This is a genomic window from Metabacillus crassostreae (assembly GCF_016908395.1).
GTDB lineage: Bacteria > Bacillota > Bacilli > Bacillales > Bacillaceae > Metabacillus > Metabacillus crassostreae.
The window spans coordinates 57,672-115,342 of sequence record NZ_JAFBDU010000004.1 but is presented as its reverse complement, the minus strand read 5'-3'; the positions used below and the strand labels follow the sequence as shown (position 1 = coordinate 115,342).

At 34.5% G+C, this 57,671-nt stretch carries 48 protein-coding genes and 1 riboswitch (2 of these 49 cut by a window edge); of the genes, 17 read left to right on the top strand and 31 right to left on the bottom strand.

The window, feature by feature from the left end; genetic code table 11:
- Window positions 1-236: the 3' portion of a helix-turn-helix domain-containing protein gene (locus JOC75_RS14045; protein ID WP_204954673.1), read on the top strand. The gene continues 646 nt to the left of window position 1, outside the view; only the last 236 of its 882 coding nucleotides appear in the window; the start codon falls outside the window, past its left edge; its stop codon occupies window positions 234-236.
- A 112-nt stretch (window positions 237-348) separates the two neighbouring features.
- On the opposite strand, the gene JOC75_RS14040 is transcribed toward JOC75_RS14045, so the two are convergent.
- Both JOC75_RS14040 and megL read right to left on the bottom strand, forming a co-directional pair.
- The gene (locus JOC75_RS14040) at window positions 349-1,512 is read right to left on the bottom strand and encodes an iron-containing alcohol dehydrogenase (RefSeq protein WP_204954672.1); all 1,164 of its coding nucleotides are present in this window, start codon (window positions 1,510-1,512) and stop codon (window positions 349-351) included.
- A 144-nt stretch (window positions 1,513-1,656) separates the two neighbouring features.
- Window positions 1,657-2,844 carry a methionine gamma-lyase gene (gene megL, locus JOC75_RS14035; RefSeq protein WP_204954671.1) on the bottom strand — a complete coding sequence of 396 codons (1,188 nt, stop codon included), beginning with the start codon at window positions 2,842-2,844 and terminating at the stop codon, window positions 1,657-1,659.
- A gap of 203 nt (window positions 2,845-3,047) precedes the next feature.
- On the opposite strand from megL, the gene JOC75_RS14030 reads away from it, so the two are divergent.
- Complete coding sequence (locus tag JOC75_RS14030; protein WP_204954670.1) at window positions 3,048-3,512, top strand: DinB family protein; 465 nt, start codon at window positions 3,048-3,050, stop codon at window positions 3,510-3,512.
- A gap of 151 nt (window positions 3,513-3,663) precedes the next feature.
- On the opposite strand, the gene JOC75_RS14025 is transcribed toward JOC75_RS14030, so the two are convergent.
- Both JOC75_RS14025 and JOC75_RS14020 read right to left on the bottom strand, forming a co-directional pair.
- On the bottom strand, window positions 3,664-5,733 hold the full coding sequence (locus JOC75_RS14025; RefSeq protein ID WP_204954669.1) for a glycosyl hydrolase 115 family protein: 2,070 nt from the start codon (window positions 5,731-5,733) through the stop codon (window positions 3,664-3,666).
- A gap of 213 nt (window positions 5,734-5,946) precedes the next feature.
- Entirely contained in the window at window positions 5,947-6,813 is an 867-nt protein-coding gene (locus JOC75_RS14020) for an SDR family oxidoreductase (RefSeq protein WP_204954668.1), read from the bottom strand.
- A gap of 338 nt (window positions 6,814-7,151) precedes the next feature.
- Here JOC75_RS14020 and JOC75_RS14015 point away from each other — a divergent pair, with 338 nt between their 5' ends.
- The gene (locus JOC75_RS14015; protein ID WP_204954667.1) at window positions 7,152-8,051 is read left to right on the top strand and encodes a 3-hydroxyacyl-CoA dehydrogenase; all 900 of its coding nucleotides are present in this window, start codon (window positions 7,152-7,154) and stop codon (window positions 8,049-8,051) included.
- A gap of 166 nt (window positions 8,052-8,217) precedes the next feature.
- Here JOC75_RS14015 and JOC75_RS14010 read toward each other — a convergent pair whose 3' ends face one another.
- The 8 genes from JOC75_RS14010 to JOC75_RS13975 form a co-directional block, all read right to left on the bottom strand.
- Window positions 8,218-9,246 carry a threonine aldolase family protein gene (locus JOC75_RS14010; protein ID WP_204954666.1) on the bottom strand — a complete coding sequence of 343 codons (1,029 nt, stop codon included), beginning with the start codon at window positions 9,244-9,246 and terminating at the stop codon, window positions 8,218-8,220.
- Window positions 9,247-9,500: 254 nt separating this feature from the next.
- Window positions 9,501-10,556, bottom strand: a complete 1,056-nt coding sequence (locus JOC75_RS14005; protein ID WP_204954665.1) for a sugar ABC transporter substrate-binding protein — start codon at window positions 10,554-10,556, stop codon at window positions 9,501-9,503.
- A gap of 15 nt (window positions 10,557-10,571) precedes the next feature.
- Window positions 10,572-12,278 (bottom strand): methyl-accepting chemotaxis protein, encoded by a 1,707-nt coding sequence (locus JOC75_RS14000; RefSeq protein ID WP_204954664.1) that lies wholly within the window; start codon window positions 12,276-12,278, stop codon window positions 10,572-10,574.
- A 438-nt stretch (window positions 12,279-12,716) separates the two neighbouring features.
- The gene (locus JOC75_RS13995; RefSeq protein WP_204954663.1) at window positions 12,717-13,541 is read right to left on the bottom strand and encodes a methyl-accepting chemotaxis protein; all 825 of its coding nucleotides are present in this window, start codon (window positions 13,539-13,541) and stop codon (window positions 12,717-12,719) included.
- 106 nt (window positions 13,542-13,647) lie between these two features.
- Window positions 13,648-14,352: a M48 family metallopeptidase gene (locus tag JOC75_RS13990; RefSeq protein ID WP_204954662.1), complete on the bottom strand. Its 705-nt coding sequence runs from the start codon at window positions 14,350-14,352 to the stop codon at window positions 13,648-13,650.
- A 69-nt stretch (window positions 14,353-14,421) separates the two neighbouring features.
- Window positions 14,422-15,513 (bottom strand): ABC transporter permease, encoded by a 1,092-nt coding sequence (locus JOC75_RS13985; protein WP_204954661.1) that lies wholly within the window; start codon window positions 15,511-15,513, stop codon window positions 14,422-14,424.
- Window positions 15,510-16,436, bottom strand: a complete 927-nt coding sequence (locus JOC75_RS13980; protein ID WP_204954660.1) for an ABC transporter ATP-binding protein — start codon at window positions 16,434-16,436, stop codon at window positions 15,510-15,512. Before JOC75_RS13980 ends, JOC75_RS13985 begins: the two co-directional genes overlap by 4 nt.
- Before the next feature lie 102 nt (window positions 16,437-16,538).
- Entirely contained in the window at window positions 16,539-16,967 is a 429-nt protein-coding gene (locus JOC75_RS13975) for a DUF6526 family protein (RefSeq protein ID WP_338036592.1), read from the bottom strand.
- Between the two features lie 810 nt (window positions 16,968-17,777).
- On the opposite strand from JOC75_RS13975, the gene katG reads away from it, so the two are divergent.
- From katG to JOC75_RS13960, 3 genes are all read left to right on the top strand, one after another.
- Entirely contained in the window at window positions 17,778-19,964 is a 2,187-nt protein-coding gene (gene katG / locus JOC75_RS13970) for a catalase/peroxidase HPI (protein WP_204954659.1), read from the top strand.
- A gap of 198 nt (window positions 19,965-20,162) precedes the next feature.
- Entirely contained in the window at window positions 20,163-20,735 is a 573-nt protein-coding gene (locus JOC75_RS13965) for an RNA polymerase sigma factor (RefSeq protein WP_204954658.1), read from the top strand.
- Complete coding sequence (locus JOC75_RS13960; protein WP_204954657.1) at window positions 20,707-21,468, top strand: hypothetical protein; 762 nt, start codon at window positions 20,707-20,709, stop codon at window positions 21,466-21,468. The genes JOC75_RS13965 and JOC75_RS13960 overlap by 29 nt, the downstream gene beginning before the upstream one ends.
- Before the next feature lie 59 nt (window positions 21,469-21,527).
- Here the strand turns inward: JOC75_RS13960 and JOC75_RS13955 are convergent, their stop codons facing one another.
- From JOC75_RS13955 to JOC75_RS13915, 9 genes are all read right to left on the bottom strand, one after another.
- Window positions 21,528-23,498 carry a methyl-accepting chemotaxis protein gene (locus JOC75_RS13955; protein WP_204954656.1) on the bottom strand — a complete coding sequence of 657 codons (1,971 nt, stop codon included), beginning with the start codon at window positions 23,496-23,498 and terminating at the stop codon, window positions 21,528-21,530.
- Between the two features lie 97 nt (window positions 23,499-23,595).
- A riboswitch (cyclic di-GMP riboswitch) is annotated at window positions 23,596-23,681 on the bottom strand.
- 195 nt (window positions 23,682-23,876) lie between these two features.
- Window positions 23,877-24,455 (bottom strand): signal peptidase I SipW, encoded by a 579-nt coding sequence (gene sipW, locus JOC75_RS13950; RefSeq protein ID WP_204954655.1) that lies wholly within the window; start codon window positions 24,453-24,455, stop codon window positions 23,877-23,879.
- A complete protein-coding gene (locus JOC75_RS13945; RefSeq protein ID WP_204954654.1) occupies window positions 24,452-24,847 on the bottom strand; it encodes a hypothetical protein in 396 nt (131 codons plus the stop codon). The genes sipW and JOC75_RS13945 overlap by 4 nt, the downstream gene beginning before the upstream one ends.
- Window positions 24,848-24,988: 141 nt before the next feature.
- Entirely contained in the window at window positions 24,989-25,555 is a 567-nt protein-coding gene (locus tag JOC75_RS13940) for a TasA family protein (protein WP_204954653.1), read from the bottom strand.
- A 127-nt stretch (window positions 25,556-25,682) separates the two neighbouring features.
- The gene (locus JOC75_RS13935) at window positions 25,683-26,261 is read right to left on the bottom strand and encodes a TasA family protein (protein WP_204954652.1); all 579 of its coding nucleotides are present in this window, start codon (window positions 26,259-26,261) and stop codon (window positions 25,683-25,685) included.
- Between the two features lie 1,099 nt (window positions 26,262-27,360).
- On the bottom strand, window positions 27,361-28,122 hold the full coding sequence (locus JOC75_RS13930; protein ID WP_204954651.1) for an RQC-minor-1 family DNA-binding protein: 762 nt from the start codon (window positions 28,120-28,122) through the stop codon (window positions 27,361-27,363).
- A gap of 62 nt (window positions 28,123-28,184) precedes the next feature.
- The gene (locus JOC75_RS13925) at window positions 28,185-28,364 is read right to left on the bottom strand and encodes a hypothetical protein (protein ID WP_204954874.1); all 180 of its coding nucleotides are present in this window, start codon (window positions 28,362-28,364) and stop codon (window positions 28,185-28,187) included.
- A 143-nt stretch (window positions 28,365-28,507) separates the two neighbouring features.
- The gene (locus JOC75_RS13920) at window positions 28,508-29,659 is read right to left on the bottom strand and encodes a DUF2264 domain-containing protein (RefSeq protein WP_204954650.1); all 1,152 of its coding nucleotides are present in this window, start codon (window positions 29,657-29,659) and stop codon (window positions 28,508-28,510) included.
- Between the two features lie 51 nt (window positions 29,660-29,710).
- A complete protein-coding gene (locus JOC75_RS13915; RefSeq protein ID WP_204954649.1) occupies window positions 29,711-30,823 on the bottom strand; it encodes a glycoside hydrolase family 88 protein in 1,113 nt (370 codons plus the stop codon).
- 280 nt (window positions 30,824-31,103) lie between these two features.
- Between JOC75_RS13915 and JOC75_RS13910 the strand changes: the two genes are divergently transcribed.
- Window positions 31,104-31,973 carry a helix-turn-helix transcriptional regulator gene (locus tag JOC75_RS13910; protein WP_204954648.1) on the top strand — a complete coding sequence of 290 codons (870 nt, stop codon included), beginning with the start codon at window positions 31,104-31,106 and terminating at the stop codon, window positions 31,971-31,973.
- A gap of 400 nt (window positions 31,974-32,373) precedes the next feature.
- Here JOC75_RS13910 and JOC75_RS13905 read toward each other — a convergent pair whose 3' ends face one another.
- From JOC75_RS13905 to JOC75_RS13895, 3 genes are all read right to left on the bottom strand, one after another.
- A complete protein-coding gene (locus JOC75_RS13905) occupies window positions 32,374-33,390 on the bottom strand; it encodes a hypothetical protein (RefSeq protein ID WP_204954647.1) in 1,017 nt (338 codons plus the stop codon).
- Window positions 33,391-33,721: 331 nt separating this feature from the next.
- Window positions 33,722-35,134, bottom strand: a complete 1,413-nt coding sequence (locus JOC75_RS13900; protein WP_204954646.1) for a DUF4179 domain-containing protein — start codon at window positions 35,132-35,134, stop codon at window positions 33,722-33,724.
- On the bottom strand, window positions 35,127-35,666 hold the full coding sequence (locus tag JOC75_RS13895; protein WP_204954645.1) for a sigma-70 family RNA polymerase sigma factor: 540 nt from the start codon (window positions 35,664-35,666) through the stop codon (window positions 35,127-35,129). The genes JOC75_RS13900 and JOC75_RS13895 overlap by 8 nt, the downstream gene beginning before the upstream one ends.
- 358 nt (window positions 35,667-36,024) lie before the next feature.
- Between JOC75_RS13895 and JOC75_RS13890 the strand changes: the two genes are divergently transcribed.
- Window positions 36,025-36,882: a formate/nitrite transporter family protein gene (locus JOC75_RS13890; protein ID WP_204954644.1), complete on the top strand. Its 858-nt coding sequence runs from the start codon at window positions 36,025-36,027 to the stop codon at window positions 36,880-36,882.
- Between the two features lie 156 nt (window positions 36,883-37,038).
- On the opposite strand, the gene JOC75_RS13885 is transcribed toward JOC75_RS13890, so the two are convergent.
- The 5 genes from JOC75_RS13885 to JOC75_RS13865 all read right to left on the bottom strand — a co-directional run bounded on the left by JOC75_RS13885 (window position 37,039) and on the right by JOC75_RS13865 (window position 45,117).
- Window positions 37,039-39,096: a catalase gene (locus tag JOC75_RS13885; protein WP_204954643.1), complete on the bottom strand. Its 2,058-nt coding sequence runs from the start codon at window positions 39,094-39,096 to the stop codon at window positions 37,039-37,041.
- A 441-nt stretch (window positions 39,097-39,537) separates the two neighbouring features.
- On the bottom strand, window positions 39,538-40,977 hold the full coding sequence (locus JOC75_RS13880; protein ID WP_204954642.1) for a YcdB/YcdC domain-containing protein: 1,440 nt from the start codon (window positions 40,975-40,977) through the stop codon (window positions 39,538-39,540).
- A 387-nt stretch (window positions 40,978-41,364) separates the two neighbouring features.
- A complete protein-coding gene (locus JOC75_RS13875; protein WP_204954641.1) occupies window positions 41,365-41,742 on the bottom strand; it encodes a hypothetical protein in 378 nt (125 codons plus the stop codon).
- A 619-nt stretch (window positions 41,743-42,361) separates the two neighbouring features.
- On the bottom strand, window positions 42,362-43,600 hold the full coding sequence (gene sstT / locus JOC75_RS13870; protein WP_204954640.1) for a serine/threonine transporter SstT: 1,239 nt from the start codon (window positions 43,598-43,600) through the stop codon (window positions 42,362-42,364).
- Between the two features lie 341 nt (window positions 43,601-43,941).
- Window positions 43,942-45,117 (bottom strand): cation:proton antiporter, encoded by a 1,176-nt coding sequence (locus tag JOC75_RS13865; RefSeq protein WP_204954639.1) that lies wholly within the window; start codon window positions 45,115-45,117, stop codon window positions 43,942-43,944.
- Window positions 45,118-45,515: 398 nt separating this feature from the next.
- On the opposite strand from JOC75_RS13865, the gene JOC75_RS13860 reads away from it, so the two are divergent.
- The 9 genes from JOC75_RS13860 to JOC75_RS13820 all read left to right on the top strand — a co-directional run bounded on the left by JOC75_RS13860 (window position 45,516) and on the right by JOC75_RS13820 (window position 54,170).
- Window positions 45,516-45,896, top strand: a complete 381-nt coding sequence (locus JOC75_RS13860) for a YwqH-like family protein (protein ID WP_204954638.1) — start codon at window positions 45,516-45,518, stop codon at window positions 45,894-45,896.
- 17 nt (window positions 45,897-45,913) lie between these two features.
- Window positions 45,914-46,183, top strand: coding sequence for a DUF5344 family protein (locus JOC75_RS13855; RefSeq protein WP_204954637.1), 270 nt, complete (start codon window positions 45,914-45,916; stop codon window positions 46,181-46,183).
- Between the two features lie 13 nt (window positions 46,184-46,196).
- Window positions 46,197-47,771 carry an LXG domain-containing protein gene (locus JOC75_RS13850; RefSeq protein ID WP_204954636.1) on the top strand — a complete coding sequence of 525 codons (1,575 nt, stop codon included), beginning with the start codon at window positions 46,197-46,199 and terminating at the stop codon, window positions 47,769-47,771.
- 19 nt (window positions 47,772-47,790) lie between these two features.
- Window positions 47,791-48,585 (top strand): hypothetical protein, encoded by a 795-nt coding sequence (locus tag JOC75_RS13845; protein WP_204954635.1) that lies wholly within the window; start codon window positions 47,791-47,793, stop codon window positions 48,583-48,585.
- Between the two features lie 38 nt (window positions 48,586-48,623).
- Window positions 48,624-48,995 (top strand): hypothetical protein, encoded by a 372-nt coding sequence (locus JOC75_RS13840; protein ID WP_204954634.1) that lies wholly within the window; start codon window positions 48,624-48,626, stop codon window positions 48,993-48,995.
- A 66-nt stretch (window positions 48,996-49,061) separates the two neighbouring features.
- Window positions 49,062-50,090, top strand: coding sequence for a hypothetical protein (locus JOC75_RS13835; protein ID WP_204954633.1), 1,029 nt, complete (start codon window positions 49,062-49,064; stop codon window positions 50,088-50,090).
- A gap of 294 nt (window positions 50,091-50,384) precedes the next feature.
- Complete coding sequence (locus tag JOC75_RS13830; protein WP_204954632.1) at window positions 50,385-51,863, top strand: spore germination protein; 1,479 nt, start codon at window positions 50,385-50,387, stop codon at window positions 51,861-51,863.
- 10 nt (window positions 51,864-51,873) lie between these two features.
- Complete coding sequence (locus JOC75_RS13825) at window positions 51,874-53,067, top strand: Ger(x)C family spore germination protein (protein ID WP_204954631.1); 1,194 nt, start codon at window positions 51,874-51,876, stop codon at window positions 53,065-53,067.
- An 11-nt stretch (window positions 53,068-53,078) separates the two neighbouring features.
- Window positions 53,079-54,170, top strand: coding sequence for a GerAB/ArcD/ProY family transporter (locus tag JOC75_RS13820; protein WP_204954630.1), 1,092 nt, complete (start codon window positions 53,079-53,081; stop codon window positions 54,168-54,170).
- 133 nt (window positions 54,171-54,303) lie between these two features.
- Here the strand turns inward: JOC75_RS13820 and JOC75_RS13815 are convergent, their stop codons facing one another.
- The gene (locus JOC75_RS13815; RefSeq protein WP_204954629.1) at window positions 54,304-54,978 is read right to left on the bottom strand and encodes a 4'-phosphopantetheinyl transferase family protein; all 675 of its coding nucleotides are present in this window, start codon (window positions 54,976-54,978) and stop codon (window positions 54,304-54,306) included.
- A gap of 1 nt (window position 54,979) precedes the next feature.
- Window positions 54,980-57,671, bottom strand: the 3' portion of a protein-coding gene (locus JOC75_RS13810) for a non-ribosomal peptide synthetase (RefSeq protein WP_204954628.1). Its footprint extends 404 nt past the window's final position; only the last 2,692 of its 3,096 coding nucleotides appear in the window; the start codon falls outside the window, past its right edge; its stop codon occupies window positions 54,980-54,982.

Here is a 57,671-nt window from a genome sequence, read left to right as displayed (position 1 = left end):
GGAATCGTGTTTTAATTGCCTATAACAAAGTGAACCTAAAATGCGAGCTACATGAGGTGATAGACCTTGTTATTAACGCCTTTAAACAAACGATCTTCCGGAAAAAAATGAATTCGATTACTTCAACATTTGAAGGCTACTTTTATAGTGTGATTAATAAGATGCTATCTGAAGAAAAGCAAAAAGAACTAACAATGCCTAGTTGGCTATATGACTTTATTGGGGATGGCGATTGATGGTTTGTGTGCGTGGAACATCTTTGTGAAACAAGAAAAACCGGGTGGTGACAGGCACCCCAAAAAAGAAGACCTATCACTAAGATAAGTCTCCTGCATACAAAATCCCATATTACCTTGCTAACTGATAAATCTTCTCTACATCATCAGCATGTAGCTTCACAAAGTTACCTAGTGGCCATCTTTCTGTTGCTTTTTTCGCCATTTCTGCAAAGTGCTCATCATTGATGTCTACTTCTTTTAATGATACTGGCATACCAATGGAGCTGAAAAATCGTTCTAGCTTCTTAATTCCAGCTAGAGCTGTTTTTTCAGGGTTGTTTAAATCAATTTCTACATCCCAAACACGGTTTGCAAATTGAACAAAACGGTTAACATCATGCTTGTACACATATTTCATCCAAGCTGGGAAGATAATGGCTAACCCTGCTCCATGGGCAATATCATATATTCCACTTATTTCATGCTCAATATCATGACTTGCCCAATCACCAATTCGACCAGTGTCTAATAAATCATTATGTGCTAGCGTTCCTGCCCACATAATCTCTGCTCTTGCATCATAATTCGTTGGCTCTTCAATAACTGTGTGAGCATTATTGATAATTGTCTTTAACGTTGCTTCACATAAACGATCTGTTAGCTCAACATTTTTTTCATTTGTGAAATATCTCTCTAAAATATGTGCCATCATATCTGTTACACCACAAGCAGTTTGATAAGACGGTAAAGTATATGTAAGCACAGGATTTAGGATCGCAAACTGTGGTCTCATTAAAATATGACCTGTTGCTCTCTTATACCAACCATCTTCATTCGTGATAACTGTTCCAGCACTTGATTCACTACCAGCAGCAGGAATTGTTAACACAACACCGATTGGTAAGCACTCTGTTACCGCACCTTTACCTGTAAAGAAGTCCCATACATCACCATCATACTTTGCTCCAGCTGCAATAGCTTTCGCTGAATCGATCACACTACCTCCACCTACAGCTAAAATGAAGTCGATGTTATTTTCCTTACAAAGAGTAACACCTTCACGAACCAAACTAACTCTAGGGTTTGGCTTTACTCCACCTAGCTCATATACCTCAACATTTTGCTTCTTTAGTGAATTCAAAACTGTATCATATAATCCGCTTTCCTTTATACTTCCCCCACCATAATGTAAAAGAAGCTTTTTCCCATAAACAACAGATTCTTCACCAACAACTTGCTCTTTATCCTTACCAAAAATAATTTTTGTTTTATTATCAAATGTGAAATTTTGCATCAATTCTCCTCCTATCTAAACTCTATATTAATATTTATTAGTGAATGAAAGCAATTACATTGCATTAGCACTTTGTATTTGTGCTGTGAAACATTCGTGAAACAAGAAAAATCGGGCGGTGCCTGTCACCGCCCGATTTTTCTTTCACAATTGATCCAATGCCTGCTCCAGGTCTTTCCAAATATCCTCCCATGCTTCAAGACCAACAGATAGTCGAAGTAATTCATTTGTTATTCCCATTTCTTTACGTGTATCTTCAGGAACAACAGCATGTGTCATTGACGCAGGATGCTGGATAAGAGTTTCAGCATCACCGAGACTCACGGCGATCTTAATTAACTTTAGGTGATCAGCAAATTTGACGGAATCTTCAAATGAGCCAATAACTTCAAATGAAATAAGGCCACCACCTTCTTTCATTTGCTTTTTCACTATCTGATAATCCGGATGTGCTTTATCCCCAGGATAGTACACTGTTTTAACCTTTGAATGATTTCGCAGCTTTTCAACGATCTTTTCTGCATTTTTGCAATGGCGATCCATCCTAACACCTAAGGTTTTCAGTCCTCTAAGTAATAACCATGCATCAAATGGAGAAATCACTCCTCCGATATCTTTTTGCGTAGTTTTCTTTAAATAACTGATCGTATCTGTATCACCAACAACAATTCCTGCGATCACATCTCCATGGCCTCCGATGTATTTTGTTGCACTATGGATCACAAGATCACAGCCTATTTCTAAAGGTTTTTGTAAATAAGGTGTTAAAAAAGTATTATCAACAACAACTTTGATACCCTTTTCTTTCGCTATTTTTGTAACTAGTTCTAGATCGATTATTTTCATTGTAGGATTAATTGGAGTTTCGATATAAATACATGTTGTATTTTCACGAATACCCGCTAGAATTTCATCTGCTGTTGATAAATCGGATAAGGAATGCAGGATCGAATATTTTTCTTGAAGCATTTGTAGCAAGCCGAAGGTACAGCCGTAAAGACCTTTTGAGCATAAAACATGATCATTAGCTTTTGTTAATCCAATTAACACAGCTGATACAGCAGCCATACCAGATCCAAATGCGAGTGCTGCTTCCCCTTCCTCTAGCTGTGCCATCCGTTCTTCAAGTACTGTTACAGTTGGATTTGAAAGCCTGGAATAAATATAGCCATCTTCTACACCCGCAAATCGATTAGCACCTTGTTGAATAGAGGAAAAAGTAAATGTGGAGGTTTGATAAATAGGTGGAGTTAAGCTATCACTATGATTTTTTGCTTCATAGCCAGCATGTATTGACTTTGTTTCAAAGCGATAATTACTTTCCTTTTTCATAAAAATCCCCCTTTTATACAAGCTCGAATAATACTTGTAGTATAATATGATATTTTCTCTATAACTTATTCGTCACATGGGTACATGATATTTTTCTAAGTAACTCATAAACTGGTATTCTTACTTTCTATAATATTACAATTCCTATATAATGGTAATTGATATTCTGAAATTCAGCTTTTCTATTCGAAGGGAGCCCGAACATGAGCCAGGCACTTTTTTCTGAATTAACATTTATTCGTAATGTTACGATTCGAATTGCTAACGAGTTAACACAGAAGCAAATGGAAAAGACACCTGAAGGATTCCCACATAATATCCATTGGAATCTAGGACATATTTATGTAATCAGTGAAAGGTTTTACTCAAGAATAACGAATACTTCTCCACATTTCCCTGATAATATCGATACCTATTTCAATCCTGGGACTGCTCCAACAAAATGGGATTCTGCTGTCCCTAGTGTAGAAACAATTGTTCAATTATTAGAAAATCAGTTAAAACGTTATATAGAGATTGACTCAAGTAATCTAGATGAAAAGGTGCAAGAGCCATATACAACTTCCACTGGTTTCACTTTAAGTACTCCACATGAGTTTATTAGATTTGGTTTCTATCATGAAGGAATGCATATCGGGATGATGAAATCTATATTGAAGTTGGTTTAGAGAATTAAAGTAATGTTAGTTTTATATTAAAGAAGCCTGTTCCATCTCATGAATTGTCAGTTTGACATCAGCATGAGATGAAACAGGCTTTTTATATTAGTTGCTGTGGAACAATCTGTGAAACAAGAAAAACCGGGCGGTGACAGGCACCTTAAAATATCTCCGCTAACAACCTAGCAAGCTCATCATCAGATAAGGGGTTACGATGGGTGTTTTCTAAGTAAATATGTTTTTCTGTTTCGGGCATTAGGTATTCTTTGTACCATAGGAAGAAGTGAGGGCTGTCTCCTTGTAGTCTTAGGAATTTTCTTAGTGCTTCTAGTGAGTAGATGGTGCTTTCGATGTTTGTTAACCAATCTGCTCGGTAGAAGTTATCCCATTTTCCATGTTCAGCTTTCTTTAATGCACCTTGGCCTACCTTATAAGACCATATGGATTGTGAAGCCTGAACAAATGCGCGGGGGTGATCATGGTTAATGAAAGTTAAATAAGATTCACATAATGAAATAAATCCTTTACATCCTGAAACATGGATTTCCACTTGTTGAATAAATTGATCAAAAAATCTTTGTTGATCTTCTTTTGATAGACTAGCAGAAAGCTGCTGGCATTCTCTCAATAATTCCTCCCAGCCTGGTAGACTCTTTTCACAGCTATCCAAAAACCATTTCACTTGATCAATAAAAGGGATTTCACCTGTTGCCCAAAATAGCTTTTCATTTGGAACATTGCTTTTACCTTGAAGCCAGTGTCCAATAATTTTTCGGGCGTTATGATGATAAAATTCTTCGCCTGCTTTATCATCACTATTGGGTCCGTACTGAATCGATTTTTCAAAAAAGCCTTTGTATAGTTTCGTTATTTTATCATGATGTGTTTTGTAAAGACGACTGATAAATTTTTGTTGATGATCCTCAACATCTATACTTCCATTACGCCATAAGTGACTAATAATATCCAATGGATACAGATGTGGACGGATATTTCCACTGTTTAATAAAAGATATGATGCAGCGTTAGCGTGAAAAGCTTTTTCTACTTCTTCTTTAATTAGTTCAGGAGGAGAAGGAAACATCGTCAAATGATTTGATGCTTGAAGATCATGAAAAGTAATATGATAGTAAATCCCATTTTCGCCAGTATCACCCGCTTTAGGTAGTGAAGATATTCGATAGTTCTCATTTTCTTGTCTACGCGAAACCATTTTGCCATATCCATTATCCGCCCAAATTTTAATCACATCATCTGGTACGGTTATATATCCTTCTTCATATAACTCAGCTATCTCACCGTAAAGAGCCATGCAACAAACAGGTTGATCAACGAAACGACAAACCATTTCATATTGTCGTGCAACAACCTTTGAAATCATCGAACCTCTTTTTTCAGAAGTATCAAATTCTGGATCATACTGCCAAAATGGTGCATCTCCTTGCCCTCTAAATGAAAGCACCCAAACAATCTTTTCATTTTTTTGTTTCTGAATTGCTTCTTCCCAAAGAGCTTCAAATAACTCAGGATTTTCCTTGTAGCTTGGTTTTTTACCAGGATATGCACGTAAAAACATTTCCGCACCCAAAGGCTCAGCATGATGATGTGTGACCCATAATCCCATCTCTAAAGCTAAATCGGCATGAACTCCGTGCTTTGGAAGATCTGTACCGGGAATAACCATATTCCCACCACATCTTAATAAAGCTTCAAATACTGGATACCATATTTCTCTTGATGGAGGATATTCCTCTTTCCATCCAATTAAGCACACCTCATCATTTACAAACCACCCTCGATATTTCACTTTTTGCTCCACAGAATCAATTTTTTCTGTAGGAATCACTATTTCCGTCTCTTTTTTAACAGGTAAATCAGCCCAATACCAGAATGGGTCTATCCCTAAGAACTGTCGACTATATTCCAGCAAGCCATAAACGATTCCCAAATCATCATATCCAATTATATGCAGTGACCATTCTGAGTTAGTTTTTACAAAACGAAAACCATATGCTTCAGGTCTACTTGGGCATTCATCACTATTGACTGCATTCCTTACTACAACTGTTGCATTGTCCTCAGAATCTACTAAGACCACTGGCTGCTTTCCTAATACTTTATTATGATCTCTAACAATCATATCTACTGCATGCTGCACAGGCTTTGAGATGTTCTTAGGAACAGAAATTATACAATTAGGATCAATAATTACTTGTGAAATCTCACTCATCTTTCCCCTCCTTAATTGTTTCTTACTGCGTTTTTGATAACGCTATCATTTTCTAACAAAAAATTATGTACTTCTTTCCATTTTATTGAACTTTCACACAATAATTAATGTGAAAATCAGATATTTATCATTAAAAAACAGGTTGATTTCTTAAACATTCGCTATACTAAAATAAAAGACGCAACCTTATAAAAGATTGCGCCTGTACTATTTTTATGATGAGATCCCTTTTACAATTTGTGCTATACCCTCACTAATTGGTGTGGCAGGACGTCCCAGCAACTTCCCAAAGTCATTACTTTCTACCTCAAGTGTACCTTCTCGAATGTCTTCTTGAATGTTGACAAGAAAAGGAATAAGAAACTCTGGTACACCCGCTTCCTTCATAATGGTTGCATACGTGGTATCATCAACTTGCTGCAATGCTACTTCCTTTCCTACTACATTACCAAGAATTGAAACAAGCTCCTCTTGAGTAAGATTCTTTCCTGATAGCTCGTAAATTGTATTTTCATGACCTTTACCAGAAAGCACTGCTGCTGCAGCTTCTGCGTAATCCTGTTGTAAAGCCCAGCCTACTTTTCCATTGCCAGCAGCTGTTACCCAAGGAGCACCTGCTAGCACACCTTGAATGCTTGAGCTTTCATTTTCCAAGTACCAATTGTTTCGTAAAAAAGAATACGCAATTCCTGTTTTTAAAATTGCTTCTTCTGTTGCTTTATGTGTTGGTGCTAGAACATTTTTGCTTTCCATTGCATTTGCAATACTAGTATATGCAATAAATTTAACTCCAGCACGCTCTGCAGCTGCTACTGCATTGCCATGCTGCTTAATTCTCGTTTCATTATCACCATCAGCTGAAATGATTAACAGTCGGTCAATATCTTTAAAAGCAGCATCTAATGTTTCTGGAGAATCAAAATCTCCATGGCGAACTTCTACTCCGCGTTCATGTAGTGCCTCTGCTTTCTTCGGATCACGAACACTTACTGCAAGCTGACTTACTGGTACAGTTTTCAATAAAGCCTCCACGATTTTTGATCCTAACTTCCCTGTTGCTCCTGTTACTAACATTTTCATTGTTATACCTCCACTACTATCATGGTGTAACAGACACCTGATAGGTTATTGATAATTCACTCTGTTAGATCAAATGATTATGTATTTTGTGCTACTTTGTCTTAACAGCTAAGCTATAACTTCTTAGCAAAATCTGAAAATTCTTTAATTTATCATACTCCCTTTGCAACATTCATTCAAACATTAGACTTGTGGTGCCTGTCACCACCCGGTTTTTCTTGTTTCATAATTGTTCCACGGTGGATGTAAGCACTTTCATTCATCTTTGTAAATAATTGGTTTATACTAGAGGATGTATATAGTAAATAGGTTTCTAGAATTTGAAAGGAGAATGTTCAATGAATTACAAGAATGTGACGGTTGCTGGTGGTGGAGTGTTAGGTAGTCAAATTGCCTTTCAATCAGCTTTTTTTGGATTTAACGTATCTCTTTATGACATTAATGATGAGGCAGTAGAACGTACGAAAGATAGAATTGCGAAGTTAAAGCCTCGGTATGAAGAAGATTTAGGTGCTACAAAAGAGCAACTAGATTCTGCTTATAACCGGATTTCCTACTTCTCTGATTTAGCAAAGGCTGTAGAAAATGCAGATCTTGTGATTGAGGCAGTTCCTGAGGTTGTGCAAATTAAGATAGATTTTTATAAGAAATTAGGAGAAGTTTCTCCTGATAAAACAATTTTCGCTACAAATTCTTCAACACTATTACCAAGTCAGTTTGCTGAGGCGACTGGTCGTCCAGAGAAGTTCTTGGCTCTTCACTTTGCTAATGAAATTTGGAGAAATAATACAGCAGAAATCATGAAGCATCCTAAAACAGATATGAAGGTTTTTGACGAGCTACTAGAATTTGCAAAAGCCATTGGTATGGTCGCATTACCACTACATAAAGAACAGCCAGGCTATATTTTAAATTCACTATTAGTTCCTTTATTAGAAGCTGCTCAAAAGCTATTAGTGAAAGAAGTTTCTGATCCAGAAACGATTGATAAAACATGGATGATTGCAACAGGCTCTCCTAAGGGTCCATTTGCTATCCTTGATATTGTTGGCATTACAACTGCTTATAACATCTCTAATGCAAGGGCTCAGGCAACAGGTAGTGAAGAATATGCGAAATTAGCTTCCTTACTGAAAACGGAATATATCGACAAAGGTAAACTTGGTCGTGAAACAGGAGAAGGCTTCTATACTTATCCTAACCCTAACTACGAAAAACCAGATTTCTTAAAAAGCTAAAACAAAAACTAGGAGGCAGCACCATAAATAACCATGGTGCTGCCTCCTCTATTTTATCTATTGGACAGGTCTTAATTTAATTATAGTAAGGTGAGTGTTTTACTATTATGAATTGAGTTAAACATAAACTTATTACCAGCTCAACAATATAATTTACTCTTCTCAGTTATAAAGCTCTGTTCTTTATCTCCTCAATGAACGCTCTTACCTCAGATTCCTTTGTTGCCCATGAAGTGACAAGGCGAATTGCTGAATGCTCCTTGTCGACTTTTTCCCAAACATGAAACGCAAATTTCGTTTGTAGCGATTCAATTAATGAATTTGATAGAATTGGGAAAATTTGATTAGATGGTGAATTCGTTAAAAACGAAAAACCTTCTTTTTTCAATTCATTACTTAGCACTTCAGCCATTTCATTTGCATGAGATGCTAATTCAAAGTAAAGATTATCTTTAAAAAGCTCCTGAAACTGAATGCCTAGAAGTCTACCTTTCGCAAGTAGAGCTCCCTTTTGCTTCATATGATAACGGAAATCTTCTTTTAATGCTTCCCGACACAAAATTAATGCTTCACCAAGAAGTGCTCCGTTTTTTGTTCCTCCTATGTAAAAAGCATCAACCAATGAAGGAATTTCACTAAGCTCTAAGTCATTTTCCTTTGAACATAAAGCAGACCCCAGTCTTGCTCCGTCCATAAATAATAGAAGATTGTTCTTCTTACAAGTTTCACTTAATTGTATCAATTCTTCTTTTTGATAAATTGTTCCGATTTCGGTTGAATCTGATATGTAAACGAGCTTTGGCTTTACCATATGTTCATCAGGATGTTCATTAAGCACCTGTTCTACAAGAGCAGGAGTTAACTTCCCATCTTTTGTATCTACCGCAATGATTTTATGTCCTGTTGCTTCAATTGCACCTGTTTCATGTGTAAATATATGTCCAGTACTTGCTGCAATTGCCGCTTCATGTGGCTTCAAAAACGCAGAAATTGCGATCAAATTTGTTTGGGTACCACCTGATAATAAATGAACATCCACATCATCGTTTCCAATATGCTGTTTTATTAACTTTACAGCACTTTGTGTAAACTGATCTCCGCCATACCCATCCTCTTGAATAAGGTTTGTTTCCATAAGCGCTTGCAGAATTCTTGGATGTGCGCCTTCACTATAATCGTTTTTAAAGCTGTACATAATTGGGAGTCTCCTTTTTGGTGCCTGTCACCACCCGGTTTTTCTTGTTTCATAAATTGTTCCACACGGCACTTTTTATCACTTATTATAACATCAAATAAATAAGCATGAGTAATGATCGCGAGGGTGAAAGTCTGAAATTACACAAAGAGAAGGTGAGCCCCAATTATCAGGACACACCTTCTGCTATTATTATAGTTTTTACGAATCCGAGGAAGTGAAAACTAAATAGAAATCTAGTTTTAGCTGCCAAACTACTCGGTATAAATTTCCTCTTTCGTTAAATACCCATCTTTAATAATTGTATCTTCAATATTTTCTTTAGTTACAGGAATCGGTTCTAACAAAATAGATGGTACGCTGATTTGATTGTTATCCACCGTTGTTGATGTTTCGATTTCTTCACCTTTTGCAACTTTAACGGCCATTTCTGCTGCTTGTTGTGCAATAAGATTAATCGATTTGTAAACAGTCATTGTTTGTGTTCCTGCAACTATTCTTTTTACTCCGTTTAGTTCTGCATCTTGTCCTGATACAGGTACTTTGCCAGCTAAACCAGCAGAAGATAGTGCAGATATAACACCACCAGCAGTTCCATCATTTGCTGCAACAACAGCATTTATTCTGTTACTAGAACTTTTCAGTGCATCCTGCATATTACTTTGTGCAATATCTGGATTCCAATCGTCAGTGTATTTATCATAAACCAATTTAATGTCACCTTTATCGATTAAAGGCTGTAGCACAGACATAGCTCCTTTTCGAAATAGGATTGCATTATTGTCTGTTTCAGCACCACCAATATAAGCAAAATTCCCTTTAGAAACGGTTTTCACAATTTCCTGTGCTTGTAGCGCACCGACTTTTTCATTGTCAAAAGAAATATAGTAATCTACATCTGCTTTTGTGATAAGGCGATCATAAGATATAACTTTTACATTGTGCTCGTGAGCTAGTTCTACTATTTTACTAGCTTCTTCTGCGTTTTGAGGCACAACTACTAGTACATCGACTCCTTCATCAATTAAAAGCTGGGCTTGCTTATACTGCACATCATTTAATCCATTTGCTGCAAGTGTCTTTACTTTGCCACCTAATGATTTTACTTGTTCTTCAAATAAAGCTTTATCTTTATACCAACGTTCGTCAGATAAAGTATCTAAAACAAACCCGATATACGGTATTTTTTCATCTTCTGTTAATTTGACTTTATCTTGTTTTGCAACTATTTCTGTAGATGTGTTGCTGCATGCTGATGCAAATACTGTAACGACCAATACAAGTAAAGCAAAAATTATTTTCCTAGCCATATCATTCACTCTCCTTTATACCTTAAATCTGCTAATCAATTGATTCATACGCTCAACCATTTCTGACAAGGTATTTGCGCTAGTGTTGATATTTTCAATCGACTGGCTTTGCTCATGCACTGCAGCAGATATTTCCTGTGATCCAGCAGCAGATTGCTCTGAAATAGATGCGATATTTTCTACAGAATTATTAATATCCTGACTTGATTTTTCAAATTGCGTAAATATAGTAGAAATATTTTTCACTCTGTGTGTCATGTCTGTTACTTTCTCTTTAATTTCTGAAAAATATTGACCGGTTAATTGAATTTGTTCTGTACCTTCATTTACCTGTTTAAAGCCTGTATCTAATTCTTGCGAAATAATGGCAGTTTCTTGTTTGATGCTTGTTACAATAGTTGATATATTTTCTACAGAATGTGAAACTTCATTAGCTAACTTTTTAACCTCAGAAGCGACTACTGCAAAGCCTTTACCACTCTCTCCTGCTCTTGCAGCTTCAATTGAGGCATTTAAAGCAAGTAAATTAGTTTGTTCTGCAATTGATTTAATCACAGTAACAACTTCTGTAATCGACTGTGACTTTAATTCTAGATTCTTAATTTTTTCAACAGAATTTTCAACAACAGATTGAATTACATTCATTTGCTGAAGAGATTGCTTCATTTGTGCATCACCATTTACCGAAACCTGTAACACATCTTCTGAAAATGTAACAAGTGTTTGTCCATCCTGATTTACCTCTACTAAACGCTCACTAAACTCTCTCATATTCTCTGAAATATCCGAAATATCATTTGCTTGAGATCCGACTCCTGTTGCTAGCTCTTCTATTGTGGTAGCAACTTGAGAGCTTCCTTGCTGCAGCTCCATCGAGGTTTGAGCAAAGGTTGTACTTTGATGATCAACATCAGAAGCTATATGAGACACTTCCAAAATCATTTCACGTAGACGATTCCCCATGTTATTTATTGATTGTGAAAGCTGTCCAATTTCATCTTCACCAGAGATTTCGAGTGGTGTGAAATCCAAATGTCCTTTTGCTATTTCTTCACTTGTATCCACGACCTTTTTAAGGCCCGCTTCTATTTTTTTAGTTATGAAAATGAACAGCGCAAATGAGATAAGTAAAGAGATAATCCCAGAGCTAACCAATAGGATAATCGTTCTCTCAATGTTATTCTGCGCATCAGTTAATGACTCTCTATTCGATTCTGTTGCAAGATTTTTCAATTTATTTCCTAATTCATTTGTGTTCATTTTTAATGCATACGCTTCTTTTTGAAGCTGATCAAACTCATTTGTATTAATTTGTTTTACATTAGGTACTATTGTGCTGAAAAAGTATTCATCAAGCTTATTATTATTTTCAATGATTTGATTAAAAATTTCTAATTGTTCTTTAGATAGCTGTGGTTTTAATTCCTTTGCAATAGCTACAAACTTCAAGCTACCTTCTAAATACTTATTAAGGTGTTCATCATCAGAAAGTAAAATATACTCTGGTATTTGATTGTATTTTTCATAATAAAGTGAGACCAATTCAGAGCTTTGTAATGCAATTTCACTTTTTACTAGTGTATTTTTCATCGTATTGCTTGTTTGATTCAATAACCAATACGTTATGGCAATTGATAATAGAAACGTAACTGCCACAACTAAAAATACATAAAAATACTTCCCGCCTATTTTTGTGTTTTGCCATCTAAGCTGTTTAAACATAAAATCCTCCCAATAAATGAACTCGAAACTTCAATGCTTCTACTCAACAAAGCAACATGAAAATCTCTTGTTTATATCGGAGTAATCAGAGGTTTGTTTAGTGCCTGTCACCACCCGGTTTTTCTTGTTTCACAAATTGTTCCACGTACATCAATAAACATAACAAAAACAGGAAGGTCGCCATTTGAGTTGATAGCAAACTTCCTGTTTTTATGAGATTTCCCTCATCCAGTTAACAATCTATCCTTTGGTATTTGTCAGGATTTATTATCTATATTTTTACTTCATTCATAGTTTAAAAGGATCTCTATTTAAATCTACCCTGAGCATCTTTAACAACCTTCACTTGATAAGCTCCAAATACAATGACTTGCAGAAAATGCGCAAGAATTTCGATCTTACTTATAAATCTCTTAACTTATATCACAAATGTTTTCTTCACTTAGTATGATTTTCAAATTCCTCAATCGTTCTTTTAAATTCAGTTTGTGTCTCTGCTACTACCTTTTGTAAGTCATTTGTTATGTTATTAACTTTTTCAACTTCTTTCGTAATATTATCAACATTTGTATTAACATTTTCTATAGCATCATTTACATTGCCGGCCAATCTTCGTACTTCATCTGCAACAACCTTGAATCCTCGTCCTTGTTCCCCAACACGCGCTGCTTCGATTGCTGCGTTTAATGCTAGCATATTTGTTTGCGATGAAATATTGCGAATGATTTTAGATACTTCTTCTATTAATTTAGTTTGGTTTTTCAGCGATTCTATTGCTTGAATTTTTTCATTAGAATTTTCTACAACGATCTTTACTAGCTCAGCAGGCATTTCCTTTAATTGAGAAATAATTTTGATTGTGTTGTTTTCACGTTCTGTTATATCTGTAGCAATTTTCAGGACTGCCTCTACCTTACCTTCAGCATCCAGTACAGGTATATATGTAGCTTCAAGCCACAGTAAATTACCTGCTTTTCCCACTCTTTGAATCTTTTCTTGAAATTTATTTCCTTTTTCAAGGTTTGCCCATAACTCTTCGTACTCTTTACTGTTGCTTAATTCTGTTGTACAAAATTCTCGATGATGGATATTGATCATTTCATTCGCATTATATCCCATAGTTTTTGCAAAATGATCATTCACCCATATTACTTTTCTATCAATATTAAATTCGATCATGGCTAGATTTGTTTCTAATGCAGATAGTACAGCTGTTTCATCTAAAACCTGAGTGCTTACATTACTTCTTGTAGTGGTGATCATAAAAAACTCCTATATTAAGATATTTTGATTTCAAGATATATTATAATAGGAATTTTATCCTATTGTATAGTTTAGATGTTCTACGAAAAGATATTGACACAAAACACTAGATCGTCATCTTCCAATTCGAATAAGCTAGCCAGTTTTCTTGGTCTTCATAATCAGGCATTATTTTTCCAACAAGTCGCCAAAAAGAGCGATCATGATTGAGGTGAACCATGTGACACATTTCATGAACAACCACATAATCAATGACCTTCATAGGTGCCATTGCTAATCTCCAATTGAACGTTAACTGCTGATTTGAATCACATGTTCCCCATGTTGTTTTGCTATCAGTAATTCGGACCGATCGTGGCTTTTGCTTGAAATAGCTTTGATTAGAAATAATTCTTTTCTCAACTAAAGCTTTACATTGTTTATAATAAAATCGTTTTAGCGCTTGTCTTATTTTTTCATCTTCAAGTTGCTTCACAAAAATATGTAAAACTTCACCATCAAACACAACATTGTCTTGATTCATTATTGAATTCTGGGAAACTATAATAGGATATTCTTTACCTAAATAAAGGAAATTTTCACCATGGTCATAGACCTTATCCTTTGGTCCTTGCACTTGCTCATTTAGCTCACCAAGCTTTTGTTGGATAACATCCCACTTCTCTTCTAAAACCTGAATAACTTTTTCATCTGGTGTATGTCTAGGAGCCTGAACTTCAATCATGCCGTTTTTTAGATAAATGCCAATGGATGTCCGATTTTTATACTTTATTTCAAAATATAATGTATTTCCTAAATAATGATGTCTCATGTTATCACCTGCTGTTTTTTATTACTATTAGGCTTTACTTTTAGAAAGCAAAGCCCTTCTTTAAATTAACTATTCCCACTTAAACACATAGCTAGCCAATGCAAAGCCTCCGACTAACCAGGCACCTAGAATGAGAGTTTCTGTACCCAGCTCTAGAAAAGGTGTGCCAATATTCATCGTCTCTCTTAGTGCTGAGCTTAAATGCGCAATCGGTAAGACCTTCACAATAGGCTGTATAAAATCTGGCATGTTGCTTATCGGGAAAAAGACTCCTCCGAGAAATAGCATTGGAAACGTAACAAAGCCAGCGATCGGTCCCGCACTTTCGGGATTTTTGGCTATTCCAGCTATAATAAAGCCTAGTGACATAAACGCAAGAGTGCCAAGCACAATAAAAAAGATTAACGCAAGCCATGAGCCTACAACATCGATTTTAAAAATAAGGTTCGCAATTAATACAACTAACAATGCTTGTGTGCCATTAAGAAATAACCTAGCCGTTATTTGAGCAGCTATGAAGGTTGATGCTTTTAATCGTGTTCCCTGCATTCTTCGCAAAATTCCTCGTTCACGCCATGCAGAAATTTGTCCTGCAACTCCGTTCATATTGTTACTCATAATCATCATTGCCACAATACCAGGTACAAGAAAATCAACATATCGTATGTTTAATGCTTCAATTCCAATCTTTTCAACTGCCACTAAAGGCTGATAATCAACAAGATCTTTACTATATTGATCTATAATTCCATTTACAACGGTTAAACCAAGCTCTGAGGTTGTTAGGTTTTTTTCATTATAATAAACAGGAAGTGAAAATGGTTGATCGGCTTTCTGAAGGTTTTCTTCATAACCTTTAGGAATTTCAATCAGAAGCTGGATTTCGCCATTTTCAATCGCTTCTTTACCGATACCTTGTTTTTCATAATCAATGATTTCAATTCCTTCGTTTTCATAAAATAACTTCTCTAACTTCTTAGATGCATCGGTTTCGTCATCATTAACTAATCCTATTGTTAAATCTATGGAATTTCCCCCACCAATAAATGAACCAAGTGCAAGCATTAAAATAATCGGGAAAAGTAATGTGAAAAATAAAACTTGTTTATTACGAGCGAAAATCCGTAATTGCGCTAAAGTTAACTGCCAATATGCTCTCATGATTCTCTTATACTCCTTCCTGTCATCGTGATAAACACATCCTCAAGTGTTGCTAAACGAGTTTGGAGGTCTTCTATTTTCAAATTATGTTCTGTAGATAATTGTATAAGTGATGTTAAAGCTTCTTGAAGATTATCTGTGTAAAGCTGTACAAAGGTATCTTTTATGGATACTTTTTCTACAGCCTCCATCTTCATAAACCACTCTTGTTCAGGAGGATTATTCAAATGAAATTCGATTGTACTAGTAGAATGTAGTTTTTTCACTAAATTCGTTGGAGTATCAAGAGCAATGAGCTCACCTTGGTCCATAATACCGATACGATCACATAAAACATGTGCTTCATCCATGTAATGTGTGGAAAGTAGAATGGTTTTGCCTTGTTCCTTTAACCGAAGCACAATATCCCACAACGTTCTTCTAGCTTGTGGATCAAGTCCTGTTGTTGGTTCATCCAGAAAAACAATCTCAGGATCATGGATAAGTGCTAAAGCAATTGCCAATCGTTGCTTTTGCCCACCTGAAAGCCCCTTGATTCTATCTTTGCGCTTTTCAGTTAAAAGCATATCTTCTATTAAAGTGTCTATGTTAATATTTCTTGGATAAAAGCTTGCATATAAATGCAAAATTTCTTCTACCTTTAATAATTCAAACAATGAAGTCGACTGAAGCTGAACACCTATAACTTCCTTCACTTTATTTACCTCTTTTTTAACATCAAAGCCTGCAAGTGTTGCTGTTCCTTCATCTGGTTTCCGAAGACCAACAAGCATTTCGATTGTGGTCGTTTTCCCTGCACCATTTGGTCCAAGTAAGCCAAATATTTCTCCCTTTTTCACTTGAAATTGAACACCCTTGACTGCAGTATGGGAGCCATAGCTTTTCACAAGCCCTTGTACATCAACCATTGTTTCATTTTGCATAAACAAACCTCCCCCTAAATGGTAGCGAACTCACTATCAAAATATAGAAAAATGCTCAAAAAAGAAACAGCCCTGATAAAGAGCTGTTAGGTTTCAACTTTATTATACGCGATGGTGATCTGCTCGCCAATTTTGAACGGCTTTTTTAATTTCATCTGGAGCGAGATTCTCAGATATTGTCTTTTCAACTAAACTCGGATACTCATTATCGTCTGCAAATCGAAGAGCAATTAACTGCTTTAAAGAAAGCTGAGTATCTAAAAACTGCCCTGTTAAACGATAATACCTAAAGTTCTCTTCATTTCGAATCACTCGATCTTGTAACAAAAGAGCATATCCTCTAAGTTTTACAGCCATCAAAACGATAATAATAGCCATTAGTAAAACGATTGTACTTAAAAACCCTTGGCTAGATACATGTTGAAAAAAATATGTAATCGCTAAAATAAAGATAACAAGTGAAAAAAGTGCAATACCTACGTGAAAAACCGGATCTATCTTTCTATGATTTTGATAATTCTGCTGTTTGATAATGTAGCCTCCTACTATTTAATATGTACACAAATGTACTTTATTCTTAAGTTTACATGATTATGAGTGATTATGTATCATATGGAATTATTAAATGTTTGTTAAGGTGTAACATCTTGGTAGTGAATACCTTTAATAGCTGCAACTCCTCCTCTTTTGGTCTTCATTGGGCTTACATCCTACCGATGAACAAAGGGAAGAATCAGCCTATAATTTAAGAAAATAGCAAAAAAAATTTTAATGAATGAGAAAATTTAAAAGAAAATTATTAATTTTAATAACGCTATTTATAATAAGTAAATAACCTTAATTTTAAGTAAAAAAAATTTGATATAACTTTTCTCTCATCATCAAGCTTCTAAATGATAAACAAGAGTTTGACTTCCTCTTACCTTTTACAAAAAAACACACTACAAAATTGTTTTTTTACGATAAACCCCTTCCTCAATTTAAATTCTCTTCTTATAATCCCCATTCTCAATTACTATGCTTACTATTCATTAAATAGTTAAAGATAAAACTTCTATTATGATAAGTATTGCATATATATAATTAGTCCATTCCTGTTAAATTCATTGAGTTTCTTTGAATCTCTCACATCTAGTAAAATCTGATTTTATCAATAAATACTAGAGGTCTATTTTGATAGTTTTAAAACAAAATGATCATTTATCTAAAAAAATATTACCAAATGAATATTAAAGCTTTCATTTTCTCCAATAGTTTAATATAATAACTACATAATAATAATTATTGTTTTATAGACGTAATTATTTAATACTTAATTTACTAAAAGGGGAGTTAATAAATATGGAATCGTATAACACTTCGAATTCAGGCGGCACTTGCCCATTTAATCATGGCAGCACGACTAGCCCAAAAGTTAGTGGTACAACGAATAAAGATTGGTGGCCAAACCAATTGAACTTAAATATTCTTCATCAGCATGACAAAAAATCTAATCCTATGGGAGAAGAATTTAATTATGCAGAAGAATTTAAAAAGCTAGATTATGATGCACTTAAGAAAGATCTTCATGCTTTAATGACAGATAGCCAAGAATGGTGGCCTGCTGATTATGGTCATTATGGCGGTTTCTTTATCCGTATGGCATGGCACTCTGCAGGAACATATCGTACAGGTGACGGACGTGGAGGCGGTGGTACTGGAAGTCAGCGTTTTGCTCCATTAAACAGCTGGGCTGATAATGCGAACATCGATAAAGCACGTCGTTTACTATGGCCGATCAAACAGAAATATGGTAACAAAATTTCTTGGGCAGATTTAATTCTTTTAACAGGAAATGTTGCAATTGAATCAATGGGTGGAAAAACATTTGGTTTTGGTGGAGGACGCGCTGACATTTGGCATCCAGAGGAAGATATCTACTGGGGTTCTGAAACTGAAATGTTAGGTGATAACCGTTACACAGGCGATCGTGAGCTTGAAAATCCGTTAGCTGCTGTTCAAATGGGTCTTATCTACGTTAACCCAGAAGGACCAAACGGCAATCCAGATCCAATTGCAAGTGGACGTGATATTCGCGATACATTCGGAAGAATGGGAATGAATGATGAAGAAACAGTTGCATTAATCGCAGGTGGTCATACTTTCGGTAAAGCACACGGTGCTGGTGACGCTGCTCTTGTTGGAAGAGAGCCAGAAGCTGCCCCTATTGAAGCACAAGGCTTAGGCTGGATAAGCGAACATGGAAGTGGTAAAGGCCGCGACACAATTACTAGTGGTGTTGAAGGTGCTTGGACTGCTAACCCAACTCAGTGGGATAATGGATTCTTTGATTTACTATTTGGATATGAGTGGGAACTTACAAAAAGTCCTGCAGGCGCACACCAATGGGCAGCAATAAATCCTGACGAAAAACATCTTGCTCCAGATGCAGAAGATTCATCAGTTCGTGTTCCAACAATGATGACTACTGCAGATATGGCTCTACGTATGGATCCAGCATATGAAAAGATTTCTCGTCGTTTCCATGAAAATCCAGAAGAATTTGCAGATGCATTTGCACGTGCATGGTTCAAACTTCTTCACCGTGACATGGGACCTGTTTCAAGATATTTAGGACCAGAAGTTCCAACTGAAGAACTAATTTGGCAAGATCCTGTTCCAACTGTTGATTATGAATTAACAGAAGAAGAAGTAGCTAAAATTAAAGTATTAATTTTAGACTCAGGTCTTACAATTAGTGAGCTAGTAACAACTGCTTGGGCTTCAGCAAGTACTTTCCGTGGATCAGATAATCGCGGAGGAGCAAATGGTGCTCGTATTCGTCTTGCTCCACAAAAAGATTGGGAAGCGAACCAGCCTGAACAGCTTGCAAAAGTACTTTCTGCACTAGAAGAAATCCAAAGTCACCTTGAGAAGAAAGTAAGCTTGGCTGACTTAATTGTACTTGGTGGTACTGCTGCAGTAGAAAAAGCTGCAAAAGATGCTGGCTTTGATGTTTCAGTTCCTTTCGCTCCAGGTCGTGGAGATGCAACACAAGAACAAACAGATGTAGAAAACTTTGAATTCTTAGAGCCTATCGCTGACGGTTTCCGTAACTACCAAAAGAAACAATACAGTGTTAGTCCAGAGGAGCTTCTTGTAGATAAAGCTCAACTTCTAAACCTTACTGCACCAGAAATGACTGCACTTATTGGTGGTATGCGTGTACTAGGTACAAACCATAACGGTACTGACCACGGAGTATTCACTGATCGTGTAGGTACACTTACTAATGACTTCTTTGTTAACTTACTTGATATCGGAGTAGAATGGAAGCCAGTAGACGGAGTTGTATACGAAGGACGTGACCGCAAAACAGGTGAAGTAGTTCGTACAGCAACTAGAGTTGACCTAGTATTCGGTTCAAACTCAGTACTACGCGCGGTTTCAGAAGTTTACGCACAAGACGATAACAAAGGAAAATTTGTTCGTGACTTCATTAATGCATGGGTTAAAGTAATGAACGCTGATCGTTTTGATCTGAAATAAAAGATTTTCTCATATAGATATAGAATAAAATAAGCACGCAATCTCTTGATATATATCGGGAGTTGCGTGCTTTTTTAGTGCCTGTCACCGCCCGATATTTGTCGAAAACATTCGACAAATATCGGGGAGTGACAGGCACCAAATAAAAATGAACGAAATGATATGCTCAGTGTGTATTACTAATAGGAGGTGAGTGAAATGGAAAATTTGAATAAAAGGTTTAGAGAAGGAAATCAGGAGGCCTTTCATGAAATCTTTAATCTTTATAAAAAGAAGGTTTATGATATTGCATTGATTTATACAAATAATCGCAGTTTAGCTGATGATATTACCCAAGAAGCTTTTATTCGGATGTTTTCTAAGCATCACTTATACAAAGAAGAGTATTCTTTTGAAACTTGGATGTACCGTATTGTTGTTAATACTGCAAACAACCTATTAAGAAAACAAAAGTGGCTGCGTTTATTTAAGGATGATAAGGAAGAGAGCTATCATATAGGCCGTTCAAATAGCCAAATTGAACTCGGAGAACAATCAGTAGATATTTTGTATTTTGTAGAAAAATTACCTCATAAATTAAAAGCCGTTTTAGTTTTAAAATATTATCAGGATTTAACCCAGGAACAAATAGCAGCAATTCTAAAAATCCCAATAGGCACAGTAAAATCTCGCATCTCTTTAGGACTGAAAAAATTAAGAGTACTTATAGAAAACGATACTAATAGCGAGGAGAATGATGGTTATGAAAAATACAGAAAAAGAATTACATAATGCGATTAAATTTGCTACCTTACATAGCAGTCCCTCTCCACATGTTGAAGAACGTATTTTTAAAAGTGTAGCTCCTAAAAGACGTCGAAATTGGACCAAAGGACAGTTTGCACTTGCATCTGCAGTAATGGTTCTCTTCTTTGCAGGAGGAATTACAACAGCTACAATGTCTGATCTATTTCAATGGAATAAAATGAAATACCAAGCTCATGAAACAGGAATAGTAAGAGAGAACGTACTCACACCTATTGAAATATTGCAGCAATCAATCGACCAAGGAAAACAAACATATGATCTTAAAGAAGCCAATTCTGTTGCGGATTTCCAGATTCTTAGACCAAATAAAGAGGTACTTCCTCTTAAAAAGTCACTTGGTGTCACAACTGACAATCCTCCCGAAGGCTATTATCCGGCAACTTTCATTTATTGGGATGTTTTTGAAACAGGAAGGCACTCAGTGTATGTAGCACAGTTTCATAATACGATTAAAACAGCAATAGCCAAAGGTGAATCAACAAATGATATTGAAAGTCATTACTTTGGCTATGATCCAGTTTCTTTATCAGATCAAGCTGTTGGATTTGTTTCTATCGGTGAAAGTAGCATAAAAGGCTATCGAAAGCTTCATGTGGAGTATCTGACACCAGAAAAACAAGTTATTCACTTAGTCTTTTATGCTACCCTAGGAAAAAAAGATCTTATTTCTTTTGCTAAAGAGTATATAAAAGAATAAATAGAATAAAAGCAGGAACCTCTTATTTGAGGAATCCTGCTCAACATTTTTTTATATTTTTACAGTTTAAATCTCTTTAACAACCCACTCAATTCTCCAGCTAGTAGTGCTGTTTCCTCAATTAAGGTTGTTATATCTTGAATGGAAGATAGCTGTTCTTCAGAAGAAGAAGCAACCTCACGAATGTATTTAGTAGATTCGGTTGATTTGTGTGAATTATCCTTTATCACTGATTCTACATCTTCTACCTTGGAAAGCAGCTGTTCAATTTCGATAAAGATCTTATCAACTTCATCTGTTGATTCTTTAGATGAATGATATACATCCTGCAAGCTACCATTAACAACCTCTAATTTCTCCATACCAGTTCCAAACTGATTTGTGACAGATTCTATTTCTACTACTGCACTTGAAGTATCTTTTTGGATCTCATTAACAAGTTCAGAAATTTGTTTAGCCGATTGTGCTGATTCCTCCGCTAGCTTTCTAACTTCATTCGCAACAACGGCAAAACCTTTTCCATGCTCACCTGCTCTAGCTGCCTCAATCGAAGCATTTAATGCAAGTAAATTGGTTTGTTCTGTAATATTTCTAATCATATTTACAATATTGCCAATTTCCGAAGAGCGACTTCCTAGTTTTCTTACAATCTCGCTTGAATTTCGAACAGAATGCTGTATGTTAGACATTTGCCTTAACAACGATATAACCTCTTCATTTGCTAACCCAACTTCTTTGTAAGCTGTTTTTGTTTTTTCAGATACCATTAGAGAATGATCTTTAATTTCAGATACTCCGTGAGTAATTTCATTTATTGAATCTAAATTTTTATTGTTTCCTTTTTCTTGCTCAGTCGACAGTTCCGCAGAGTTGTGAACATTTGTTGTCACAACACCAGATAATTGAACCATTTCCTCTGCATGCTCTGTCAATACGGCCGTGTTTTCTGTCACAGCTTCACCTTTGTGAAGAATTCCACCGATTAAATCTTGTAAACTATCTAAAAGAGAATTAAAGCTTTTTGATAAATGCCCAACTTCATCATTACTCTTAATCGTTAATCTTTGCGTTAAATCTCCTTCAGTTGTTGCCAGCTGTTCTATTTTATCTGATACTTCTTTAATAGGCTTTAAAGATCTTTTATTAATACCATAATTTATGATAGCACCTAATATAATGAAAACTAATGTAATAATAGAAAAATAGCTTAATAATGAATTTGCATCTGCGAAGGCTTCACTAGTAGGAACCGATATCATGATACCCCAATCCATTTCCTCTGCTTTACTGAAATAAATTAAACTATTATCACCGTTAAAATCTGTTTCGACAACACCTGTTTTGCCATTCATACTATTTTCAACTAATTTATCTAAATCACTGTTTTTATAGTCTGCGATACTTTTAATATCTTCCTTATTTTTTCCTGCTACAATCGTTCCATCACTTGTAAAAACCGTTACAAAACCACTTTCACCTATTGTGACATTAGAGATAATATTGATTAAGCTTTCGATCTGATGACCACCAGATGCTACACCAACAATTTCTCCGCTCTCATTATAGATTGGTGATGAAGACAACACAATCGGAGCTCCTTCTAAGCTTGGAGATTGTGAAGGAACTGGATTATATGTTCTTGTTTGTCCTTCCATACCCCCTATATAATGTTCATATTCACTAACAGGAATTTTAGCTCCATTTAAATATAGGAAGCCTTCTGCATCCATAAAGGCGAAAGCATCTGGGTTATCCATCGCACTTGCAATTCTAGCACCAAGAGCATCTGCCTTTTCTCCATCACTTGCTTTTAATACATCACTCTCAGCCATATACTTCATTGTTTCTTGCTTACCTTGTATCCAAATGTCGATATTTGCTTTGACAGAATTAAGCTGATCATAAGCTTGAGCTTGAAAACGATCATAAAGAATCTCTTTTGCTTTCATATAGCCAAATGCCGATATACTAATCATGGATATTGTAATTAATAAGCTAATTACTATGGTGTTTTTAACAACGATCCTCATTTTGTCACTCTCCATTTATAAAAACATACAAAACCTTAAAATATCCTATCAAAAAAGCCCACCCAAAAAGGTGGACTTATCATCACAAGCCATCTTATTCGGTAACCCAGCTGCCATAACATTGTCTGTTTTAGGCCTGTGGCTTTGCGTCCCCACCTTTCGATAGGTTTGCCATTTTTCTTAAAGATATGGATTATTTTATCATAATAGGAATATACTAGCATTTTTATAGTTCTTTTATCTTATTAGTCTATCTCTATGTACTAATTATAAGGATTTTGACCTAAATGTCCATACTTGAACTCTTTTATCCTTTAGTAAATTTTTACTTCACAAAAATTGTCTCCTTTGGTATCAACATTCCTATTCAGAGAATAATTAGCGAGGTAGCGTATTATTTTTATATTTATCTTCTAACTGTCTCAACGTTCTCCAAATAGTAAATAAAGAGTATCCTAATATCAGGATTCCAGGTAAGATCATGAATAAGATACTTCCATTAGGAGATTGTGAGAAATTAATGAAATAACCCAGCTGCGGAATAGTAAATCCTTTGTACACTGCTTGTACATTTTCTGCTAAAACAGGGGTTGAATCTACCGTATCATTATTATCTCCCTTTGTGACATAAAGAACACTGCTGCTTGTTTTTTTAACCTCTGAAATTCGGTGAGTAACTAATCTATTATCTTCTTTAAAAGTAATAACGTCACCCTTCTTAAAGTTGACTTGTTCTTTCTTATCAACTGTTTTAACAGCAATAATTGATCCTGTTGTAATCCCCGGTTCCATTGATCCAGATAAAACTGTCTTCAATTGATAACCAAACAACTCTGGTTGACCATTAGTAAGTTTTGTTGAAATGACGATTCCAGCTACACTCACTAATAAAACAACAAGTATACTTGTGACCATTGTATTCAACAACTTTAAGAGACTACGTTTTTTCAACTTCATTCCCCTCCCTTTTTATTATCCGTTTTATTGGTGTTCTCTGTTTGTATTTTTGGTTCTGTTTCTTTTTCCTCAACTAGTCTAGTTTCTTTCATGGATTCATTTGTTTGTAAAGGTTTTACTTTCTGCTCAGACTTAATTTCTTCATTAACATTGACAATTTCTTTATTTAATTCTGTCGTTTCATTATCTGTTCCTTGCCGTTCACTTTCTTCATTACTCCAAGTGCCAATAGTCATACTTCCGTTCGTCAACGTATGATTGCTATAATAAGCGACTGTATTCGTAGTAAAAAGACTAACAGTTAATATTAGTACATAGCAAATAAACAAACTATTAATAATGAAATAGTAAATAGTTGATGAGTTATATTTATTCATGTGGCTATTCTTCAAAACGATCTCCACCCTTTCTTCATTTCAACATTTATCTATTCATAAATTCATAATATCCTTTATGTGTTTATGAATAGATAAATAGAGTTGGAAGGAGAAGACCAGCTCCTTCGTTTAATGCTTTACTATTGGCTTTCAACATTATTGAAGAGCTTGATCTCCATCTCTTTGAACAGCTTCAAATTTCCAATTAAGTGTTAATTCATCGGTTTGGAAGTGATTTTGATCTTCACCATTATCGATAAATTTGAATTGAACGGCAAATTTCCCCTCTTTACCACCTGCTGGGAACTTCTCCATTATTTGTTGAGGGTTATCTCTTAACTCAGATAACGATTTCTTAAAGACAACTCTTTCCCTATCATATACGTTATATATATATTCTAGAATTATATGATCGCCTAAGTCATCACCATGATTGGACTTGCCATTATCAACTACTTCATATGAAGAATGTAGAATAATTTCTTTCATATCGACTGTTCCGTCATTGGTAAGCACAAAGTTACCATGCATTGTATCACCTGGTACTAAATCATCAATTTTCACAATGACATCTTTATTGATACCTAGCTCCAATAATCCTGTTGTAAACGTATTAGTTGCTGACTCTGTATCATTAAAATACGCGACAGTACCTCCAGCTATTAAACTCAAGCCCAGAGCCGCTGTTGCAAAACTCATTACTAGATTTCTCTTAATGCTCATTTTATTTCCTCCATACATAAGATTTTCACCAGTTTAATCTTATGATGAAAAACTAGTTTTCTAGAATTTTTCTCATAAAATAGTAGAAGAGAGAAGCACTATTCTCTCTTCATTATTGGAAAAATAGTTATCTAGCTTCAAACGACCAATTAAGTTTTAACTTGTCACCTTGAAATTGGTTTTGGTCTTCTCCGTTATCAACAAATTCAAATTCGACATACATTGTATCTTTTGTACCTGCTGGTAATCCACTAATCTCATTGTTATATCCAATAACATTTTTCTCAACAGCATCTGGTGTGATCTGTTGTAATTCATGTAATGTTGTTGAGTAAATGATATCATTTGGTTCATTTTCACTCTTATCATTGTTTTCAAGAAAGTTCACTCGAATATGTTTTCCAAAATCATCTGTATTGTCTCCCATTGCATCCTCTACTTGATAGCTTGTTGATAAAAGGACTTTAGTTATGTCAAACGATCCATTGTTTTCTAAATCAAATGCACGAATCATCCAGCTTCCTGGACTTAAGTCGTCAACATCAATAATAACTTCTGGATTTACTGCAAGATCTAATGTCCCTGCAGCAAAAGTGCTACTAGCTTCTGCTTTATCACTAAAATAGGCAAACGTTCCTCCACCAATTAAACCAATCCCTAACACAGCTGTTGCTACTCCTAAACCTAATTGTTTCTTAATACTCATTTTCTTTTCCTCCTCATAATCTTTTTGTGAATACTTTTTCTTAGGACTCGATCAGCTCTGATTAATTCCATATGTATTTCTTTAGTTTATCTAGAAAACAGTGAGGGATTTCTCACTTTATCTAGAAAACTATTGATGACAAAAATTCTCTTAAAAGAATTAAACGTTCTCAACAAAGAACACCACAACTGCATTATAGAAATTTCCACATCACATGGAAAACCTTAAAAATTGACAATTATTCTTCCAGAAGGACCGTTTTCTCTAATTTCCTTCTATTTTCTTCAAATAACTTAGGATGATCCATTTTGTGTTAATTTTAAGTAAACAATATTTACTTGTAATTTACTTTCAAACTAGCATGACTTTAGCTAATTTCTTGGTAAATACTATTAAAATATACTGGACGTAAGCGTTACTAGCACTGCATTCTACCTATCATTCTTTTATTAAAAATGAATAGTTTTCAAACTTTTGTAACTCACTAGTAATTAAAACAAAATAGCATTCTATCATATACACAAAGCCGTTTCTCTCATTGAAAAGGTATTTTCCCTAAATTTGTTTCTTTATTGACACTATTCACATTATCTTTACAATTTTAAAAATATATTAATAATTAATATAGGTCATTTTGTCGTTCCTAAACAAAATCCTTAGGACCATCTTACTCTCTTACTTTTTACTAGATTCCGTTTTAGCTAGTAAACATATCTTAAATGCAACTAAATCCCTAATTAAAATAGGATGCCTTATCCTTGATCCTTCGATTTAGGACCATATTCCATAGAATGAAGGAAATTACATTAAATTAACATTATCTTTATAATTTCCTGTTAACTTTTCAATAAAGCTAGAAAGCTGTAAAAATGAGTTAGATGAATAGAGTAGACGTCTTATTATCTCAAGTATTACATTTACTCTATTCTTTATAGCAGCTTTTATTTTCGTACCTGGTTGTTGTTTCGATTTTAAATACCCCTCCCAATTTTACTCCAACTAAAAAAGTAGAAACCTAATCTGGCTCCTACTTCAAATAACATATACTAGGCAATAGCCCATACTAAGCATGATATTAAACAAACATTTTCCAAGTTAATCACATGATATATTCTTCATACCGTTGTTCTCGGCAACTAGTACATCTTTTGGGTAACTCAAACCTTCTTTGTTTATAAAATTTTTGCTCTCCTATACTAAACGTAAAACGATCTCCACATTCCCAGCATTTTAACAAAAGATCCTCAGGTGGAGCACCTTTTAAAGCCTCATCTATCGATTTCTTTCTATCTTTCATGTTTTGCTCATTCAATCGTTCATCCATCTCTAATGAATTGATCGTATGGTTAATTGCCTCTTTTAATTTTTTGTATTCAATATCTTTCCACAGCTTCAAATATGGAATAAAATCTTTATCTCTCGTTTCTTTAACTTTTTCAAGAAATAGTAGAATCATTGGTCTATTTCTATCTTTTAGATAATTCATATCCGGGCTAGTTATATCTTGTTTCAACCATTCTCGCCATTCTGTTAAAAGCTCGTCCGTACGTTGATCAGCCTCGATTTCCCAGCCTCTGTCTGTAAAAATGATCATTGGTAATTTTCCACGATAATGAATATCTAAGAAATCATAATCAATCATCCAATCAATTTTCTCCATCACGTTATCTAATGTTTCAGATTTGAAAAAACCATAGCTTGGGTTTCTATCTAATTTCAATTGTAAAACCTTTTTCTCGCGAGAGCCTTTTAAAATTTTAGCAAGAAGTGTGCGACCTCCTTCAGCTATGATTTCATCAGCAGCTCTTAAAATAGCTTTAATTTCCTCTGTAGACAAACTAGTTTTTTCTTCAGTTTTCATAAGTAAACACCTCACGTGCAATGTTATTTTTAAATTATTTCTCAGCAGTTATTTCGAGCTCATCACTTTTTAAAACTTCCAAATAGCTTTTCATATAAATCATGAATCCAATCCTTTACAGGTGCTTTCCATTGCTGTTTAGGTGACATACCGAGTTCCTTTGCCATTTGAATATCATTCTGATTTAACCAACACTGCTTTTTTGCTTCTAACCAAGCAGCATCATTTTTTCTAGTTGCCATCATCATATCCCTTTTTTAAAGAAATTATATCAAGACAATATAATTCTCGTAAAATTTTTTTTAGGAAGAAAAAAAGCTCAATCCGGTTAAGATTAAGCTTGATTGAAACAATATATATAAAACATAAATCAGAAAAAACGATCCTAATAAGCAGAATCTATTAAAAAGTCCTTCCCCGACCAAGCCCTTTTCGCTGTCCATTCCATTGGTGGATCACTCCAAAATGGATCTGAACCTGGTAATCCCAAAGGTAAAAATCCTGTTGTACATAAATAGAGACTACCTGTTGATATATATCCTTCACCTATGTCTGGTTGATGTCCACAAAAGCCAATCGTAAGCCAACCGGATTCCATAAACGTGCCGGGAGACTGAAGAGTTCTTTTTATCACTTCTGTTAAAGCACTTCTCACCTGGGCAGGAGGAAGTTCGTTTGGCAAGTCTTTACGAAGTGCATGTTGCGCTAAAGATTGAAATACTCCAAATCGATAAGCGAGAGATCTGCCGACTGGTGGAAAAGTTCCCTCAGGTGAAATCGTTCGCTCCTGAATAACAGCATATCTCTGAGATCTTTTGATAATCGTATCCTTAAGTATTGCCCACTCTCTATATTCATCTCCCACTGTTTCAATCAAATCCACTAACATAGGGTGAATAACAAAGCTGTTGTAATAATCATGGTGATATTCTGGGCCATCACTGTAGATCCCGTCTCCTAAGTACCATTGATCAAACTGGTTGATTGCATAATCTATTCTCATCTGGTCCCAGCTTTTTTCGCCCACTTTATATAAAAATGCTTCGATGATTGCAGAAAACAATAACCAATTAGAAAAAACAGGCTTTCTTGTACGTGTAGCTTTTATCGCTTGTAACACGTTTTGTTGAACCCTATTATCAAGTTTTTCCCACAATTCGTTTGGCGCTCTTAAGATTGCATGAGCAAGAAAAGCAGTATCAACGATAGGTTGAAAATCATCTATAAAGTTCATATAATCCGGTGAATTCGGATCTGTTCCCGCATCAATTGCTTCTCTAGTAAGTTCACAATACATTAAACGTAGCTTTTCTTCCTCTTGATCTTCACTTTCTCTTTCTAACCATGGTGCCATTCCGACTAATAAACGAGAAAGTGCCTCAAGATGTGAAAATTTTTCACGATATGTTCCTTCTTTCATTTCTACTGGCATGTCTTGTTTTAATGTTCTATTTTTCAAATAAAGTAACACAGGGTTTGCTATTTTTAACATATTATCAAGCCAGAACTTTCGGTCGTTAATTTGTAACGAAACCATCTTATCCCCCCAAACTATTTTATGGATTTCTATGAAACTCTTTTTTAGAAATTAAAAAATCCGTCGTTTCCAACCATTTAATTTAGCGATAGCTTCAACATAGTAATAATCACCATATATGAGTGAAGCATTTATATTCTCATCAACTGGCTTATTTCCTGTACCTCCAACCAAAATTCCTTGATGCTCTGGTGTATCCCACGTTCCATAATTTTCAGTTAAAGAGGTTAATATATTTGTTGCAGCATCCTCATATAATCGTTTTTCATTACTAGGTACCATATCTGCAATTTCCAGCAATCCAGAAGCGGCAATCGCAGCAGCAGAACTATCTCTAGGTTCATTTTCTAATGAATTTAATCGGAAATCCCAATACGGAACATAATCTTCTGGAAGACCAGCTATAAAATGATGTGCAACTCTTTTGGCAGCTTGTAAATAACGGTAATCTCCTGTATGTCGGTACGTATTAGCAAAGCCATAAATCGCCCATGCATTTCCTCTACTCCACGCAGAATCAGGTCCATGCCCTTGACCACCAATAGATTCAATAAAATCACCTGTATCAGGATCAAATGATAAAATATGACAAACTGATCCATCTTCTCGAATTCCATGCTGTAATATTGTATCAGCATGAAGAGTAGCAATATGTTTATAACGTGGATCTCCAGTTACACGACTTGCCCAGAATAATAGAGAAAGATTCATCATACAATCGATAATTGCCCAACCTATTTTATCTCCGTTCCAAGCACGAATAAATTTCCCGACCGGGTTAAAACGACCCGCTAAATAGTTTGATGCTTCCAATCCAATTCCAAGTCCACTCTCGCTTTTAAGGATTTCATGCTTTAACACAGCAGTTAATAAGAACTGAAAGCCAACATCATGGTCCACTTTAATAGAATGCTCAGAAAAGCACTTTTGTAATTTCTCATCCCAATCCATCGCCGCACTCTTGAATTTTTCATTGTCTGTCATATCATAAAGAACCCACAACATACCTGGCCAAAATCCTGATGTCCACCAAGAATGAGGCATATCATCATACACTCCGTCAGTTCTTGCTACATGTGGTGATTTATCCCCGATTTGATCAACCATACGCTCAACTTTTGCTTCAAGCTTTTTTAATAGTTCTTGTTGATTTAAGTTATACATGATTTCCCTCCTATTTCGCGTTACTATCTAAGACTGTTTTAGCAAACTTTTTTGCTTTTCAATACCCGAGGCAATCAGCACTGTATTAAGCCTAGTGGCATCTTTTCTTCAAAAAATGGTACCCTTATAGTGGAAAAACACTGTTTTCATTCCAAATTATTTTACATAGCAACAATCGGTCAGAAAAGAGGCATATCTACAGTATAACTTCGCTCATACATGAAAAGTTGTTGTATAATAACTAATAATATAGTTCTGTTGTTCTGTTAGGAGGGGTAGTATGAATCGTTTATTTGAAGCAATTTTGTTTGATGATATAAAGCCATTTCATTGGATTTATCGTCTAATATCAGATCACAACTTTAGAGGATTCTACCACTGGCATCAAGGCTGTGAATTTTTATTTGTTCATCGTGGACAAGGACGTGTTATTGTTAATCAACAAACCTACGATATCAAACCAGGGATGCTTTTCTTTTTCCAACCCTTTCAATTACATAAAGTACATGTTGAAGTATCACATCAAACTCCATATGAACGTAGCATTCTTCATTTTGATCCAATTTCCCAAGGAAAAAATCTACACTCATTTCCAGGGCTTCATACCTTATTTCATCGATTACAAAATGGTATAGATGAAAAACAAGCATTTGATTTATCAGATCGTTTCGATTATGTTGCAGAGATGTTTAAAGCATTTGATTCATCCATTACAACGAATAACTGGGAGGAGGATGGTCAGCTTTTTCTTATGCAAATCCTCTCTTGCATTCGTGTCAACACTCAAGAACTAGAACCCTCCCTTCAGCATACTAAATTACGTTCACTTCGATATTCGGAAACAATCATGAGCTGGATCGAAAATCACTATATGGAAACCTTTGACTTGGAGAAGCTATCATCTGAGCTTCATTTATCAAAGGCCTATGTTTCTCGGATATTCAAGCGCGAAACCGGCAGTAACCTAACAGAATACTTAACTGTTCGTAGAATCAAGCAAGCATGTCACTTACTACAAATGACGAATGACTCTGTTGAATTAATCGGCGAGCAAGTAGGGATTGGAAATGTGTCTTATTTCATCCATTTATTTAAAAAAACCATAGGAACAACACCACATCAGTATCGACTTTCGCATCAAGTGATCTAGATTAATTTTCAGTAAAGTGAGAAACAGCTATCAACATTTTCAGTTCGGCCAGAATGATAAACTTTTCACGTTAAGCTGGAACATGCTACTGTCTTTCCGTATCAAAAAAACTCTGAATCCTTAACTAAAGGTCAGAGCTTTTTTTGTATTATTATGGAGAATAACAACTATCCGTTAAATGGGCCTATTCATGAGCTATCCATAAGAAGCGTTTGATAAAGGCTCTTTTCTGAAAGATTGTTGCTAATTGCCGTCTTTATTTGTTAGAACCGGTGTGTTATCGAATAAAAGGTGCGATCCGTAAAAGAAAAGATGCCACTAGACTTTATACAGAGTTCTTGCCTTCAGTATTCTAAAAACAACAAAACTTACGAAAACAGCCTTGATTAGAAAAAGTAACCTACTTTATCTTGTTTAAGATACCCTCAGCTTCTTCAGGATTCATCCTCGAGGCCTTCCAACTGTATCCATCTTCATTACCTTCAAGATGGTTTTTATCAATAAGATCAATAAGCATTATGCTCTTATTTTCACCAGTGATATATTGAACAGTAACCTTAAATTGGTTGTTAACCTTCTCTATTGTATAAGTTCCTTCAGATACAAAACCTGCTTTTTCTTCAATATAACTATAGGTGAAATCGTCCCTTAGAATCATGTAGAAATCTTCACCATCATCCCAATGCCAAGCTCCTAGTAAATCAGTCTCTACAAATTCAAATTCTTCGTTGCCTGCATTTATGGATTTCTCTTCTTCAGGTTGACTAGCTTCCTCAGGTATCGGAAGCTCCTCACTATTACTAAAATATTTCTCATCTTCCTCTACTAGTGGTTTCTCTGTGACTTCGAGGTCGATTAACACTCCCATATGCTTACCTATATACCATTTATCGTCGTCCTTCATTTGATAAAGTTCAAGCTCATAGCCAACGTTACCAGTGATACCATCTTCAGAAGTAGCTTTTACATTACCTGAAACCCATACGATTCTCTTGTCTCCTACAGGCTTATCATAGTCAGCAATGTTATTGACAATCTGATCAGATGTCACTCTATTTTCAGTAATTTCCCAGTTTTTTAGTCCAACTTGTTTTGCCATCTCTATTTTGACCAAGTTTCTAGCAATCCTCTGTGGCTCGATTTCATTGTTAACTACTTCTGCTTCATTATGATTTGAATTTTCTATCGTAGTATCTACTGACACTTCCTTCGGCACTTCACTCGTTATTTTCTCCTTCAAATTAGGTAGCATTAATCCTATACCAGCAATTATGAAAACAAACCCTGTTAGCAGTAGAGCTACCATACCTTTAGAAATTCCTAAGTTTTTCTTAACGATCTTTGATATTAATAGGATTAAAGAAAGAAGTAATAAAACCAATCCCATACCTATTAAAATAATAGTTAAATTATTCAATTATGCGACTCCCTTTTCTTATGATGTAATGTACTAAATCGGTTAAAGACAACTTCAAATTTGATAGTATATATTTATATTTCCTATTCTACTTTAATACATATATGGAGATTGGGATATAGCTGTCTCAATAATAGAAAGTACTATTAACTATTACTCTATTAATATATTTCTTCTTGACACATCTAAAATATCTTTGTTCAAATAAATCATTCCTTTAGATAGACAAAGAGCCTAATCTTTGTTTTATGATTGGCTTTCTCAAGTGTTATATACACCATGTACTCCACTTCCAAAGTGTGGGTATCAACAAAAAGAGATGCTACAGAGATTATTTATTGTCCACTGGAAGATCAACAGTAAATGGTTGTAATTCCTTAGCTGGGAAGAAGCTCGAGAAATTGAATTGTAGAATTGTGTTTTCAAGTTTAAAGTCCATGATTTTTTCTTCTCCGTCTAAATTGAATGTAGATTGAAAGTGGGCTGTCTTTTTATTAATAGTTTTCACTTTGTTTAGACTGATGCTATGATTTTTAGGTGGCACTGGATTTTCAGGATTAATTTTATCTATATACTTTTTATCCACTAACAATAAATTATATTGTAAGTTATTTTCAAACACCTCTAGCTCATGTTCACTCAATTTCTTTGAGAGACCTTTAAATTGATAGTCTATTACAAGTTCCTTTCCCTTTTTCGTTATATCATTTACTTGAAATCCTAAATCGAACCGTTCACTATTTAACGTAAAAGTTTTTTCATCCAATACTTTTTGCTTTTGGTCTGCAACTGAATGCATTGGATAAAAAGTTAGTGAAGAAACATCTGAATTAAGTTTAGTCATCTCACTTCTCAGGGTACTATGATATTCATCTTCTTGTACCGTTTCCTCAAGCGATGTTCCATTACCCAACCTATATACCTTTCCTTGATCATCAACTGCTTTTTGTATGTAAATATCATCGTTCTTGTATTTCTGGATAGTCTCATAAATAAGTGCAGATGACGCTTTTGCGTTATCAATTTCTTTTATTCGAATTTGAACATCATCCTCTGGGTATTCTTTCTCCTTCATAATAGATATTGTACTGGTCTTTTCCTGTTGAATTGGAATATTAAACTTCCATTCACCTTTTATACCGTTTATATAATGAATAGTTATAGGAAGAGTAAATTCATCCTCCTTTATCGTTTTATATGGATAATTCATTTTCCATTGAAAGTTATATCCTTGCTCTACTTCCTTAATGTCTGTTGACAATCCATTAAGCCATGGATCGTTATCCCCTTTATTATGTTCGAAGTTTACATCAAAGCTAACTTCACCTATTTCGTTATCTCCTTTTTCAACGCTTTTATCTACAAATCCGGTTATTGAAACAACATTTCCATCAAAGTAAGTGCTTGTTAGTTTTACAGTCACTCCATTTTTTGTTAAAGATTGATTTAATTTAGTCACTGCATCCTGATTCGCAAGTTCCATTCCTATTGAATCATCAAACTCTTGAAAGATCCCGCCAATTAAGGGGGCTTTTGCTAATACTTTGTTCATCGTAGGATTAAAAAAGCCAGAAGCGACAGTTATACCAAGAAGAGCAGCGACAGCAACTGAACTAACAAGAACCTTCTTTTTCATTTTTCTCATCTGCTCAGACTTTTGTAAGCCTTTATCAATGGCGTTAAACACCTTCTCTTTTGGTACTTTTATTTGATCAATCGCACCTTTTATTTCCTTATTATCCATGGCATTTGTCCCCCTCTTCTTTATACGATTTTCTTAAACTAGCTTTTCCCCTACTCAAATAAGTTTTGACAGTTCCTTCAGGAATCTCCATCATTTCACTAATAGTTTTAATAGAATAGTCATAGTAATAGAACAAAATAATTGCTGTACGGTAATTTTCTTTCAGCTCTCCAATTGCATTCAAAAGATGCATCGTTTCGTCATGATCTGACTGATCTGTTACAGATAACTTAGATAATGTTTCTTCTGTTAGTGGCACAACATTTTTTCTTCTTTTTAGGATTTGACCAGCACAACGAATGATGATTTTGGTAAACCAAGTCATAAAATATTCTGGTTGCTTTAACGAACGTATACTAATATAAGCTTGATATGTCGCATCTTGAACTACATCCAAGGCGTCTTCTTCATTTTGCACATAAAGATATGCAGTTCGATAAATTCGATCATAGTAAAGCTTGATCAGCTGTTCAAAGGCTTTTTTATTACCCTTGATTGCTTTTTTAACTAGCTTATCATTCCCTAACTCCATCTTTTCTTCCACTCCTTTCAACTGTTAGTGGTATATATCCTTAGAAAAAGTTTCAAAAATTAAAAATAAATACAAGGAAGTTTCGTTTGTATGAATAGATTAACATGGTAGAAAATGAATCAATCATTTATTTTTTAGGCTATGTTAAGGCTTGTCCTTATTCTCCCCTAGGAAAACGAATTCCTGTAACGGAAATCAACAACAACAACAACGTTTAACATAACCATTTTTTATAAGTGTTTTAGAACATCTCAAATTTAAGACTCTTCATTCTTGAATTGAAAACCAAAACAAATCAGTTAAGATAAACGCACTATAGGGTATAGAAGAATAAGAGACTGAAAAAGGGAGACATACTATGAATGAAAATAAATCGAAGAAACTAGATCAAAATGCAATCGACGAACCGTCGCGACAATATTTTATCCCTGCCCAAATTGTACACAATTTTAGCCAAAAGGGTCGGGACCATCTTAATCGTAAAACGAATTCTCAATTTATTTTATCTCTACAGGCTGGGGCATTTATGGCCTTTGGTGCTGCTTTTTCTGTCTTACTTTCCATGGGAATTGACATAAAAGGTCTTTCTCATTTGATGGCAGGTTTGGGATTTGCAACAGGATATGCGATGGTGTTTCTATCAGGAGCGATTCTCTTTACTGAGGTTAATGTTTTATTACCAAGTTATTTATTTCAAAAGCCCTCTATAATGAGCGTGAAAATTCTAAAGTTTTGGTTAGCTACTTACTGTGGAAATATTTTAGGAGCTTTATTTGTTGGAACACTTATCGTCCTATCAAAATCACTTTCCCCAGATTTCTATGGAGATTTAAACCACTATATTAATCAAAATAAAATGATTTTTTTAGCAGATGGCACATGGGGGTTTTTCCAGATTATCATTTCAGGTATTCTTGCCAATTGGCTCATAGGTATGGCTGCATTTCTTACAACTGCTGCCCGTGATATCACAGGTAAAATCATCGGTACACTACTCCCCGTCACTTTATTCGTTGCTGGAAATTTTCAACATAGTGCAGCAAACATGGGGTACTTTAGTATTGGGATCTTCACTAACGATACATACACTTGGTACCAATTCCTTTTATATAACCTGATTCCTGCAAGTATTGGAAATATTATTGGTGGTGCTATTATGGTGTCGTTATTGTTTTCTTTTGCTTATAAAGATGATATTAAAAATGGTATTGAATAGTCACTACTTTCTTAGACCAACTTTACAAATGAGATGAATCTCACGATGATTAATCACTTATACTTCAAAATCTTTAAATACAAAAATAGTAACCTTAATTTGACTAGTGTTCATTAGACTAATTAAGGTTACTATTTTTCTAATGAAATATTTACCCTATCTTCTATCCCAAAAACGCCTTAAAGTGATAGCGGTAATAAACTCTCTTCCAAAATCTTCGTATTCTGTAGCATAAATGACACCAGCTAAGTTATTGTATTCCGAGTGTTGGATAAAGGACTGTCCAGTTGATGCAACACCAATTGGCTTATAGTATTTGTAGGTTCCGTTAATAAATTCAACAACGTTTATATGAAAAGCTGATTGATTCCTCGTATGTCCACCTACTACATAAATTGAGTCATAGAGAACGTGATGGGTTGAGACAAATAGTTGATTAATTTTTATTTTTGTTCCATCATCTCCTGTAACATTACCAAGATTCTCACTTATAAATTCAATGAAAATACCATGCTGTCTTAAAGTTTCAATAACGTTTCTTACCTCTTGCCCATTAAAACCATTTCCAATTAAGACACCTACTTTTAAGGTATGAGGATAATGCGGTGTGTTCTGTTGACTTAATGCAGGGGAAGATGCTGTAACAGAAACATGCTGACCGATTGGCCGGCTTACTCCAACATTATCGGCAATGATCGTTGCCATTTGCTTATCAACGTTCACAAACATATCAACTACCTGTTGACGCACAGATTCACTTTCCACTTTAGCAAGCTCAAAGCTAAATGCTTCAATAATATGTTGCTTCTCAATAGAAGACATACTATTCCAAAATAACCTTGCATGGGAGAAAAAGTCTTTGAAAGAGTCGCTGCTAGCCTTAATCTTTGGTCCTTCAACATGTTCTGGGTAATGGGTAAATCCTCCTTCTTCTGGAGGAGTCGGACCTGGAGTATTATTTGCTATTGAGTTTTTATAATAGTTTACTCTATCAACATCAATTCGATATCTATTAAAGCTATCACGCTGATTATTATGAAAAGGACATAGAGATTTGTTAATTGGCAGATCCGGATAATTCGACCCTCCAAGTCTGTGTTGTTGGGTTATTTTATAAGTGAATGTTCTTCCCTGTAAAATCGGATCATTACTAAAGTTAATACCCGGAACAAGATTTGTTACATCGAATGCGACTTGCTCTGTTTCAGCAAAGAAATTATCCACATTTCGATTTAATGTCATCTTTCCGATGATTTCGACTGGGATTAATTCCTCCGGCCACAGCTTGGTCGGATCAATAACATCAAAATCAAATTTATGTTCATCTTCTTCAGCAATCATCTGTACCCCAAATTCATATACGGGATAATCACCACGCTCAATCGCTTCCCTAAGGTCTCGTCTATGATAATCAGGATCTACGCCCCCAATAATTAGCGACTCCTCATTAAGTAAGGAATGAACACCAAGGACAGGTTTCCAATGAAACCTAACAAAGTGCGCTTTTCCCTGATCATTGACAAATCTAAAGATATTGATTCCAAACCCTTCCATCATCCGCCAACTTCTTGGAACCGCTCGATCTGACATCGCCCACATCACAAAATGGGCAGATTCTTGATTATTAGCTACAAAATCCCAAAAGTTATCATGTGCAGCCGAGGCAGTCGGCATATCGTTATGCGGTTCCGGTTTTAAAGCATGCTGTGAATCCACAAATTTAAACGCATCATGAATAACAAACACAGGAAATTGAAGTCCTAATAAATCATAATTTCCTTCCTCTGTATAAAACTTGACCGCAAAGCCACGTATATCACGTGCCGTATCCATTGATCCTTTACCTCCCTGGACCGTTGAAAAGCGGACAAATACAGGTGTCTTTGCCCCTGGCTCCTGCAAAAATCCTGCTTTTGTAAACTTTTTCATCGACTTATATACCTCAAATTCTCCATGCACTCCAAATCCTCTAGCATGAACAACTCTTTCCGGAATTCGCTCCGTATCAAAGTGCATCTGTTTTTGAAAGAAATGAAAGTCCTCCATTAATACAGGACCTCGGTCTCCAGCTTTTAAGGTATTTTCATTATTTGAAACCTTTAGCCCTTCATTTGTCGTGATTTTTTTCCCTGTATTTTCTACACGAAATTTATCTAGCTGTTCATCTTTCCTGTTTCTATCTTCCTTCTTGTTATCTTCTGATGAGTTATCCATGTAATCACCTTCCCAAAAAGTTTAAGGTGTAACCCATTCATATATATGCACGTTAACTGCCCCTATACCTTGTATACAGTTGGGGCAGGCTCTTTTCTAAGTAAATGTTGTTATTTGACATAAATACCTACGTGAGAAACTATATTTTTGCAGGAAAAAAAACAACTAGAAGGTAAAGATCCCACTATACTTTATACAGTGATGTTTCCTTCAAGCTACTAATAGCAACGGAAAATGGAAGAAAAAAAATTTGTCTTACTTACACAACAAAAAGCCCCAAACCAATTGGCCTGAGGGGTGCTTTATAGATTAGTATTATGAAATCAAGTTTCTGTCCAAACTTCAATCATTTAACGATATCAGCTTTCTGCATTAAAAGAGATACATAGTAACGACCCCCATGTCCTCAGTATTGCTTTTAATTAAATCTTTTCTTCCTTACTACTTATCCCTTGCTAAAATAACTTCCCCAGTCAAAGCATCAATGTATCTGATTGGCGTTCTAGAATACCTGTCACATGCTTGATAAACAAGAATATAAGATTCTATATCAACGTCATAATCTGTTTCCCACTCTAATTCAAAGTCCAAATGATTTAAAAATATCTCTCTCGCTTCTTTTTTTGAAATTGCTGACTTCGTTGGAATCTGGCTCAATTTTTCCATATCAAAACTTGGTCCGCTATAATGATCAATATGTCCTGTTTTATTATTAACTGCCACTACTACTATTTCTGACTGAACAGGTATACCATCAGTGTTATTCATACGGAAAGTAAATACTGCTTTGGTTCTAGTATCTTCTTCCTCCGCTTCTTCATTATCCCTAACAATCAATTGCAAATACTTATGATAATCTGGAATAATCATTTGAAGAAAGTTAATCGCTTTTTGATAACATTCTTCATAACTAAGCTGGAGATTGCCGCTTCGTTCGTTAAACCACGTAAAGCTTCTAACTTTACCAGTTTCCTTTGAAATAAAGGCTTTAACTGTGTCTTCAGTTTGCCTTTTAAAATATCCATCCATAGATAAATCTTCTTCTTCCATCTCCCAGTTTCGGTCACGCCAAACAATGCCCGTTTCTTCTCCCATATCGACTTCTCGAATGATGTCCATTTCTTCTGTAACACCAACTACCTCTGTAATCGTTAAATCTTTTTGACTGTCTGTATTCGAAGGAGGTGGAAGTGGAACAAAAGTCTCTGTAACATCTTCATCATGTATAATGCTCAATGTTGGGGTCAAGACATCCGCTTTAAACTTCATGAAAGAATCCTCTGGCTCATACACAAGACGAAACCCATCTTCTTCAACATTATATATAATAGTATAAAGATTTTTAATCGTCAGCTGAAAATCAAGGCTATTTTGTACATGTTCAACCAGCTTTTCTGTTGAAATTAGCGTTTTAGGTATCTCGGGTATCTGCTTCACAGCTTTATAAGAAAATCCAACGATTTTCCCCACAGGATCCACATCAATAAAGCAGCCAGCAGACTCAAGCGGTAAATCCATAACAATTCTTTCATAATAAAAACGATAAGTATGATTCATTTTCTTCATATCAAAAAAGGTTAATTCTTCTAAAGCATCTGGATAATGACTAAGAAAAAAGTGTTCCGCTCGTTCTCTTCGCTCTTCTATATTCAGCGGAATCTCATTTGAAGCTTTATCATTTAAATCAATCGTTAAAGAATTCAAATGACCATCAAGATCAAGATTTATCGTAATTCCCTCATTGCTTTCTTCTTTGATCCATACAAACAAAGCCTCACCTTCTCCGTTTTCCCCCTCAGCATATTCTTCTATGATAGCTTGAAAATCACTAGGAATTTCAACCATCGATAACGCTCGTTTTTTTAATTCTTCTTTTTCCATTTAAGCCACCTCCAAGTTTTTAGTTATAATCCATATCCAGCTTATTTAAAGGTTCCGTAAAAAGCCTTAAGCTCTGTTTGTACTAATGCATCCCTAGGTTATTTTGGACATAATTCATTTAACAAGGAAACTCATGTTGACTTTACTCTCTTTTTTTGTGGATTTTCTTGGTTGTTTTTAAAACACGCAAAGAAAGAACATATTAAAATGACGATTTCCCATAATAAAATAAAAAGGAAAACTACTGATCCACCTTGCTCACTCCAACTTGACTTGTTAATAAAGAAAAAGAGTAATGCTATTAATAAAATAAGATTGCTTCTCACAAAAAAAATGATACCCCTTTTCAATTCGGATTTCACACTCTCTTTCCTTTTTAGCCAAACTTTAAAATTGGTTAAAGATACTAATCATTCCAAATCCGATCACAACAAGAAAAACAAAAAAGAATATAGCTGCCATTTTATTAACTAAGAATGGGAGCCCGCTAAATACACCTTGAATATAATAATTCACACCAGAAGATAAGACGGCTATATATTTAAAGAAATAATCTGCTATACTGCTAGACTCCTCAAAAACATTTACTTCATAAAGAGTAATAACTAAGCGCTGAACAAAAATAGAAAATAAAGCAAAAATAGCATTCGTCATAATCATTAAACCTATATATGAACTTGGCATAGGAATATCAATTCCTGTAAAAAATAAAGCAATTAAAGTCCATACACCTATAGACAACGCAAATCCAACATTTTTCATCATAAGTTAATAGCCTTTCATTCATAATTCCTAAATCTTTTTATGATTGAAATATTTATATTTCTTCGATGGAAAGAAATACCGTTTCATTTAATTTTTATTCTTACTATATTCTCTACTGAAAAAATTATTTTAACGACTCTTCCAATTTATCATCACTAATCATAGAGTCAATTAACATCAAACAATAAACTTTCTTCTCCTTATATATAACAGCAAACATTGAGCCCAAAGACTATTCTAATAGTAAGAACAAAGCTATGTGTTACATTTCTTCCATTTATCTCTATACTTATGCTAACAAAGTTAGGAAGGATTAAAAAGGGAATAACTTCCTATAATTAACAATTAAAAATATATCAATAAACCCAAATATACAGTTAATATCTAATACAATATGCTACATATATTTGACATTGTAAACTTCATAAAAGATTATTATTTTTCTTTTATACCTTTATAACATTCGAAAATAAAAAAACCTGGCTTATCTCCAAGACCTAGTGGATAAAGCCATATTTTCCCTTTTACTATTATCCACACATTTAATATTTTCTGATAATATAAAAAATGCATCTCACTGATAGCAATTGCTAACACCAAGATGCATTTTTTATATTCTTTATACTACTTTACTAATCTCTATTTTCTTTCCTTCTTTACGCCACTCTTTAAATTCAGCTGCTGCTGTGAAAAGTGCGTCTGTAGAGGAGTTAAGAGCTGTTTCAAACGAATCTTGTAATACACCGATGATAAAGCCTACTCCAACAACTTGCATCGCAACTTCTGCTGGAATTCCAAATAAGCTACATGCTAAAGGAATAAGCAATAAGGACCCACCAGCAACACCAGAAGCTCCACACGCACATACAGCTGCAAGCACACTAAGAATAAGTGCTGTAGGGAAATCAACTTGAATACCAAGTGTATGAACCGCTGCTAAAGTTAACACAGAAATCGTCACCGCTGCTCCAGCCATATTAATTGTTGCACCTAACGGGATAGAAATCGAATAACTATCTTTGTTTAAACCTAGATTTTCACATAATTTCATATTTACAGGAATGTTTGCCGCAGAACTTCGCGTAAAGAACGCTGTGATCCCACTTTCTTTTATACACTTTAATACAAGTGGATACGGATTTTGTTTGATCGCTAAAAATACAAGTATTGGATTAATAACAAAAGCAACAAAAGCCATACAACCAAGTAAGACAACCAGTAATTTCCCATAACTTAGTAGTGATTCAATTCCGTTTGTAGATATTGCCTCAAACACTAGACCCATAATACCTAATGGAGCAAATTTAATGACCCATTTCACAATTTTTGATACCGCTTCAGATAAGTTAGAAATGAGCGTTTTTGTTGTATCTGGAGCACTCCTTAGAGCAAGTCCAAGAAGAATCGCCCAAGCTAAAATACCAATATAGTTTGCGTTAGCAATAGCATTCACTGGATTATCAACAATGTTTAATAGTAATGTTTTAAGAACCTCTGATACACCACCAGGAGCTACAAAACCCTCTGGACTGTTAGCAAGTGTTAAGCCTACTGGAAAAAGGAAGCTTGCTACAACCGCTGTTAAACCAGCTAAGAAGGTTCCCATAAGATACAGAACAACAATAAACTTCATATTTGTCTGTTTCCCTTTTTTATGCTGAGTAATTGCTGACATGACTAAGAAAAGTACTAGAATAGGCGCAATTCCTTTTAATGCACCTACAAATAATGAACCTAAGATAGTCACAGGTTGTGCTACATTTGGGATTGTTGTAGCTAGAATAATCCCAATAACTAAACCTATTATTATTTGTTTAACTAAACTCAATTTACTCCATGTATTTAGTATATTTTTCACAGAATATCCCCCTAGATTTATTCAATAGATGAACAAAATATTATAACAGTCCACCTTAAGCGCACAAATGTCTTTTGCATAAATAGTATTATATTTAGTTTGTTGATATATTACAATACTATTGTATTTATTCAGAATAATCTTATTATTAAAAACGATTACACACCTATCCCTTGCAGCATGCCAAATATCTATCTTCCTTTTAGTATTTCGATAAAATACTTTCACCGTTAAAAAGGTAACCTATTGAAATATAAAGGATTAGGAAAAATTTGTTTGCTTGTTATTTTTTAATACAAACGAAAGACCGGAGCAACAATTTTGCTTCCGGCCTTCACTACTCAGCTTTTCAACTTTTTCGATAATGGATAAATGAAGACACTTTGAATGATGAGAGATAGAACAACAATACCAAATGAAAGGGAGATTAATAGATCATTAATGCCTACACTGTTTGCTTTTAAGCTTAAAATAAACACAATAGACATCGTGCCTTTTAATCCTGAGCATGTAATTAAAGAAATTTCATTGAGTGTGAAATACGATATTGGCTTAAAAACGACAGTTAGCACAACAAATCTTACGAGAAGTGTTAAAACGAATATAAGTAATATAAACTCCCAATATGCCAAGCTTAGATGCTGTGTTGCTTGTATTCCAATGACAATAAAAAGAATCGATAAAATTGTAGGTTCAATAACCTCCCAAAAGCCATCCAATGAACGTCTTAGCTCTGTTTCTTCCTCAGACTGTCCTAATTTCCAGGAAAAGATAATTCCTGAGGCTACTGATGCTAATACCCCTGAAAAATGAAAATGCTCTGCAATGTAAAAGCTTCCGTATGCAAGTGTGATGCTTACCATCACTTTGTATTGTGAATGCGATGTTAAATGAAGCCCTTTTAAGACAAACCAACCAAAAATAACTCCAATTCCAATTCCACCTAACGATACGAGGAAAAATTCCGACACAAAGTTCATAAATGAAAAAGACTCACCGTTTACAAGCATTCCTAAAACAATAGTAAAAAGCACTAAGCCCGTCCCATCATTAAACATCGACTCGCCCTCTACAACATCAGCTACTTTAGATGATTTAGAGGACTTTTTCAAAATAGGAACAACGGAAACAGGGTCAGTAGGCATTAAAATAATCGCAAGCAGTAAGCTTTCGAGAAATGAAAGCTGAGTAAAAAATCCACTAATTGCATAAAGACTAATCCCTAATAACAAGAACATCCCAATAAGTCCAAAAGTTCCAAGTATTGTAATCACTTTAAAATATTTTTTAAAGTCTAATATCGGAAATTGATAAGCTGATACAAACAATAAAGCAGGTAAAAACCAATCAAATATAATCTCCTTCGTTATTTGTATATCAGAAAAATAAGGAATAAACGAAAAAGAGATTCCTAACAGTAGTAACACCACAGGAACAGGAAACGCTTCTTTTTTCTTATCAATCGCAAATACAATATAGCCAATAAAAACAAGTAAAATAATTTGATGAGAATTCATATATGATTAACCTGCCTTTTGGAAAAATTCAAGGGTTTATGAATACCCACTTTTCTAAATTGATTATTTTCCCACAAAAAACCTACTATGTAATTGATACCCTCTATTAGAATTTTCTTATCTCTATAATTTCAAATTCACTGACATATATCGACTATAGAACTTTATTATTAGCCACATACTCACTCCACATACTGAGTGCAGATGGAAGACACATTATGTAACAATAATACTTTAGCTATATTTTCGCACTTTTTGAGGTAAGAAATTCACTGAACATAAGTCCTATTCACTAGTTTGGTTATATTTACCTAATAATTAATGAAGTAATTGTATAAAACACCATTATATGTAAAAATAAGTGGTGTGATTTATAAAAAATAATGGGGTGGAATGCAATGACAAATGAATATTTGATACATTCCTTAAAAACTGATATTTCGATACTCTCAAGTCAGATAAATGAAAATCAAGAAAAAATTCTCCTCCTACAAAAAGCACAGACGAATATTGAAAATGAGCAAGAAATATTCATGGATGATAAAACACATATTTCTAACCCAGAATTATCCCCTTCCAGTTGGACAGGTAAACATGCAGATATCTTTCTTTCTAAAAGGGATGGCATAAAAAATGCCTATTCACAAATAAATAATCAAGTAAACAACATTCTTGATAATATTGAGGAGAAGATAACTTCTCTTGAAAATGCAAATAGCCAAATTTCCAGTACAATTTCTTCTAAACGAATTTATTTAAACACATTAAAAGACAATTAGAAATGAGGGTGTTCCTAATGCCTGAACTCAAACTAAATAAAACAGATGTAGAACCAGTTTTTCAGGACCTCAGAGTTAAGGTTCAAGCTCTTGATACAAGTAAAATCAACTCCCAAATGACAGAATCTAAACTAAATCTGATCAACAAATTAAAAGTGATTGACGAAGACTATGAGCAATCGTTAACTGCATATAAACAGGTTCTAATTCAAATTGAAAAAGATGCTTGGTCCAGCCTTGAGAGTCTTTTCGAGACAGACCAACAACTTGCAAAAAATATGAAGTAAAGGAGGACAGAAGTTGAAGATATTAAAGGTAAGTGAAGTTGTTGACGAAATCGACCAAATTATTCAAAAAAAAGAAAAGGAAAAAGAACAGATTCTTTCCATTAGAAACACCATGAATCAAATAATTGAATTAGATGAAGCCCTTAAAGGAAAAACTGGTGAAGCAATAAGAGAACATTTCACAGTACTGCATATTCCTGTCATCCTTTTGCTTAATCAATTCTTAGATCAATATATTATTCGATTAAATGAAACTAGAAAAAAAATTAATGAATACGAGTCTGACAATGGGCTTATCAGCGAAGAATTCATAGAAGTGGCAGTTCAAAAGGGACTTACAAAGATAGAAAGGCTTACTCATGATACCGTTAGTCAAATTAATCAATATTATGCAGAGGTCAGTCATTTAGTCTATGAACCTTCCGTTACTACTGGAACGTTTGATTTTAAAATGATAGATACGAAAGAACATTTGAAAGAAACCATTGAAAAATTAAACACACTTGATGAAAGATGTTCTTCAGATTTGCAGTCATCTGCTGAAGATCTAAAACAACTTTCACAATTTATTGCAAAAATTAAAGGGTGGACTAATGAAGGTATCTCACTAAGTCAAGAAACCGTTCGCGACATAGAAGAATACTTTTTGAGCACAAACACAATTCAAAAAATGATAGATGATGCAATAGACCTTTCGGTTAAGCAAGGGGATTCAACATTTATGGGAGATATCGCAAGTTGGCTTGATCTCCTCGGGAAAGGTAATGGTGCACTTGATGTCGCTAAAGGAGCTCTAGCTGTTAGCATTCTTTCAACAAAATTGCTCGCACTTAATGGAGACGGAAAGGGTAATTTTAAAGTCATTGCCAATCCCAACTGGACTATGGGATCGAATAAGAAATATGAATCAAAACTTGCAAGTACGATCTATAATATTATGAAAAAGGGAGACAAAAACTCCAATAATATTATAAAACAATACCTCAGTAAATATAATAATACCCCCAGCGGCTTGTTAAGAAGTCTAATTGGTCTTAATTCTAACACTACAAGAATAAGCTTTGGAAAAATAATAGAGGAACAAAATACGTTATTAAGATTTTCACAAGCTGAGTTAAAATCTTATCGAATGAAATTTGATATAAAAGCAACTGTAGATCAATTTACTGATGCTAAAAAATTTGCTACCTTAGGTAGGAGAGTTCCTTATGTTGGTATAGTGTTTTCTATTACAACTAATTCCGGAGAATTTTTCAGCGATAAAAATCAATACAAATCAGATGGCGAGAAAATAGGTCGGTTTGCTGGTGGCATTGGCTTAGATATCGGAATAGCCGGTTTAACTACTGGAGGGGCAGCTATTGGAACATTGATTTGTCCTGGTATAGGCACTGTAATTGGGGGAGCTGTTGGAGCTGGAATAGGGATAGTAGGTTCCTGGGCAATCGAGGATAAAGTGAAGGACTTTGGCGAATCCGTTGGTCATTGGATTGAAAATGATGTAGCTGATTATGTAAAGGATTCTAAGGAGAATGTTACAGAGATATTTTCTGATGCAACAAATTTTGTGACTGGTTTCTTTAAATAATATAACTGGATGGTGCACCATGAAAAATACCATTAATAAGCAAATTATACTATCTACAGGTGAATTAGTCGCTACACTATCACTTTGTGGGTATGATCATTTAGCACGACAAATTTTAAATAATTTTAATCTTGTAAATAATGAAGATGAAATCATGAGGTTTTCAGATCAAACTGAAATGTCATTAAAGCAAAAAGGATATTGGGATGAAAATCGAGGAACAAGAATTGCTTCAGGATTAGAGAATTTATTAACACTTCTTGTACAATCCAACAAAAAAATAAGATGTGTAAGAAAAAGTAATATTCTGTTTATTCATTTACTAAATAAGGATTATTCTCTACTGCAAGAAATCTCCAGTGATGTTCATTCTTTTTCTTTTCTTAAGAATACAGAAGGTTATACCACATCTTTAAGTAATCATTTTCAACTTGGAAATCCTAAAGGTGACGCAGTTTCTGGCCTTCAGCCATTCGAAGTAACCTCTGACGTATTTGATGAACTTCACAATACAGAAACAAAATTGAATGATTTTTATAAAAATAATAGTGAAATGAACGAAACATTCCATACATTTTTAAAGGATTTTTATGAAAATAATCAAGAATTTGATAATCTATCATTCATCACATCAAATTATGTGAAAGATACAATGGAATTTGATCAGGTTGCTTTTTTTCTCCCAAGTAAAAACCATGTATGGCATATTGAATATGAGCAAATAGTAGATCAAAAGATTCTTATTATTCCAGTAAGTGAACGATCTTACTTAAATAGAATCGAAGGTACTATTAAAGAATTCTTCAAAAAATGATAGTATACTTCTAAACTATTACGATAGGAGATCTACTAATGAAAGAAAAAACGATTGGTTTAATGATTGCTATAGTCGTCATGACATTGATGTCTTTTGTGTTTATGGGCTTAGATATTCCGTTTCCAAGTACATATCTAGCATTGATGATAACAACGAATGCCATTGTTGCATTTATTTCCATTATTCTACAAAAGGCAACCATAGTAATTTATGAAGGTAATGTTAACAAAGAAAAAAATAGTATTTCTGACTATGTTTTTAGCTACATTGCAATTGGTTTTTCTGGAATCAATTATTATGTACAAAAGGTATTAAACCGACTACCATTTCTACTAAACAAATTGCTTGCAATCACCTTTTTTCTGATTATCTTTTTCCAATTATTTATGATTGCAGATATTTATTAATGAATTTAATTAATGGTTGGTTGAAACAATTTACTCCTCGAAAAAACGATTCCCGGAGGAACAGTGATGACAATAGATAAAAAACTTACTTTAACAACAGCAGAACTTATCGTTACACTTGAATTATGCGGATTTGTCAATTTTGCAAAAAAACTTAGAAAGGATTATCGTTTTAAAGATACAAGCCTTTCAAATGAAGCAATCGGGAATCTCAAAACAAAAGGATATTGGAATCCAAGAAGAAAAACAAAACTCACTATTGAGCTACAAGAGATTCTGGAATCGCTAGTTCATTCTTCAAAAATGCTTATTTGTGAAAATAAGCTACAAAAGCTTGTCATTCATCAAAATAATAGTGATACATCTCTTATTCAGTTGATTTCAGATGGTGAGCATAGTTTTAGTTATCACCATATACGATCTGGATTAGTTGAGTTATTATGTCACTTTTATGATGTTCAATCTTCTACTAAAAAAGAATTTAAAACAATACAAACAATCGAAATAACCGATAAAGAGTTTGACTCCTTACATACTTTAGGAACAGCAGATATTGAAAAAATGATGAAAGATCCTTACCTACATAATCAACTTACTAGTTTTCTAAAGGACTTCCAAAGAAATAGTAAATCCTTTCATTCATTTTCTTTTATAGTAAAAACAAGTTCAGCTAAACATAAAACTGATCAGCTTGCCTATTTCCTTCCTAATGAAGACTTTATTTGGCATGTTGACTATGAACAAGTAAAACTCAATAAAATATATTTTGTTCCTGTTTCATTCTCTGATTACTTTTCTAAAATAGAAGACACCTTACAAGAATTCTTTTATCAGCCATCTTCTCAATCAGTTTCTACAGAACAAGTGGTTACAGTTCCACAGAAAGAAGATCCAAAACCATTCTCCATGAAAAGAGGATTTATTTTTCTATTAAAAGGCAATTTAGTATTAGGATTAATGATCCTCATTTTCTTTATTAATAAAAATCAATGGTCACCTGATGGATCCGAAACTGTTACGACATACTGGTTATTATTTGAAATATTACTACTTGTTCTTTCTGTTACAGCCTGCTTACGACCTAAAGAAAGCTAATATCAGATATTACCCATTAATAAGCAAAGCTGAAGACACCAAAACTCTGATCAACTTGGTGTCTTTTTATAAAGATAAGATCCATGAACGTTTTATTTTGATAAGTTAGGACTTTTGTTAGTTACTCTCTTCTGGAGTTAACATAAAATCTTACTAAAACACCTACCTCAAACTCTCATTTAAATAAATAAAGGTTTGCTACATAACCTCATTTCAAATATTCCTAATCAACATACATTATCCAACAATTACTAGCACATACTATGATTAACCTTCTAGAAAAGTTGGTGTTTTATGAGCAATTCTAGTTCAAACGAGTTAAATCAATCATTAACTGAAAATGTAACAACTATCTTAAACCAGTTGGGTAATAGCCAAGATATCCAAATTCGCCATCAGCAGACAACTGATGGAAAAATAAAATACGCACTCATTTTCATTGATGGAATCAGCAACTCAGAGACCATTGAAGAACAAGTGATCAAACCATTGAGAAACAATTCTAATCATCATACAGATAGTAGAAACCAAATAAGCTTCCTGTCAGAGTTAGTTGAGACAAAAACAGTTAAGCTCACATCAAAGCTTACAGATATTGTTGATGAGCTCATAGTTGGTAATACTGTGATTTTAGTAGATGGGGCTGATAGCAGTATTATTGCGAATACGACAAAATGGCCGGAAAGAAGCTTGGAAACTCCCCAAGCACAGCGTATTCCAAAAGGACCAAATGTTGCTTTTAATGAGTCTACCTCTCAAAACCTTGGTCTTATACGTAGGATTTTACGTAATCCTACGCTTCGTGTAGAGACAGATGTTTGTTCTTCAAAAGTAAAAACGCAGGTTACACTTCTTTACATTGAAGGGGAAATTCAACCTGAAGTATTACAAGAAATTAAGAAAAAAATGAAGGAAGTAGAAGTAGAGGTACTGTTAGATTCTAGTTATTTAGAGGAAATGATGACAAGTGAGGTATTTACAGATTTTCCACTTACTCTTTCTTCCGATCGACCAGATGTGGTATGTAGTGAGCTGCTAGAAGGAAAAGCTTCCATCATTGTAGACGGAAGCCCCTTTGTGATTACTCTTCCAACAGTACTATCACAATTTTTCCAATCACCTGAAGACTACTATACCTTAACTAAAGGGATCAGCTTTAAACGCGTTTATCGTGTTCTCTTTTATGCGTTATCCATCATACTTCCGGGACTATATATTTCCTTTACAGTTCACCATCCAGGTCTTGTCCCATCTAAGCTGCTAATCAGTATTGTCGCTCAACGCGATATCGTCCCTTTTCCAACCGTGCTTGAAGTCCTTATTTTTTTCATTTTGATACAGATAATTACAGAAAGCTCCTTACGCTTACCTCAATCAATTGTACTCACTGTTTCTGTTTTTGGAGCGATCATTCTTGGACAATCTGTTGTTGATGCTAAATTAGTTCAGCCTACGACTCTGGTCGTAATGAGTGCGAGTTATATATTGGCTAGTGTTATCCCAGTGTATTCTCTAAGACCTGTAGCTAATCGACTAACTTTAAGATTTATTATTTTATCAGGCTTGCTTGGTATATATGGGATCATGCTAGGCATTTTATATCTTTTACTTCATTTGACTTCTCTACGTTCATTTGGTGTTCCCTATTTGTCTACAATCGCTCCGTTTAATATGGCAGATCAAAAGGATAATATCCTAAGAATGGACCTAGATAATATTATGAATAATCCGAAGAAATTCACTTTAGAAGAACCAACAAAAAAACGTAAATAAGTGGTGTGATATGAAGCATAGTAAAATCGTATTTATTATCATGTTTATTGCCATAATCGCCTTCTTTGTAATCGGTAATACTGTTGAAAGTCAGTTAATAAATAAACTAGCCATTGTCTCCGCCATAGGACTAGACATGGAAGAAGAGCAATATGTAATTAGTGTACAGGTGGTAAGTCCTTCTTCAGATCAAAAAGGTGCATCCGAGGAATTGGGTGCGGTTGTTTATAAAGAAAAAGGACGAACAATCACAGAAGCATTTCTTAAGCTGAATAACTCAATATCGAGAACCTTATTTTTCGACGATACTGATATTTTGATTTTACAAGATAAACTATTAGAAACGAAGGGAATCACGGATATTACTGACTATTTAATTTTAAATCCACTCGTCTCTACTAATATAGAAATACTAGTAAGCAAGGATGTTACAGCCAATACCATATTAAGAACCGTTACACCTGTGCAAAAAGTGTCAGCTCTACGAATTAAAGAAATATTAGCAAACAACCAGCTTAATGCAGGTACATCATTTAAAATGTATCCATCCAATGTGCATAATGATTTATTAAATAAAATTAAACAAACGGCATTACCTTATATCACCATTCAAGGAGATATTGAAAAGGGATTAAAAAAGGAAAACATTGAGGAATACAGCCCTTCAACCATCTTCAAATTGAATGGTATGGCTGTCTTCAAAGAAGATAAGCTTATTGGCTTCCTTGATGATAAAGAAAGTAGGATTTATTCGATGTTTCAAAAGAAAATAAACAGAACATTACTAACAGTTACATGCCCAGATGAAGAAGATCGATTTGTTGGTCTAAATGTAACAGATTTAAATTCTAAAATTACTTTTGAGGAAGCTAAAAAACCATTAACATTTTCTGTTGACGTACAAGTAGAAGGAGAAATAAGAGAAAGTCAGTGTTCTAAATCTGTTGATTATCCTAATTTAGAAAAAATCAAAAAGAGCTACAAAGATGAAATGACAAAAGATATAGAGCAGCTTATCTCCAAAAGCAAGGAAATGAATAGTGATTTCATTGGCTTTGGTAAAAGTATCTACTTAGTGAAACCAAGAAAGTGGAATGAATTAGCAAAAAATTGGGACCAAACCTATAAAGAATCAACGATAAAGATAAATGTTGATATAAATATTCCGTTAACCGGTGACTCGATGTCTAATGTTTCTCCATAAGGTGGGTTGAGATGAAAAAACAAATGATTACTCCTTTCCAACTAAATGCTCTACTTTGCTTGTTTCTCCTTGGAAGCACGGTTGTTTTAGGATTAGGATTAGAGGTGGAAGAGGATGCATGGATTGTGACTCTACTTTCTTCTGCAATTGGCATACTCATTCTACTTTTTTATATTTTTCTTATTGCAAAGTACGAGCTAAATTTGGCTGAATTACTCATTAAAGGATTTGGAAAATATTTAGGGAAATTCTTTGTCTTTTTATACATTTTCTATTTTTTATATATTGCGAGTAGAGTTGTAAAAGATTTTACCTATTTCATTGCTCAAACCTTATTCTATCAAGTAGAATTTTGGCTGATTTCAATCACATTTATATGCATTGTTGCATACGGTTCCTCTTTAGGAATTGAAGCATTAGCTAGAACGTCTGAAATTCTGTTTTTCTTAGTTATATTAATGCTTCTTACGATTATTGCATTTAGCATTTTATCCGATCCCTTTGATTTGAGTAACCTACTTCCTATCTTTTCAAACAATTGGGGAGCCATTTTTCAATCCATGTTCCCAGAGCGGATTACTTTCCCATATGGAGAACTAATTGCCTTCACTCTTCTATTTCCATTAATAAATGACAAAAAAGCCTTAGTAAAAAAAACATGGATTGCCATTCCAATCGTCACCTTCCTGATCCTTGTATTAACAGAGATCACAATTGCAATGCTTGGAGCTAAGGTAGCAGCATTATATACATTTCCATTAGTGAAATCAATCGAACAAATTGACATATGGGACTTTATCCAGCATTTAGAAATTTTGTCTGTATTCACGTTCTTTTTTGTAGGCTTTATAAAGGTTTCTATCTTTTTTAAAGCAGCATTATATAGCGCACATTCTTTAGTTAAATTTGATAAAACGAAACTAATCTTACTATTTGCCAGCATCTTATTTTTAATGGCCGTGTTTAACTCGTCCAGCTTGCCACAGCATTTTTATATTGGGCTCAAAGTAATTCCTGAGTATATTCATTTACCTTTTCAGTTTGGCATTCCAATTTTGTTGTTTTTTGTTTTACATATTAGGTTGAAGTTAAATAAAAATTAAAGTTTAGTAAGTATAATCTTCACAGAAGTCTACCTTCACAGTTCGGGACTTTCACCCTAAAGACTATACCCATGCCGGGCGCACCAAAATGAAGCATGAGAATACTCCCATGCTTCTCCTAAAAAACTACTCACTAGGTCATAGAGGTACCTGCCCCTACGTGCCAATTTAATAACTCTTCTTCATCTATAGCAATAACTCGATAATCCGTTTTAAGCTCTGAACAAATAGAAAGTATTTTTTCATTCGGTAAAGTTTTCAATGAAAAGGAGAAATTACTTCCATTAACATGCCATTCATTCTCTATCCTATAGAATGAAATCATTGTTGGACTTAAAAGGAAGCCACAGCCTAACGCTTTTACATAGGACTCTTTTAATACCCACAGCTTTGTTAACAGATTTTTATCTGTTTGTTGCTGGATGAATACTTGCTCATGCTCTGATAAAAACAAACTACCATCAATATTCACTAATTTACTTTCAATATCAATGCCAAATTTACCGGTTGAAAGACCTACTGCAACAGTACCGTCACTATGGGAAATCGAGATCTCTCCACTATATCCTACAAAATACGGTTTACCGCTATCTGTATGTGATAAGGCATACGAGCTACCTAACTCATTTATTTGCATCATTTTAAGTAAAGAAATCCCTAATAAAGAATCATATTTTTGCTTGAAAAACTGATATTTCTCAAGATACTTCTTTTCATAAAAAGAAGCGTGACGGTATAACTCAACAAAGATCATCTCACTATAGGTTGCTTCTATCGTATAAATTATAGGATTTGTTACATCTCTCATACTATTCCATCTCTTTTGGAGTAGGTAAAAAACCTACTTCGATCGCATGTGTTAACATACGATGAATGAAATCCTCATCAGGAATAGGAAAGTTAATGCCCTTTTCATTTAGCGTATTTGTTGTAGCAGGACATGCATATACTAAAGGTGAATTTTTTGCTCCATCGCCTTCTAATCCTGCCATCGCCAACTCTAATCCCTCTTGATTTTTCGGATTATCATTATATAACCAGTCCTCATAGACGTTTAGATCAACTAGCTCAATAGGATAGCCAAATGACTTGATACTGTTTAACATGTCCGCAAATGACACATTATGAGGATTACAAATATGGAAAACACCTCCAACCGATTGATCATCTAAAGCTAACGCAACAATTGATTTACTAGCAATATTAACCATTGCAAAATCCATGTTTGCTTCTACCTTTGGGGCTTTGCCTAATAATATAAAGCTCTTAATCATTCGATAAACAGCATTAGAATTAATATTTGTCTGGAACTTACCTGATTCAAAATGACAAGTAACATTACCTGGTCGATAGATTGTCACTGGTATACCTTCTTGATAATACTTTTCTACTAGTTTCTCAGACTTTAGTTTACTGTTCGTATAAAGATTCGGAAGATCAGGTGCATCTGAAATATTTTCAGAAGTTAAGAATTTGTCCCAATATCCCTCTAAAGCCAGTTCTTCCGGAATTCCTATCGTTGAAACATAGTGGAAACGGCATCCCTGATCTTTAGCAATTTGCAGTAGATTTTCTGTTCCTACAACATTGGACATTGTAAAGGATTCTTCACTTCCAAAGTGGCGTACATCTGCACCACAGTGAATAATGGAGTCAATAAGGTCCAATTTATCATAATCGGTCACATGCAACCCTAAATTCTCTTTACTAAAGTCTCCAACAAGGATCTTTATTCTCTCATGAATATCCTCATCATCCAGTGACCCCGGAGAAGCATAATAATTCAATGCTGATTGAACCTTAGACCATCCCTCTTCTTCGTTAGCTGCTCTAACTAATACATAAATCACATGTGCAGAAGCATTTAACAAATCTAATAAAATATGAGACCCCAAATATCCTGTAGCTCCAGTTAAAAGAGTAGTTGTTTGCTCTTTCAGTTGAACTTGTTTATTTGTAGATAAAGTTATTGGATGCTCAATAAGTTTAATTTTTTCATGAAATTGTAAAGATTCATTTTCGTTCGTTTCATTCGTTTGATTTGTTAGAATATACTGTGATAATGACTCAATAGTAGGATTCGTAAAGAAATCATTTATTTTCAATGATTTGTAATCTTTCTTCAGAAGTGTTAACGCACCTAATACCTTAAGGGAATGACCACCAAGCTCAAAGAAGTTCTCGTCAACCCCTATATTCATTATCCCTAAGACCTCTTGCCACACTTTCAGTAGATTAACTTCTACATGATTTGAAGGTTGTTTCTTTTCCTCATCAAATGAAGCTGAATTCTCTAGAGGTAACGCAATTAATTGATTGCGATTGACTTTAAGTGTAGGCGACAATGGAATCATAGGCAATTCAATAAAATATGTAGGAATCATATAGCTTGGTAGACCGTCAGAAATGATTTCTATAACTTGTTTCTTTGTAGCACGATGACCTTCTTTTATTGAATAGTAAGCAACAAGAACTTTATCACCATTGACTTCCTTTGGAACCACTGCCCCTTCCTCAATAAAATCGGCTCTAAACATTCTATTCTCAATTTCACCTAATTCAATGCGATAGCCTCTTATTTTGACCTGTAGATCAACACGTCCTAAGTACTCAATATGACCAGATGGTAATAATTTCGCTCTATCACCAGTACGATAAACAACTCGATCGGAGTAAGGAACTTTCACAAATACTTTTTCCGTTTTGTCCGGTAAATTAAGATATCCTTCTGAAACAGAAATCGAGTCAATTAACAACTCTCCTTCAACTCCAACTGGATTCAATTCTAAATCATCATTTACAACATAAAACTTATAATTTGAAAAAGGCTTACCAATCGGTACATTTTCTACTTTACTATCTTTTTCACCATCTACTCGATAGTAAGAGGCAGCAGCAGTTGCTTCTGTTGGTCCATATAAATTAACAAGCTGAACATGCTTAAATTTATTATGAAATAAGCGAACAACTTCACCTGTTAATGCTTCTCCACCAACTCCAATCATTTTTAAGGTGTGAGTTTTTTTCGCATCATCTTCATTTGCATAAATAGAAAACTGTTTTAATGCACTGACTGGAAAAGCCATAACATGGGTAATTCCATATTTCTGCACAGTTTCAGCAAATGCAGTCACGTCAACTCGTTCCTCTTTTGTTAAGAAATGTAACCTTGCGCCACTATAGATCATTGTACACACTTCAATAAAAGAGGCATCAAAAGACAACATAAAAAATTGTGCCAATACATCTGATGGAGAAATAGAAAATTCACTTTTCAATGCGTAACCAAAATTAACAATGCTTTCATGGCGAATTTTTACTCCTTTTGGTGTACCAGTTGATCCTGAAGTATATATAATATAAGCAAGGTCATGATTTTCAACAATGACCGCTGGTGTAGTATTCTCTTCTGAAATATCTTCAATAGATATATAAGGAACGGCTGATTCTATCATTAAATGAGCTAAAATATCTTTATGTTCTTTAGATGTTAGTACAAGC

Excerpts from the sequence above, each read along its gene's own strand:
- JOC75_RS13885 (WP_204954643.1), bottom strand. The coding sequence starts at position 39,096 with ATGGATAACTCATCAGAAGATAACAAGAAGGAAGATAGAAACAGGAAA.
- JOC75_RS14010 (WP_204954666.1), bottom strand. The coding sequence starts at position 9,246 with ATGTACAGCTTTAAAAACGATTATAGTGAAGGCGCACATCCAAGAATT.
- JOC75_RS13845 (WP_204954635.1), top strand. The coding sequence starts at position 47,791 with ATGAAAAATACCATTAATAAGCAAATTATACTATCTACAGGTGAATTA.
- JOC75_RS13920 (WP_204954650.1), bottom strand. The coding sequence starts at position 29,659 with ATGGTTTCGTTACAAATTAACGACCGAAAGTTCTGGCTTGATAATATG.
- JOC75_RS14025 (WP_204954669.1), bottom strand. The coding sequence starts at position 5,733 with ATGAGTGAGATTTCACAAGTAATTATTGATCCTAATTGTATAATTTCT.
- JOC75_RS13820 (WP_204954630.1), top strand. The coding sequence starts at position 53,079 with ATGAAAAAACAAATGATTACTCCTTTCCAACTAAATGCTCTACTTTGC.
- JOC75_RS14000 (WP_204954664.1), bottom strand. The coding sequence starts at position 12,278 with ATGTTTAAACAGCTTAGATGGCAAAACACAAAAATAGGCGGGAAGTAT.
- JOC75_RS13925 (WP_204954874.1), bottom strand. The coding sequence starts at position 28,364 with ATGGCAACTAGAAAAAATGATGCTGCTTGGTTAGAAGCAAAAAAGCAG.
- JOC75_RS13865 (WP_204954639.1), bottom strand. The coding sequence starts at position 45,117 with ATGAATTCTCATCAAATTATTTTACTTGTTTTTATTGGCTATATTGTA.
- JOC75_RS14040 (WP_204954672.1), bottom strand. The coding sequence starts at position 1,512 with ATGCAAAATTTCACATTTGATAATAAAACAAAAATTATTTTTGGTAAG.
- JOC75_RS13840 (WP_204954634.1), top strand. The coding sequence starts at position 48,624 with ATGAAAGAAAAAACGATTGGTTTAATGATTGCTATAGTCGTCATGACA.
- JOC75_RS13990 (WP_204954662.1), bottom strand. The coding sequence starts at position 14,352 with ATGAGACATCATTATTTAGGAAATACATTATATTTTGAAATAAAGTAT.
- JOC75_RS13940 (WP_204954653.1), bottom strand. The coding sequence starts at position 25,555 with ATGAGCATTAAGAGAAATCTAGTAATGAGTTTTGCAACAGCGGCTCTG.
- JOC75_RS14005 (WP_204954665.1), bottom strand. The coding sequence starts at position 10,556 with ATGGCTAGGAAAATAATTTTTGCTTTACTTGTATTGGTCGTTACAGTA.
- JOC75_RS13855 (WP_204954637.1), top strand. The coding sequence starts at position 45,914 with ATGCCTGAACTCAAACTAAATAAAACAGATGTAGAACCAGTTTTTCAG.
- JOC75_RS13895 (WP_204954645.1), bottom strand. The coding sequence starts at position 35,666 with ATGGAGTTAGGGAATGATAAGCTAGTTAAAAAAGCAATCAAGGGTAAT.
- JOC75_RS13880 (WP_204954642.1), bottom strand. The coding sequence starts at position 40,977 with ATGGAAAAAGAAGAATTAAAAAAACGAGCGTTATCGATGGTTGAAATT.
- JOC75_RS13955 (WP_204954656.1), bottom strand. The coding sequence starts at position 23,498 with ATGAGGATCGTTGTTAAAAACACCATAGTAATTAGCTTATTAATTACA.
- JOC75_RS13930 (WP_204954651.1), bottom strand. The coding sequence starts at position 28,122 with ATGAAAACTGAAGAAAAAACTAGTTTGTCTACAGAGGAAATTAAAGCT.
- JOC75_RS13960 (WP_204954657.1), top strand. The coding sequence starts at position 20,707 with ATGAAAAATACAGAAAAAGAATTACATAATGCGATTAAATTTGCTACC.
- JOC75_RS13965 (WP_204954658.1), top strand. The coding sequence starts at position 20,163 with ATGGAAAATTTGAATAAAAGGTTTAGAGAAGGAAATCAGGAGGCCTTT.
- JOC75_RS14020 (WP_204954668.1), bottom strand. The coding sequence starts at position 6,813 with ATGAAAATGTTAGTAACAGGAGCAACAGGGAAGTTAGGATCAAAAATC.
- JOC75_RS13890 (WP_204954644.1), top strand. The coding sequence starts at position 36,025 with ATGAATGAAAATAAATCGAAGAAACTAGATCAAAATGCAATCGACGAA.
- JOC75_RS13825 (WP_204954631.1), top strand. The coding sequence starts at position 51,874 with ATGAAGCATAGTAAAATCGTATTTATTATCATGTTTATTGCCATAATC.
- JOC75_RS14015 (WP_204954667.1), top strand. The coding sequence starts at position 7,152 with ATGAATTACAAGAATGTGACGGTTGCTGGTGGTGGAGTGTTAGGTAGT.
- megL (WP_204954671.1), bottom strand. The coding sequence starts at position 2,844 with ATGAAAAAGGAAAGTAATTATCGCTTTGAAACAAAGTCAATACATGCT.
- katG (WP_204954659.1), top strand. The coding sequence starts at position 17,778 with ATGGAATCGTATAACACTTCGAATTCAGGCGGCACTTGCCCATTTAAT.
- JOC75_RS14030 (WP_204954670.1), top strand. The coding sequence starts at position 3,048 with ATGAGCCAGGCACTTTTTTCTGAATTAACATTTATTCGTAATGTTACG.
- sipW (WP_204954655.1), bottom strand. The coding sequence starts at position 24,455 with ATGAAGTTGAAAAAACGTAGTCTCTTAAAGTTGTTGAATACAATGGTC.
- JOC75_RS13875 (WP_204954641.1), bottom strand. The coding sequence starts at position 41,742 with ATGATGAAAAATGTTGGATTTGCGTTGTCTATAGGTGTATGGACTTTA.
- JOC75_RS13915 (WP_204954649.1), bottom strand. The coding sequence starts at position 30,823 with ATGTATAACTTAAATCAACAAGAACTATTAAAAAAGCTTGAAGCAAAA.
- JOC75_RS13910 (WP_204954648.1), top strand. The coding sequence starts at position 31,104 with ATGAATCGTTTATTTGAAGCAATTTTGTTTGATGATATAAAGCCATTT.
- JOC75_RS13830 (WP_204954632.1), top strand. The coding sequence starts at position 50,385 with ATGAGCAATTCTAGTTCAAACGAGTTAAATCAATCATTAACTGAAAAT.
- JOC75_RS13995 (WP_204954663.1), bottom strand. The coding sequence starts at position 13,541 with ATGATCACCACTACAAGAAGTAATGTAAGCACTCAGGTTTTAGATGAA.
- JOC75_RS13900 (WP_204954646.1), bottom strand. The coding sequence starts at position 35,134 with ATGGATAATAAGGAAATAAAAGGTGCGATTGATCAAATAAAAGTACCA.
- JOC75_RS13985 (WP_204954661.1), bottom strand. The coding sequence starts at position 15,513 with ATGAGAGCATATTGGCAGTTAACTTTAGCGCAATTACGGATTTTCGCT.
- JOC75_RS13980 (WP_204954660.1), bottom strand. The coding sequence starts at position 16,436 with ATGCAAAATGAAACAATGGTTGATGTACAAGGGCTTGTGAAAAGCTAT.
- JOC75_RS13815 (WP_204954629.1), bottom strand. The coding sequence starts at position 54,978 with ATGAGAGATGTAACAAATCCTATAATTTATACGATAGAAGCAACCTAT.
- JOC75_RS13935 (WP_204954652.1), bottom strand. The coding sequence starts at position 26,261 with ATGAGTATTAAGAAACAATTAGGTTTAGGAGTAGCAACAGCTGTGTTA.
- JOC75_RS13860 (WP_204954638.1), top strand. The coding sequence starts at position 45,516 with ATGACAAATGAATATTTGATACATTCCTTAAAAACTGATATTTCGATA.
- JOC75_RS13835 (WP_204954633.1), top strand. The coding sequence starts at position 49,062 with ATGACAATAGATAAAAAACTTACTTTAACAACAGCAGAACTTATCGTT.